The 57671-nt window shown below is 56.9% G+C and carries 43 protein-coding genes and 1 pseudogene; 32 read left to right on the forward strand and 12 right to left on the reverse strand.

Annotated elements, in window-relative coordinates; all coding sequences use genetic code 11:
* Positions 1-128: 128 nt before the first annotated feature.
* Positions 129-2066: an asparagine synthase (glutamine-hydrolyzing) gene (asnB, locus tag Q3981_RS00120; protein WP_303122694.1), complete on the reverse strand. Its 1938-nt coding sequence runs from the start codon at positions 2064-2066 to the stop codon at positions 129-131.
* A gap of 526 nt (positions 2067-2592) precedes the next feature.
* On the opposite strand from asnB, the gene coxB reads away from it, so the two are divergent.
* Positions 2593-3708 carry a cytochrome c oxidase subunit II gene (gene coxB / locus Q3981_RS00125; RefSeq protein WP_012731356.1) on the forward strand — a complete coding sequence of 372 codons (1116 nt, stop codon included), beginning with the start codon at positions 2593-2595 and terminating at the stop codon, positions 3706-3708.
* Positions 3709-3726: 18 nt separating this feature from the next.
* On the forward strand, positions 3727-4158 hold the full coding sequence (locus Q3981_RS00130; RefSeq protein ID WP_012731357.1) for a cytochrome c oxidase subunit 4: 432 nt from the start codon (positions 3727-3729) through the stop codon (positions 4156-4158).
* Positions 4159-4299: 141 nt separating this feature from the next.
* Here Q3981_RS00130 and trpD read toward each other — a convergent pair whose 3' ends face one another.
* Positions 4300-5394, reverse strand: coding sequence for an anthranilate phosphoribosyltransferase (gene trpD, locus Q3981_RS00135; protein WP_303122695.1), 1095 nt, complete (start codon positions 5392-5394; stop codon positions 4300-4302).
* Positions 5395-5708: 314 nt separating this feature from the next.
* Here trpD and Q3981_RS00140 point away from each other — a divergent pair, with 314 nt between their 5' ends.
* The 4 genes from Q3981_RS00140 to Q3981_RS00155 all read left to right on the forward strand — a co-directional run bounded on the left by Q3981_RS00140 (position 5709) and on the right by Q3981_RS00155 (position 10160).
* Positions 5709-6320, forward strand: a complete 612-nt coding sequence (locus Q3981_RS00140; RefSeq protein WP_041628783.1) for a heme-copper oxidase subunit III — start codon at positions 5709-5711, stop codon at positions 6318-6320.
* 65 nt (positions 6321-6385) lie between these two features.
* Positions 6386-7294: a c-type cytochrome gene (locus Q3981_RS00145; protein ID WP_303122835.1), complete on the forward strand. Its 909-nt coding sequence runs from the start codon at positions 6386-6388 to the stop codon at positions 7292-7294.
* On the forward strand, positions 7291-8526 hold the full coding sequence (locus tag Q3981_RS00150) for a ubiquinol-cytochrome c reductase iron-sulfur subunit (RefSeq protein WP_204088317.1): 1236 nt from the start codon (positions 7291-7293) through the stop codon (positions 8524-8526). The genes Q3981_RS00145 and Q3981_RS00150 overlap by 4 nt, the downstream gene beginning before the upstream one ends.
* Positions 8523-10160, forward strand: coding sequence for a cytochrome bc complex cytochrome b subunit (locus tag Q3981_RS00155; RefSeq protein WP_012731362.1), 1638 nt, complete (start codon positions 8523-8525; stop codon positions 10158-10160). The genes Q3981_RS00150 and Q3981_RS00155 overlap by 4 nt, the downstream gene beginning before the upstream one ends.
* Positions 10161-10301: 141 nt before the next feature.
* Here Q3981_RS00155 and Q3981_RS00160 read toward each other — a convergent pair whose 3' ends face one another.
* Entirely contained in the window at positions 10302-12164 is a 1863-nt protein-coding gene (locus Q3981_RS00160) for a DEDD exonuclease domain-containing protein (protein ID WP_303122700.1), read from the reverse strand.
* A 505-nt stretch (positions 12165-12669) separates the two neighbouring features.
* Between Q3981_RS00160 and Q3981_RS00165 the strand changes: the two genes are divergently transcribed.
* The 5 genes from Q3981_RS00165 (at position 12670) to Q3981_RS00185 (ending at position 17608) form a co-directional block, all read left to right on the forward strand.
* Positions 12670-13320, forward strand: a complete 651-nt coding sequence (locus Q3981_RS00165) for a C40 family peptidase (protein WP_303122701.1) — start codon at positions 12670-12672, stop codon at positions 13318-13320.
* A gap of 280 nt (positions 13321-13600) precedes the next feature.
* Positions 13601-14635: an NlpC/P60 family protein gene (locus Q3981_RS00170; RefSeq protein ID WP_303122702.1), complete on the forward strand. Its 1035-nt coding sequence runs from the start codon at positions 13601-13603 to the stop codon at positions 14633-14635.
* 29 nt (positions 14636-14664) lie between these two features.
* Positions 14665-15813 (forward strand): glycosyltransferase family 4 protein, encoded by a 1149-nt coding sequence (locus Q3981_RS00175; protein WP_303122703.1) that lies wholly within the window; start codon positions 14665-14667, stop codon positions 15811-15813.
* A 96-nt stretch (positions 15814-15909) separates the two neighbouring features.
* Positions 15910-16890 carry an ROK family protein gene (locus Q3981_RS00180; protein WP_221927428.1) on the forward strand — a complete coding sequence of 327 codons (981 nt, stop codon included), beginning with the start codon at positions 15910-15912 and terminating at the stop codon, positions 16888-16890.
* The gene (locus Q3981_RS00185) at positions 16883-17608 is read left to right on the forward strand and encodes a 1-acyl-sn-glycerol-3-phosphate acyltransferase (protein WP_303122706.1); all 726 of its coding nucleotides are present in this window, start codon (positions 16883-16885) and stop codon (positions 17606-17608) included. Before Q3981_RS00180 ends, Q3981_RS00185 begins: the two co-directional genes overlap by 8 nt.
* Before the next feature lie 172 nt (positions 17609-17780).
* Here Q3981_RS00185 and Q3981_RS00190 read toward each other — a convergent pair whose 3' ends face one another.
* Genes Q3981_RS00190 through Q3981_RS00200 form a run of 3 tightly spaced genes read right to left on the reverse strand, consistent with a single transcriptional unit; the run spans position 17781 to position 22054 of the window.
* Positions 17781-19082, reverse strand: a complete 1302-nt coding sequence (locus tag Q3981_RS00190) for an acyltransferase family protein (protein WP_303122707.1) — start codon at positions 19080-19082, stop codon at positions 17781-17783.
* Positions 19064-20668, reverse strand: coding sequence for a glycosyltransferase 87 family protein (locus Q3981_RS00195; RefSeq protein WP_303122708.1), 1605 nt, complete (start codon positions 20666-20668; stop codon positions 19064-19066). The genes Q3981_RS00190 and Q3981_RS00195 overlap by 19 nt, the downstream gene beginning before the upstream one ends.
* Before the next feature lie 6 nt (positions 20669-20674).
* Positions 20675-22054 (reverse strand): glycosyltransferase 87 family protein, encoded by a 1380-nt coding sequence (locus Q3981_RS00200; protein ID WP_303122710.1) that lies wholly within the window; start codon positions 22052-22054, stop codon positions 20675-20677.
* Positions 22055-22215: 161 nt separating this feature from the next.
* Between Q3981_RS00200 and Q3981_RS00205 the strand changes: the two genes are divergently transcribed.
* Positions 22216-22719 (forward strand): polyadenylate-specific 3'-exoribonuclease AS, encoded by a 504-nt coding sequence (locus Q3981_RS00205; protein ID WP_303122712.1) that lies wholly within the window; start codon positions 22216-22218, stop codon positions 22717-22719.
* 90 nt (positions 22720-22809) lie between these two features.
* Entirely contained in the window at positions 22810-24237 is a 1428-nt protein-coding gene (locus tag Q3981_RS00210; protein ID WP_012731373.1) for a class II 3-deoxy-7-phosphoheptulonate synthase, read from the forward strand.
* A gap of 61 nt (positions 24238-24298) precedes the next feature.
* Here the strand turns inward: Q3981_RS00210 and Q3981_RS00215 are convergent, their stop codons facing one another.
* Both Q3981_RS00215 and Q3981_RS00220 read right to left on the reverse strand, forming a co-directional pair.
* Entirely contained in the window at positions 24299-27409 is a 3111-nt protein-coding gene (locus Q3981_RS00215) for a glycosyltransferase family 87 protein (protein ID WP_303122713.1), read from the reverse strand.
* 121 nt (positions 27410-27530) lie between these two features.
* Positions 27531-29693 (reverse strand): Stk1 family PASTA domain-containing Ser/Thr kinase, encoded by a 2163-nt coding sequence (locus Q3981_RS00220; protein ID WP_303122715.1) that lies wholly within the window; start codon positions 29691-29693, stop codon positions 27531-27533.
* Between the two features lie 88 nt (positions 29694-29781).
* On the opposite strand from Q3981_RS00220, the gene Q3981_RS00225 reads away from it, so the two are divergent.
* Entirely contained in the window at positions 29782-30183 is a 402-nt protein-coding gene (locus Q3981_RS00225; protein WP_303122717.1) for an Rv2175c family DNA-binding protein, read from the forward strand.
* On the opposite strand, the gene Q3981_RS00230 is transcribed toward Q3981_RS00225, so the two are convergent.
* Genes Q3981_RS00230 through Q3981_RS00240 form a run of 3 tightly spaced genes read right to left on the reverse strand, consistent with a single transcriptional unit; the run spans position 30139 to position 34465 of the window.
* Positions 30139-31662 carry an alpha-(1->6)-mannopyranosyltransferase A gene (locus tag Q3981_RS00230; RefSeq protein ID WP_303122719.1) on the reverse strand — a complete coding sequence of 508 codons (1524 nt, stop codon included), beginning with the start codon at positions 31660-31662 and terminating at the stop codon, positions 30139-30141. The genes Q3981_RS00225 and Q3981_RS00230 overlap by 45 nt on opposite strands.
* The gene (crtI, locus tag Q3981_RS00235; RefSeq protein WP_303122721.1) at positions 31659-33383 is read right to left on the reverse strand and encodes a phytoene desaturase family protein; all 1725 of its coding nucleotides are present in this window, start codon (positions 33381-33383) and stop codon (positions 31659-31661) included. The genes Q3981_RS00230 and crtI overlap by 4 nt, the downstream gene beginning before the upstream one ends.
* Positions 33380-34465, reverse strand: a complete 1086-nt coding sequence (locus tag Q3981_RS00240; RefSeq protein ID WP_303122723.1) for a polyprenyl synthetase family protein — start codon at positions 34463-34465, stop codon at positions 33380-33382. Before Q3981_RS00240 ends, crtI begins: the two co-directional genes overlap by 4 nt.
* Before the next feature lie 235 nt (positions 34466-34700).
* Here Q3981_RS00240 and Q3981_RS00245 point away from each other — a divergent pair, with 235 nt between their 5' ends.
* Positions 34701-35720, forward strand: a complete 1020-nt coding sequence (locus Q3981_RS00245; protein WP_303122725.1) for a methylenetetrahydrofolate reductase — start codon at positions 34701-34703, stop codon at positions 35718-35720.
* 16 nt (positions 35721-35736) lie between these two features.
* On the opposite strand, the gene Q3981_RS00250 is transcribed toward Q3981_RS00245, so the two are convergent.
* The gene (locus Q3981_RS00250; RefSeq protein ID WP_303122726.1) at positions 35737-36348 is read right to left on the reverse strand and encodes an N-acetyltransferase; all 612 of its coding nucleotides are present in this window, start codon (positions 36346-36348) and stop codon (positions 35737-35739) included.
* A gap of 250 nt (positions 36349-36598) precedes the next feature.
* Here Q3981_RS00250 and Q3981_RS00255 point away from each other — a divergent pair, with 250 nt between their 5' ends.
* The 17 genes and pseudogenes from Q3981_RS00255 to Q3981_RS00335 all read left to right on the forward strand — a co-directional run bounded on the left by Q3981_RS00255 (position 36599) and on the right by Q3981_RS00335 (position 57657).
* Entirely contained in the window at positions 36599-36991 is a 393-nt protein-coding gene (locus tag Q3981_RS00255; RefSeq protein WP_303122727.1) for an SAV_6107 family HEPN domain-containing protein, read from the forward strand.
* Between the two features lie 206 nt (positions 36992-37197).
* Positions 37198-37590 (forward strand): DUF3040 domain-containing protein, encoded by a 393-nt coding sequence (locus tag Q3981_RS00260; RefSeq protein ID WP_303122728.1) that lies wholly within the window; start codon positions 37198-37200, stop codon positions 37588-37590.
* A gap of 696 nt (positions 37591-38286) precedes the next feature.
* Positions 38287-38718: a division/cell wall cluster transcriptional repressor MraZ gene (gene mraZ / locus Q3981_RS00265; protein ID WP_303122729.1), complete on the forward strand. Its 432-nt coding sequence runs from the start codon at positions 38287-38289 to the stop codon at positions 38716-38718.
* Positions 38719-38919: 201 nt separating this feature from the next.
* Complete coding sequence (gene rsmH, locus Q3981_RS00270; protein ID WP_303122731.1) at positions 38920-40092, forward strand: 16S rRNA (cytosine(1402)-N(4))-methyltransferase RsmH; 1173 nt, start codon at positions 38920-38922, stop codon at positions 40090-40092.
* Positions 40089-40988 carry a hypothetical protein gene (locus Q3981_RS00275; RefSeq protein WP_303122733.1) on the forward strand — a complete coding sequence of 300 codons (900 nt, stop codon included), beginning with the start codon at positions 40089-40091 and terminating at the stop codon, positions 40986-40988. Before rsmH ends, Q3981_RS00275 begins: the two co-directional genes overlap by 4 nt.
* Positions 40989-41199: 211 nt before the next feature.
* Complete coding sequence (locus tag Q3981_RS00280; RefSeq protein ID WP_303122735.1) at positions 41200-43122, forward strand: penicillin-binding protein 2; 1923 nt, start codon at positions 41200-41202, stop codon at positions 43120-43122.
* Positions 43123-43198: 76 nt separating this feature from the next.
* The gene (locus tag Q3981_RS00285; RefSeq protein WP_303122737.1) at positions 43199-44779 is read left to right on the forward strand and encodes a UDP-N-acetylmuramoyl-L-alanyl-D-glutamate--2,6-diaminopimelate ligase; all 1581 of its coding nucleotides are present in this window, start codon (positions 43199-43201) and stop codon (positions 44777-44779) included.
* A 52-nt stretch (positions 44780-44831) separates the two neighbouring features.
* Positions 44832-46349, forward strand: coding sequence for a UDP-N-acetylmuramoyl-tripeptide--D-alanyl-D-alanine ligase (gene murF, locus Q3981_RS00290; RefSeq protein WP_303122739.1), 1518 nt, complete (start codon positions 44832-44834; stop codon positions 46347-46349).
* On the forward strand, positions 46349-47446 hold the full coding sequence (gene mraY, locus Q3981_RS00295; protein ID WP_012731389.1) for a phospho-N-acetylmuramoyl-pentapeptide-transferase: 1098 nt from the start codon (positions 46349-46351) through the stop codon (positions 47444-47446). Before murF ends, mraY begins: the two co-directional genes overlap by 1 nt.
* A gap of 37 nt (positions 47447-47483) precedes the next feature.
* A complete protein-coding gene (gene murD / locus Q3981_RS00300) occupies positions 47484-48950 on the forward strand; it encodes a UDP-N-acetylmuramoyl-L-alanine--D-glutamate ligase (RefSeq protein ID WP_303122742.1) in 1467 nt (488 codons plus the stop codon).
* 5 nt (positions 48951-48955) lie between these two features.
* Complete coding sequence (locus Q3981_RS00305) at positions 48956-50611, forward strand: putative peptidoglycan glycosyltransferase FtsW (RefSeq protein ID WP_303122744.1); 1656 nt, start codon at positions 48956-48958, stop codon at positions 50609-50611.
* A gap of 73 nt (positions 50612-50684) precedes the next feature.
* On the forward strand, positions 50685-51788 hold the full coding sequence (gene murG / locus Q3981_RS00310; RefSeq protein ID WP_303122746.1) for an undecaprenyldiphospho-muramoylpentapeptide beta-N-acetylglucosaminyltransferase: 1104 nt from the start codon (positions 50685-50687) through the stop codon (positions 51786-51788).
* Between the two features lie 178 nt (positions 51789-51966).
* Positions 51967-53454: a UDP-N-acetylmuramate--L-alanine ligase gene (murC, locus tag Q3981_RS00315; RefSeq protein ID WP_303122837.1), complete on the forward strand. Its 1488-nt coding sequence runs from the start codon at positions 51967-51969 to the stop codon at positions 53452-53454.
* 41 nt (positions 53455-53495) lie between these two features.
* The gene (locus Q3981_RS00320) at positions 53496-54338 is read left to right on the forward strand and encodes a cell division protein FtsQ/DivIB (protein ID WP_303122747.1); all 843 of its coding nucleotides are present in this window, start codon (positions 53496-53498) and stop codon (positions 54336-54338) included.
* Between the two features lie 236 nt (positions 54339-54574).
* Positions 54575-55594: pseudogene (gene ftsZ / locus Q3981_RS00325) on the forward strand (cell division protein FtsZ); the annotation flags it as partial.
* Positions 55595-56106: 512 nt separating this feature from the next.
* Entirely contained in the window at positions 56107-56808 is a 702-nt protein-coding gene (pgeF, locus tag Q3981_RS00330; protein ID WP_303122839.1) for a peptidoglycan editing factor PgeF, read from the forward strand.
* A 99-nt stretch (positions 56809-56907) separates the two neighbouring features.
* Positions 56908-57657, forward strand: a complete 750-nt coding sequence (locus tag Q3981_RS00335; RefSeq protein WP_303122749.1) for a YggS family pyridoxal phosphate-dependent enzyme — start codon at positions 56908-56910, stop codon at positions 57655-57657.
* Positions 57658-57671: the final 14 nt, after the last annotated feature.

Below are 57671 nucleotides of genomic sequence, written 5' to 3' on the forward strand. Positions count from 1 at the left end.
ACCCCAACGCCAAGGGGTCCTGCGCGTGCGGAGACTCGTTCAACTGATACGAGCCCGCTGTTAATACTTAACGCCGACCACACGAAAAGTTGTGGCCGGCGTTTTCGCATATGTAAACGGGCACCGCTTTACATCTCGACCGGGTATGTCGGCTCTGGGATATCCGGGGTGATCGATTTATCCACGAAAATTCCGTACCAGATTAAGAATGCCAACACAGTCCATAGGCGGCGGGAATGGTCAGGGCCAGATCCGCTGGTCATGGAAGAGCGGTGTTCTTCCAGCATAGAGCGGGTGGCTCCGAGGTCGACAATCTCACCGGCCTGCGATGAGGTGATGATGTCCTCCGCCCAGCCGTAGAGCTCGTCGCCGGCCAACCAGTGTCGGATCGGGACAGGGAACCCAAGCTTCCGGCGGTTAAGGACGTGCGGGGGAACGATGCGTTCCATCGCCTGGCGCAATGCCCACTTCGATGTGCCATGAGTCAGCTTCATGCTCGTCGGCAATGATTGCGCGACATTGAACACCTCTTTGTCGAGGAACGGCACACGGAGCTCGAGGGAATTCGCCATGGTCATCTTGTCAGCCTTGACCAGGATGTCGCCACGCAACCACGTGAACAAGTCCAGGTGCTGCATCCTGGCTACCGGATCCCAGCCCTGCGACTTTTCGTAAATCGGAGTCGTGACATCCGTGTGGTTCCACTCTTTCTTGGCCCACGGAATGACGCGCCGGAGCTGGTCGAAGGAGAAGGAGCGGGCATTACCGTAATAACGCTCCTCAAGAGGAGTGGTACCTCGCTCCAACAATGACTTGCCTCGCACCCCGTCGGGGAGGCGTTGTGCGAGGGTCCGCAGACCCTTCTTGGCAAACGACGGGATTATCTCGAACGGGGCAAGAGAAAGCGGCTCATGGTAGATGTTGTATCCGCCGAAGAGCTCGTCGGCACCCTCGCCAGAGAGGACAACTTTGACGTGCTTCCTGGCTTCCGCTGCGACGAAATACAGGGGGACGAGGGCCGGGTCTGCCACCGGATCGTCCAAATACCAGATGATGCGGGGGACCGCCTCGGCAAATTCCTCGGGGGAGACCACCTTAACGATGTGCTCGACGCCGATCGCTTCCGCGGATTCCGCGGCAACGTCGACTTCCGAATACCCCTCGCGCTCGAAACCTGTGGTGAAGGTCAGCAAGTTCGGGTTGTGGCGTTTCGCGAGTGCCGCAATAGCCGTCGAGTCGATTCCGCCGGACAGGAACGATCCGACGGTGACGTCGGCACGCATGTGCTTAGCAACGGAATCCTCGAGGGCATGCTCGATCTTTGAAATCTCGGAATCGATATTTTCCTTGTTCACCGAGGTTTCGGGGAAGCGAGGAGTAAACCAGCGATGTACCTCGGGCTTTTCACCGGGCTTCACTGTCGCGCAGCAACCGGACTCCAGGCGGCGAATTCCGGTGTGCAGGGACTCAGGTTCGGGCACATACTGCAAGTCCATGTAATGCTCGATTGCGCGCTTATCTAGCGACAGATCGATGTCAGCTTTGTCCGCCATGGAGAGCAGGCATTTTTTCTCCGAGGCAAAAAGGGTGCCCTTGTCGGTGGTGGCCCAGTAGAGGGGTTTAATGCCGAACTGGTCACGAGCGAGGTACATCGTCTTGTCGACCGAGTCCCACACAGCAAACGCAAACATTCCACGAAGATGGTGAACGACGTCCCGGCCCCAGTGGTGATAGCCGACGACGATCGTTTCGCTGTCCCCGTCGGTGGCGAAGGTATATCCCTTGTCCTTCAGTTCGGAGCGCAGCTCTTTGTAGTTGTAGATTTCGCCGTTGAAGGTCAGCGCGTACCGGTTGGGCTGGTTTTCCGGGCCCCACTGTAAAGGCTGATGGGAATGTGCGAGGTCAATGATGGACAGCCGATTGAATCCGTAGACCACGTCGGCGTCATTCCAGGTGCCATCCTCATCCGGGCCACGGTGACGCATGCAGGTCAGTGATGAACCAGTGGCTTGAACAAAATCCTCCGCATTTCCGCTAGCGGCGATGAGTCCGAGCAAACCGCACATTCAATAAGGCCTTTCTGTTCTATACCTTTTATATATCCGCACAACACTGAGCAGCCTGAATTGAACAGCCTGATATGTGACTTCTTCTAGGTAGACAGTGTTAGCGACGGAATTCTCCTCGACTCTAGTCGTGTGTAGTGGGAAAGTGCGAGCTGCTTCGGCGGCGGGCCGGTATTTGTTCATCCAGTGGACAGAGGGCTTACCCAATGTAGGGGAATTGTGATGCGAATAACATTTTCTTAACGACGTAACGCACGCGACAGGAAAGCTGTGAGGATGCTGACAATTCTGACAGGAAAATACCAGCGTAAATCGTTAACGACGATCGCTATGGAACAAAGCTACGTTTGAATGCTTGCCGACGTCGGCCAGTCGCGGGGGTAAAACTGGCAGCTTTTTCCAGTCTGGTGGGAACTCTTGACGCCCATCCATGATGGTTTATCCCTCTTTATGGATTACCCTAGCTAAAAGAGGAATGAATCCCAGCGTTTTTTCAACCTGGTGTGGATCAGGAAGGCAAACACACGTGGAACAGCGAAAAATGCGCAATTGGTCGCGCAAGCTAGGACTAGCTGGCGTTTTGGCAGCCGGTGGCTACTTGCTGTCCGGATGTAGCGTAGCGCCGCCCGATAACGGCTTCTTTAAGCTTCTGCGATTCGGCGTACCCGACGGCATCACCCCTGAAGCCAAGGAAATTGGGAACTTCTGGGTGTGGATCTGGGTAGCAGCTTGGATCGTGGGCATCATCATGTGGGGCTTGATGTTCTACTCGTCCTTCGCATTCCGTGCGAAACGGAAAGAGAAGAAGGGTGAAAAAGAGTTCCCACGTCAGACGCAGTACAACATCCCGCTTGAACTTGTTTTGACCACAGTCCCGATCATCATCGTGATGGTCATCTTCTTCTTCACTGTGCAGACCGAAGATAAGGTCACAGCGATGGACAAAGACCCGAAGGTTAAGGTCGATGTCACCGCTTTCCAGTGGAACTGGAAATTTGGTTATAACGAGGTCGATGGCTCCTTGATGGGTGGAAACACCTACGAGGGTAGAGACGATTCCGCTCAGGCAGCCGCCGATGGCACGAAGAAGATCGAAAGCAGCAGCCGTGGTGAAGAGGGCGCATCGAACCCCATTCACGGCAATTCAAAGAGCGATCTGTCCTACCTGAACTTTGACAAGATCGAGACCGTGGGAACTACTGACGAGGTTCCTGTCTTGGTTCTGCCATCTCAGACAGCCATTCAGTTCGACCTCGCGTCAGCTGACGTCATTCACTCTTTCTGGGTTCCTGAGTTCTTGTTCAAGCGTGACGCTTTCCCGCACCCCGAAGCGAACAAGTCCAACCGCAAGTTCCAAATCGAGAAGATCGATAAGGAAGGCGCGTTTGTCGGACGTTGTGCCGAGATGTGCGGTACGTACCACGCCATGATGAACTTCGAGATCCGTGTTGTCAGCCCGGATAAGTTCCGTGACTACATGAACTTCCGTAAAGACAATCCGAGCGCATCGAATGCTGATGCGTTGAAGGCGATCGGCGAGCAACCGTACGCAACCTCAACCCACCCGTTCCTGCCTGGGCGTGAGGATACGCGCGAAGCGAACGACAACTACGTCGATAACAACCAAGCCGAGCAGTCATAGAACTAGGAGTACACCGTTATGAAATCCTCATCGCGACTGTTTTACGCGATCACAGTCTTCCTTGTGATCATGACTGTGATCTACGTCTTGGCCACCAAGTTCATCAACGATAACGGCTACATCAGCGGTATCGAATGGGCAGGATCGGCCGGACTATTGCTCGGCGCCTTGATGACGCTGATGCTTGGTGTGTACCTCCACATCACAGAACGTCACTCGGATGTTCTGCCGATGGACTGGGAGGAAGCAGAGCAGGTTGATGGTTCCGGAGAATTCGGTTTCTTCAGCCCGAACTCCATCTGGCCCTTCGCCATGACCTGCGGCATCGCAGTGCTTGGCTATGGTGTCGTCTTCCTGGCCTACTGGATGATCGGCATCGGCGCCGTGATCACCGTCTGGGCAACAGTCAAACTGAACCTGCAGTACGGAACACCAGTGGAAAAGCACTAGTCCGTACTCGGAGGGGTTAGCGCCTCGTAGCTAATTTCCATCCACAAAAAGCACCCGTGCATCCTTCCTGGCACGGGTGCTCTTTGCTGTCTCAGATGGCGTGGCTAGCCCCGAGCTAGCCGACGTTGCGCATAGAGTGCTCTACAAAGGGCGTTTCTCTGAAACGAGGCGCTGGATACGATCCGTGGTCTTTTCATCATGTAATGCCGCCTTGGCACGGTCGAGCGCCTCACCCATCGCATCGTGAAATGATTCTTTGTCGCATCCTTGCGCTGAAACAAGTGCCCCAGCAGCGCTGAAAAGAACCGCGTTTTCCACAGCGCTCATATCGCAGGGGAGCGGGGTTGTCGGCGTATCGGCAATAGGGTCAAGCGAGAACAATTGACGAGCGACGCGAGCGTTGGTGTCCGCGTCGCCACCCCGGATCGCGCTAAGCGGGTAGTAGGAGAATCCGTAATCGCGAGGATCAAACTCGTAGCGTTCGGCGCCACCATCGTGTGTGACGTACACGTCGGTGGGACCAGAGACGGAAAACTCATCTAATCCGTCTTGCCCGTGAACGACGAGCACAGTGTCACCGCGTCGCGCAAACGCGTCTGCCATGACGGAGGTCATCTCAGGGAACGCACACCCGATCAGCCCCGCGGTCGGCCGGGCCGGGTTCGTCATGGGGCCTAGAAGGTTAAACAGCGTAGGCACCTTGATATCCGAGCGCACCGGCGCCGCGTACTTCATTGCGGGGTGGTAGGTGCGCGCAAAAATGAAAGCAAAGTGGTGTTTGCTTAGCATGTGCGTCACGTCGTCGGGGGAGAGGTCAATCGGGACGCCGAGAGCTTCCAGCATGTCTGCTCCGCCCGAGCGCGACGACGCCGCGCGGTTTCCGTGCTTGATAACGTCGATACCCATCGAGGCAATCAGAAGCGACGCCATCGTCGATACGTTGACCGTGTGGGCTCCGTCCCCGCCGGTACCGACAATGTCGACAGCAGGCTCACGATCATCATTGGTGGATGACGGTAATTCAACCGGCTGGGCAAAGTCCAGCATTGTCGACGCGGCCGCCTCGAGCTCTGTCGGGGTGATTCCCTTCACCCGAATTCCGTAGATAAAGCTAGCGATCTTTGCGAGTGATGCGTCTCCACTCATGATGGAGTGCATCGCAGCTGAAACTTCATCGGGGGTTAGATCGCGCCCGTCGGCTATGTGGTTGAGAAGGTCAACCCAGTTCGTCGTCATGTGTGCTCCATGCTCATGTACTGATATGTTTAATACGTTTTCTATGACGATACCGGAGCGCGGTTTCTCCGAGGGCGTCGTCTCCAAAGGGGTTATCTCCGACGGTTGTCTCCGCCGGTTTTGGTCGAACTGCACCATGAGACAGGTGTCCGCAAAAGGGGCCGTCGGTAATAAGCGGGTTAAAGTTCCCGTTACCCCCAATAAGGGTTCCCCCCTAATTTCATCATGGTTCTGAGCTGGGATTTTAAGAGTTCCCGATACTTGCCGAAGCATAAAAGTGACCTTGGAGGGGGCTGTCAGTCATAATTACATGCGTGACGAGCGCAGTAGGAAACTCAGGTATGGCAGCACCACAGCGTGTTGCGACACTGAACCGACCCAACATGGTCAGTGTCGGAACTGTTGTGTTCCTGTCTCAGGAATTGATGTTCTTCGCTGGCCTGTTCGCGATGTACTTTGTGTCGCGCGCAAATTCCGGCGGAGATTGGCCCCCGGCGGATGTCGAATTGAACGTGCCCCTGGCTTTGTTCTTTACGATCATCCTGGTTGCGTCGTCGTTTACGGCGCAGTGGGGCGTGTTCGCGGCAGAGCGAGGTGATGTCTTCGCCCTTCGCCGCTGGTACGCCCTTTCTGCCGTTATGGGACTCGTGTTCTTGGCTGGTCAGGTCAACGAATACACGCACCTCGTCCTTGACGGAACAACGATCCAACACAGTGTGTACGGTTCGTGTTTCTACATCACGACCGGTTTCCACGCTGTCCACGTTTTCGCCGGGATCCTGGCCTTCGGGATCGTGCTCTTGCGTACCTACAAAGCCAAGTTCACTCCCGCCCAGGCGACAGCGTCCATCGTCGTGTCTTACTACTGGCACTTCGTTGACGTTGTGTGGATTGGGCTGTTCATCACTATCTACTTCATTCAGTAGGCCGGGCCTGGCCTTATTGGCCACCACACCGCCCTCACTTTCCATGACGACATAAAGGGAAAATGATGGTTAACTCCAACAATTCCGGCACGTTGTCGGGTTCCGCGGTGGAGACCGGAACCGACACCGTGCGCCACGCCAAGAAGGTCCGTGGCCGCCGAAAGTTACGTCGTACTTTTGCTAGTACGGCAGCTTTGGCCCTCGGCCTTACTGGCGCAGGTTTTCTCGCTGATGCCCTAACCCCTGACGCTCAGACTGCCACCGCTGATAAAGACCAGGCAGCCCTCGTCTCGCAGGGTAAAGATATTTACGACGTTGCATGTATCACCTGCCACGGCGCCAATCTCCAGGGCGTCAAAGACCGTGGCCCAGCACTCACCGGTGTTGGCGCAGGCGCTGTGTACTTCCAGGTGCACTCCGGCCGCATGCCTATGACCCGCAACGAAGCCCAGGTTGAGCGTAAGAAAGCCCGTTACTCAGAAGAAGAGACGCTGGCTTTGGCAGCTTACGTGCAGTCCCGCGGTGGTGGACCGGACATCGTTCACGACCAGGACGGGAACATCGCTATGGAGTCCCTCCGTGGCGAACACTACGACGGAAACATCAAGGCTGAGGACGTCGCTCGCGGTTCTGATTTGTTCCGTTTGAACTGTGCATCGTGCCACAACTTCACCGGTAAGGGCGGCGCGCTCTCCGGTGGTAAATACGCACCTGATCTTGATCCTGCCAATGAGCAAGAGATCTACCAGGCGATGTTGACCGGCCCTCAGAACATGCCGAAGTTCTCCGATCGCCAACTGACCTCAGACCAGAAGAAGGACATTATCGCCTTCATTAAGTCTCAGCAGGACACCCCGACACAGGGCGGATACGGCCTGGGTGGTATTGGTCCAGTCACTGAAGGTTTGTTGATGTGGATCGGCGGCGTCACCGTTATGGTCTGCGCGGCACTATGGATTGGAACGCGGTCATGAGTGACAAGATAACGAAGAAATACACGTCCGAAGAGCTAGCCGCCATGAGCAATGACGAGCTCGCTCGCCTCGGCACCGAGCTTGACGACGTTACCGTTGCTTACCGTAAACAGCGTTTCCCCATGGACAACGACCCTGAGGAGAAACGCGCCGCGCGCAGCGTCGGCTTGTGGTTCCTCTTAGGCGCAGTCTTCGCCATTGCGTTTATCGCTGTTTACCTGTTCTGGCCCTGGAAGTACAAGGGGCTAGGGGAGGACGGCCTGTGGCTCTACTCCCTCTACACTCCGCTATTCGGGGCGTGCATGGGCTTGGCGATCCTCTGCCTCGGCATCGGAGCTGTCAAGTTCACCAAGAAATTCATCCCCGAGGAAATTTCCGTTCAGCGTCGTCACGACGGCCCGTCGGATGAAGTTGATCAGAAGACCCTCGTGGCTCTGCTCAACGATTCCTGGGAAACATCCACCCTTGGTCGCCGCAAGGTGCTTAAAGGCATCATGGGAACCGGCGCTGTTGCCGCAGGGCTCGCATTAATCTTCCCGATTGGCGGGATGATTAAGAACCCCTGGAAGCCCAAGGCTAAAGGTATGGACGTCCAGGGTGACGGCACCCTGTGGACGACGGGATGGACCCTCACGGAGAAGGGTAAGAAAGTTTACCTAGGCCGCGACACCGGCGTCACAGCTGAAAAGCACGAAGGTGGCTATGAGGCCACTGGCGAGACGTACGAGACTCGTGGCGTTACCCGCTTGGTGCGGCTTCGCCCTGAGGACCTGAACGCTGGGGCCATGGAAACGGTCTTCCCGCTTCTCGAGGATGTCGTCAACGACCACGACAAATACGACAAGAACGCCGATGTGTACGAGGCGCACATGGAGTCCATCCATGGTTCGCGTAACTCGGTCATGTTGATCCGTCTGCGCCACAGTGACGCCAAGCGCGCCATCCAGCGTAAGGGACAGGAAGACTTCCACTTCGGCGATTACTACGCCTACTCGAAGATCTGCACGCACATTGGCTGCCCGACATCGTTGTACGAGCAGCAAACCAACCGAATTCTTTGCCCGTGCCACCAGTCACAGTTCGACGCGTTGCACTACGGCAAGCCAGTCTTCGGCCCAGCTGCACGTCCTCTTCCGCAACTGCCCATTGCTGTGGATGACGAGGGATTCCTTTACGCAAAGGGTAACTTCGTTGAATCCGTCGGCCCGGCCTTCTGGGAGCGTCGTTCATGACCACTAAGACTTATCCATCGCACATGGCGCAAGCCGCGCGGAACATGGATGACCGCTACACCATGTCCTCCGGGGTTCGGCGCCAGATCAACAAGGTATTTCCGACCCACTGGTCGTTTATGCTTGGCGAAATTGCTCTGTACTCTTTCGTCATCCTCCTCCTTTCCGGAACCTACCTGACCCTGTTCTTCGACCCGTCGATGAGCAAGGTCATTTACGACGGTGCCTACGCACCGCTCAACGGCGTGGAAATGTCCCGCGCCTACGAGACAGCCCTTAACCTCTCCTTCGAGGTCCGCGGTGGTCTGTTCATCCGACAGATCCACCACTGGGCAGCCTTGATGTTCGCCGTGTCTATTACGGTGCACATGTTCCGTATCTTCTTCACCGGAGCATTCCGTAAGCCACGCGAAGCCAACTGGGTTATTGGTTGTGTGCTTCTGCTCCTGTCCGTGGCTGAGGGCTTCATGGGCTACTCGCTGCCGGATGACCTGCTGTCAGGTGTTGGCCTCCGCATTATGTCGGCCATCATTCTTGGTTTGCCGATCATCGGTACCTGGCTGCACTGGATGATGTTCAACGGCGACTACCCGGGCGACATCATCATTGACCGTCTGTACATTGCCCACGTGCTCATCATTCCGGGTATCTTGCTGGCATTGATTGCTGCGCACCTTGCTTTGGTCTGGTACCAGAAGCACACGCAGTTCCCCGGACCTGGTCGTACCGAGAACAACGTCGTGGGCGTGCGAATTCTCCCCGTCTTCGCCGTCAAGAGTATCGGCTTCGGCCTCATCACCTTCGGTGTTCTGGCCTTGCTCGGTGGTATCTTCCAGATCAACGCGATCTGGAACTTGGGTCCATACAACCCGGCCCAGGTGTCAGCAGGTTCTCAGCCTGACATTTACATGCTGTGGACAGATGGTGCTGCACGTGTTATGCCCGCCTGGGAGTTGTACATCGGTCGGTACACAATCCCAGCTATCTTCTGGGTAGCGATCATGCTGCTCGTGCTGGTTGTGCTGCTGGTTACGTACCCGTTCATCGAGCAAAAGCTCACTGGCGACGACCTTCACCACAACCTGTTGCAACGCCCCCGCGATGTTCCGGTTCGCACCTCGCTCGGCATGATGGCCATCAGCTTCTACTTCCTGTTGACCATCTCAGGTATGAACGACCTGATCGCTTACCACTTCCAGATCTCACTGAATGCTATGACGTGGGTTGGACGTATCGGTCTCGTTATCGTTCCGCCGATCGTGTACTACTGCACGTACCGTATTTGCCTCGGCTTGCAGCGTTCTGACCGTGAGGTCCTAGAGCATGGTGTTGCTACCGGCACGATCGAAGTTCTGCCTTCAGGTGGGTTCATTGAAGTTCACCAGCCGCTAGGCCCGGTTGATGAGCACGGCCACGCCGTACCGCTTGAATACGAAGGTGCCCCGGTTCCGAAGCAGATGAACCAGCTTGGTTACTCCGGCCACCCGGGCCGCGGCACGTTCTTCACGCCGGATTCGCAAGACATTGCGGACCGTGCGGAAGAGATCGAGCATGAGAACGAGCGCGAACAGAAAGAGATGCTCGAGGAACTGCAGGCGCGTAACCGCGAGCAGTATAAAGACGACGATAAGTAATAACCCGGGCATTCCACGGAGTGGGTACGCCGAGCAGTGAGTCTCGGCCCCGCACCGCGGTGTGCAAAGGTAATTTCACGCGCACGTCACTAGCCCCGCTTTCCTTAACAGGGAAGCGGGGTTTCGCGTATATCTATTCCGTTAGCTCTCGGTAGCCTTCCGCGCCTTATCTATCCAATCGGCAAATCGCCCAGCGCCCTGGACCGGCATGAACCATCCTTCGCAACCAGGACCTGGCCGCACTCCGGGCTTCTCCATCCACCGCCGGATCACGCGTAATTGCTCAATGCTCGCCCCTCCGAGCGGGGAAGAATCCGGTTCAACATGCGTCGCATGGGCGAGGAGCAGATCCACTGCATTCCCATGAGCGCCTCCTCTGGCAACGTGCCCCGCGCTCGCCAGCCGCCCGTAACGTACGACCGCAAGGTTCCACCCGCCTTCGCCATCAGGCGCTGTCAACCTCATCTCGGGAGTTGCGGCAAGGGCTCGGTAAGCCTGGGCGGTGGCCGTCGTCGAAAGTAAGGCTGCAACGGCATCCCGCGTGAGAGCTGCGCGTTGAAAACGACCGTCCGATGCCAAGTCGGTGACCACATTAATTAATTGTTGGTAGTAGTCAGGTCTATCCCTTTGACTTCGGCTGTTCTCCTCCAGGTTCTGAAGGGGGTATGAATGACCGCCGGTTGGGATGTCATCGGATAGGCCAGCCGGGCCGGAAGTGCTCCCTGTCTCGGGATCTAAGTCGGGATCTAAGGCTCCATCAGGATTTAAAAAGGCGGCGATCCGTTCCTCTGCGGTCGATAACGACGGTGGCCAATGGATGGCCTGGTCGACAGGGAGTCCGGATGCTGTCGGAGCTCCAATACCGAGCAACCGTGCCGCAGTCGTGGCTTTTTGGCGCGTTCGAAAGGGGCCGAGGGCGTTAGGAGAGCGGGGATCGCGCGAGATAGTGGCGCGGGAAACATCGTGTGCGCGCGGGCGCGCCCCGGAAATCCACCAATACTGCCGCGGTTCCTTAGAGCGTCGGTTAAACGGAGGGCGAAACTTAGCGATCAGCGTTGCTTCCCGAACCTCAGCCTCAAATCCGTGCGCACATTCGATCGTGTCGATATTCCGAGTTTGGGGGAGAAGGTGCGGAATCAGGCGTCGTTTGTCATTGCCGTTTATATATTGTCTGAGCCGACGGCGGAGGTTCACTGCCGTACCTATATATAACGGTTCACCAGAGTGTGAACGGAAAATATAGACGCCTGGGCTGGAGGGGACGTTCTCAATGAGGTGGCGGTAGCGGTTGGGAGACGGCGAAATCGACGTGGCGTCGGGGGTCGATGTTTGGGAGACTGACGCACTAGCGGCCCCTCGAGCTGGCCGCGTGGGAATATCCCCGACATGAATGATGTCGTGGGACCCGAGCTCCTCAAGAAGGCCGTGGAACACAGTCACTGTGGCGAGTGCGTCATCGAGCGCGCGGTGCGTGGGTGTCGTCGTGGCGTGAAAATGTCGCGCGAGAGACGAAAGCTTAAAAGACCCGACGGCAGAGCGGTCCAGAATTGTCCGCGCAAGGACCAATGTGCACAGGTGAGTTGGCTGTGGCCACGTGATGTGTGCGCGCATCGATGCAGCTTGGAGGAAACCAATATCGAAGCGAGCGTTATGGGCGACAAGAACCGTCCCGCGTGCAAACTCGAGGAAATCCTTTACTGCCTGGGCTTCTTCTGGTGCTCCATCAACATCATCGTCACTGATCCCGGTGATATTCGTGATGACCGGGGGGATGAGCCGACCCGGATCGACGAAGGTAGAAAAGCGGGAGATTTCCTCGCCGCCATGAATTTTCACTGCTCCGATTTCGATAATGCGGTCCTCGTGCGCGGATAAACCCGTGGTTTCGAGGTCCACGATGACGAATGTTGTGTTGACGATCAGGGAGTCAGCAATGTCCTGGTTGAATGTTGGAGAAACGGGGAGATGCGCCTGCGCGTCAGATGAGGGGTGTTCTGAAGTCACGGAGTCCCCATGATCTGGGACGAGTGATGTGCGGGCGCGGTTCACAGTGAGAGGGTACAACGCTCATGGGACACAGAGGTATGTGACAAAGACAGGGAGAGTCATAGTTCGAGTAGCGACGAAATATATGTGCGATGTGCCCCATCGAAGGCTGAAACGCGTGAGTTTTGTGGGGGAGATGAGGTTTTATGACAAAACTGTGATAGATATCACATTTCAAGTTATTAGGGGCGAGATTTCAGGACGCGTAATAATCCTTGGTTGCTCTTATTTGACGACATTTTCCCAGTGCAACAGGTACTTCTAGGTAAAGCCGACCATGGCGCTGTAGAAGGTGGCCCAAAAATAACGTTTCGGTTACAGAATGGCGGTTGGGGTGAATGAACCCCCTGCCTGGGTTTCGAGTTGGACATAGACCGTATCCATTTCGTAACCTTTTCGAGACATTACAGAGCGGCGGGTGCCGCCTGAGATCTGACCGTCGACACGCATCGGAGAAACACGAATGGCTAACCGTAGCCGCTTGAGCGCTTCCACCGGCCGCAAAATTGCTGCAGTTTCTGCTGTGGGTTTGAGCGCGACTACCGCAATCGCAGGCGCTGCCAACGCATCTGCTGCTGAGGTTCAGATTCCTAACACTCAGTACACGGTCACTGTTCCGGACCAGATTCAGCAGGCACAGGACGCGCTGAACAAGCAGATCCACGACTACATGTCGCAGGCTAACATCCCGAATGCCGACGCTACCGCCGCAAACATTGGGGGCGCACCGGCTGAAGCTCCGGCCATCGATCCGATCGAGACCTTGCGTAGCGTTGGCCAGAAGATTGCCGACGCCGCTCAGTCCAAGCAGGGATCCCCTTACGCATGGGGTGGGACTGGCCCCGCCGCGTTCGACTGCTCGGGTCTCGTGAAGTGGGCCTACGAGCAAGTTGGCATCGCCATCCCTCGGACCTCGAACTCTCAGCTGGCGGGCGGCGCCCCTGTTGCGCTCGACGCGCTACAGCCCGGTGACATCGTCGGCTTCTATGGCGGAAACCATGTCGGCGTCTACGTCGGTGGTGGCAACGTTGTCCACGCTCCTCAGGAAGGTCAGACCGTGTCTGTCGTTCCGCTGAGCTCCATGCAGGCCTACTCGGCTGCCCGCTACGCGTAGCACGAGCTTCTAGAGCACAGCCGGTTGCTCAAGCACGGCTGAGGATGAAAGCGCCCAGGTAAGATGGGCGCTTTTTGTTATGTGAAGAATCGGCAACACCTGCTTGGCTCGGTCTTGGGGGGGCGTCGTTAGGGCCGGTTAAGCCTGTTGGGTACTAACCGCATTGGTCACACGGTTAACTTTATTAACATTTTGACTGGTCAAGGTGATTTTTTGACGCGGAACTGGTAAAAGTATCACCGTGCGTCTCACTATGGTTTTGCCGTCGCGGTGTACTCGAATGGTGGTAGCTGCGGCCTCCCTCCCAGCCTTTCTTGCTATTTCGGTAGTCGGCCAGACTCCTGCCCATGCCGACCCTGCCCCCTCGGCAGCGACACCGGCGAATAAAGACGATCTTTTCGCGCAGATGTCTGAGGTTTCGCGCGAAGCCGAGCAGACATCGGAAAAAATCAAAGAGCTTGAAGAAAAGATCAAAGGCGCTGATCAAACACTGAAGGAAGCTCAGCACGACGTCGATAGCAAGTCGGACGCGGCCCGGACGGCGTCGGATAAAGCTAACGCCATTCGGTCCAAGGTGGATCAGATCGCGTTGTCTCGTTACCGGCAAGTCAGCATTGACCCCACCACAGCCTATATTGGTGCGGCGAACCCGCAGGACGCTATCGACCGGGCATCGTATATCAGTGCTCTCGCCACGGGGCGGCAAAATACGCTCGATCAGTACCGACGTGAGTCAAGTGCGGCGAACAAAGAGCGAGATGTTGCCGCAAAAGCCAAAGATGCTGCTCAGAACGCTTCCGATGAGTTGAATAAGCAGGAAAAAGAGTTGCTCGCCAAGCAAGACGAGCTCAAAGCTCAGACTGCTCGGATCAAGGCTGCGATCGATAACCTCTCCGCTGAAGAGCGTCGGCGGTGGGAAGATAAGAACAACCCGATTCGCATGGGTAAGGACCAAATCAAGGCCGCCCAGCAATCGGCTAACGCTGCTGTCAACGCGGCCCTATCGAAACTCGGCGCTCCGTACTCATGGGGCGCGGCCGGGCCGAATGAGTTCGATTGTTCAGGCCTGGTGTACTGGTCATACCGCCAAATGGGGAAGACCATTCCTCGCACGTCCGGCGCTCAGATGGCTGGTGGAACGCCCGTGTCCATGAATGATCTTCAACCCGGTGACGTCATCGGATACTACCCAGGGGCCACCCACGTCGGTCTCTATATCGGTAATGGCAAGGTCGTCCACGCTGCCGATTACGGCATCCCTGTGCAGGTTGTCGGAGTGAACTCGATGCCTGTGTACGGGGCTCGTCGCTACTAGGGTGGCGATGTTTCATAGAATGTGAGCCCATGGGTCACTCTCGTCGGGTCTTGCTCGTCACCAATGATTTCCCACCGACAGTGGGTGGGATTCAGACGTACCTTCACGAGTTTGTTCAGACACTCGACCCCGACCAACTGATCGTTTTTGCCTCCACTCAGGATGAGAGCGCAACTCAGGCCTTCGACCGCGACGCTCCGTTCGCCATCATTCGTTGGCCGCGTCGGGTTATGCTGCCCACCCCAATGACAGCTCGACGGATGCAAGAGATCATCCGCGCCTGGTCAATCGACACCGTGTGGTTCGGTGCGAGTGCCCCACTCGCCCTTATGGCCTCAGCTGCCCGTCGAGCGGGCGCCCGAAGGGTCGTGGCCTCGACGCATGGCCACGAAATCGGCTGGTCGATGATTCCGGGAGCACGGCAAGTTCTCCGGTTGATCGGTTCCCGCGTCGACATGCTGACCTACGTGTCCAAATATGCCCAGATGCGAACACGTCGCGCGTTCGGTCCCCACCCAGCGTGGTCATCGCTCCAACCCGGGGTGGATATCACCCGTTTCTCGCCAAATAAGGAGGCGGGTGACTGTATTCGTCGGCAATACGGATTGGGTGACGCGCCCCTCGTTGTATGCATTTCGCGGATTGTGCCGCGAAAAGGGCAAGACATGCTTGTGGAAGCTCTCCCCGGCATCCGGAAGCGTATTCCGGCAGCGAAACTACTCATTGTTGGCCCGGGGAAGGGTAGAAAGTCGCTCATCGCGCGCGCATCGGCGTTAGGCGTCAGCGATTCTCTCATTACGACGGGCCCCGTTCCCTTCGATGCCTTACCGGATTTTTATCGGTGCGCTGATGTCTTCGCGATGCCGGTCCGCACACTCGGCGGTGGGTTGGACGTCGAGGGGTTGGGCATCGTCTTCCTTGAAGCCCAAGCATGCGGCGTGCCTGTGGTCGCAGGAGACGGTGGTGGAGCACCAGAGACCGTTCGTCCCTCAGAAACGGGGATCGTCGTCAATGGCCGACGCGTCGATGAGATTGTGGATGCCGTTGCAGGGCTGCTCGCGGAACCCAAGCGTGCTGCAGCGATGGGTCAGAAGGGCCGCGAATACATCCAAAAGGAGTGGTCGTGGTCCGTGAGGGGGCCGCAATTGGCCCAGGTTTTATTCGACGGGCTAGATTGAATAAGTTAGCCATTCGCCAGTTACGTCGTCGGAAGTAGGCCATTATCTACTGGCTGAGACGATTCTTTCTTCGGCGGTCCTCAACGAAAGGTATTGATGTCCGATCACGCTTCTGTCCGGCCGCTTACTGTCGGCTTTGATATTGGTGGTACGAACCTGCGTGGTGCGGTTGTTACCGACGAGGGGACAATCATCGATTCGGAGCAAATCCCGACCCCGGCTTCATCGCATGCGCTGGAAGACGGTGTGGTGCAGATTGTCCGACACTTACAGCGCCGGCACCACATTGCTGCGGTAGGGATGGCAGTAGCCGGGTTCTTGACGCCGGACTGTCGAACAGTGCGGTACGCACCCCACCTTCCCTGGCGCGATGCGAAGGTGGTCGACCGTCTGGAGGAGCGGCTTCGTCTCCCCGTCCGCTTGGAGCACGACGCTAATTCTGCCGCGTGGGGCGAATATCGCTACGGCAGCGCCTATGACGAGAACAATTGGGTGCTATTTGCCATCGGAACCGGTATTGGTGGCACATTGATGGTGAATGGCGAAATCTATCGGGGAGCGTACGGCACCGCGCCCGAGTTTGGTCATATCTGCGTAGTGCCTGATGGCCGTCAATGCTCATGCGGTAAGCGGGGTTGCCTGGAGCGCTACTGTTCCGGGACAGCAATGGCGACGACCGCTCGCGAAATGATCGGTTCCCATACTGACTTAGACTCTGATTTACTTCGCGACTACCGGACACGTCCCGACGAAATCACCGGCCGGCATGTCTCTCTCGCTGCCCGGGAAGGGGATCCCCTAGCGAAGCTCGTGGTCGATGACTTTGGTCTGTGGTTGGGCCGAGGTCTGGCCATGGTCCAGGACTTTTTCGACCCGTCCTTGATCGTCATCGGGGGTGGCGTTTCTACGGACTCCGATCTTTTTATGCCCCGTGCTCTTAGGGCTTATGCCGATAACGTGGTGGGGGCAGGGCATCGGCCACTCGCGGAGATCAAAACGGCAACATTAGGGGCGGAAGCCGGTATGATTGGGGTCGCTGATTTGGCGCGAGATAGCTTCAAGGAAAGTCATGCATAATCGCTGGTATTGGACATTTAAATACATTCTCTTCGGTCCTTTTCTTCGGGTATGGAACAGGCCGTTTACGAAGAACATCGACCGGATCCCCTCGGAGGGTCCAGCGATCTTGGCTAGCAATCACCTCTCGGTGATGGATTCGTTTTATCTTCCGCTGCTATGCCCGCGCCAGATCACGTTTCTTGCTAAGAGCGAGTATTTCACGACGCCGGGGCTCGTCGGCCGGATCCAGGCCTGGTTTTTCTCCTCGGTGGGGCAGTACCCGATCGACCGCTCTTCCGGTCAGGCGGCTCAGGACGCGTTGAACGCGGGGCTGAAGGTGGTTGGCCGTGGCGATCTGATGGGCATGTACCCGGAGGGAACCCGGTCGCCTGATGGTCGGCTATACCGCGGAAAGACAGGGATCGCCCGGTTGGCATTCGAGTCGGGCCAGAAGGTTTATCCCGTGGCAATGATCAACACGCGGAAAGCTAACCCGATTGGGTCCCTATTCCCGCGCCCAGTTCGCGTCGGAGTCTCTGTGGGAGAGCCGCTCGATCCGTTGGATTACATGCATATTGAGGACGAATACGAGCGCCTCAGGACATTTACCGACGACATTATGGAGTCCCTCCATGAGCTCGGTGGCCAGGAGTATGTCCACGACTTTTATGCAGCGGATGTGAAAGCTGCCTTGAATGAGGGGAAAGGCTACTTGCGGGGTAGCGAGCCCAAGTAAGCCCCCCATGCTCGCGGATTAACCAGTTTGACGACGTTGGCCGTGCCGCGATGCGGTTGGCCCGCTGGCCTTGTCCAAACCGGGCCACGCCAACATTGGGCCGCATCGACGGCGGCTACCTCAACGGAGCCCCCTAGCCATCACGTCGTCGTCGATGGTCGATAGTGGCGTATTACGATGCCGATGCTGCCTTGCGTTCCCTGAGGGGGAACTGAAAAAAGGGTATTGACGGGCGAATCGTCCAGCCGACGACGGGCAAGCGCTTACATTGCTCGACGACCCACCCCGACGCCAGGCAGAGGATGAACAGTCCGATGATGCATACCATCCGGACGTTGTCACTGGCGTTGGTCACGTCCTCGCGGATGCCATAGACATAGAGGGCGCGATCCCACGTCAGGTTCATCGCGGTCATGTGGAAGAGATAGATGACCAACGTCCGCTGCCCGATGTATTGCAAGGGGCGTGCCAAAAGGGGGATCTGCGCTACAAGCGCACAGACCAAGATCGATAATGGAAGTGCCCCCAGCGCTCGGATGGACGAAAAAAGAACATCGAGCTGGCCAGCGTCGTTATGAGCAATTCCCATCTCGACGAGGTGATCGTAGCTTTCACCAAAATGCGAATAAGCCACCTTCGTGCACCAGAACAGAGCGAAGCTTCCTCCCCACCACCAGGGAGACCGCCATTTCCGCGCGAGCGCCAGCAATGCCGGCCGCATAAACACACCGACGAAATAGACCGGCATGTAATTAAAAATGTGCGACTGCGTCGGCGTGACAGGGTTATACATCTGCCACAACCAGGGAAGAACACTGACCGCCAGCGCCCAATGATCGGGCAACCACTTCGTTACCCAGACAGCCAAAGTGAAAAGAACTAAGCAGTGGAGGAACCAGAGCCCACATTCACCGTGAATAACTGACGTGACAATTTCGTGAGTATCTATCCCAAAATTGTTGGCCCACATTTTGGACCAGAGCTCCAGCGGCGCCCACACGAGGTAAGGGATCAGCAAAAACCGGAGACGCGAGTGCCAGAGTTCGCCGAGCGTCTGGCGTCGGACCTTATACGAAAACAGACCGGACACCATGAAGAACATTGGCAGGCGTACCGGGCCCAACCAGTCATTGACCGCGTTAGCAGCGGTGTACACGCCGTCGGGAGTGTAAATCGTGGCATGGAGGAAACACACACCCAAGATCGAGATGCCTTTGCCGATGTCCGGCCAGAGGAGCCTCTGTTTCTTGCGCGGTACGGGTGTTTCTGTCGTGCCAGTTCTCGACGCGGTCACTGCGCTATCCGAACTTTGTGGTGCAACCTCGGACTCAGGTCGTGACGACGCACCAGCAGAGGAAGATTCTGTACCGTCGTGAGGTGCTGACGTCGAGTCTGCCGTGTTGCTTGCCGCACCACGGGTAGCGGGTGTGCTGCGACGCGAATGAGACAGACGTGTCACCGATGAAGCTGACATGTACGTGTGTTTCTCCTCCGTCGTTGGGCCGGTGACCAGGCTACAGAAGCCAAGGTGACAAATGCGAATCCAGCCCACACCACATAGCTATTTTCCAGACACCCGATGAACACCGAAAAGAACGTGCCCATGACGTTATCGGTGAACCCACCATGGGAGAGCGTCTGGGCGAAAACCTCTGGTCTGGGGGCGTTGACCCATCGTGACACGAGAGGCGCCCACCATACAGTTCCCGTCAGGAAAATTCCTGAACCGGTCCCAGCTAGTATTGCATACCATTTGGCTCGACGAGACCTGGAACGCTGACTGATGTGAGGAGAATTCACCGCGTCAGAAGCCGTTTCGAGGGAACGATTACCGCTAACGGCGATAGTGAACAGGGTGACTATGGCTGGTAATGCCCACACCCAGTGATGCGTCCAACTGACTGGTGAGGCGAGGAGTCCGAAGAGCCCCACCGCCGAGGGCAGAATAGCTCGACCAGTATTGATCTGACCCGAGCTTTGGACGTCATTGTGGCGACGACGGTTCCTCGTGATGAGGAGAATTGCCAGGGTAAGCACAATCAGTGCCCAGAGGAGGGCCATTGGCCGCGACGCACCAGCAGCTGCATGGGAGTCAGCCGCTGACGTGGCGAGTCGCCCCAACGTCCCTTTAACCGATTGATTGGAAATGATCGTCGGGTCGCCGATCCGATCCGTCGCCCACAACACATGACGGAAGTAAACCCAGGTGTCATGCGGGACGACCAACGCACCTATACAGGTTGCCATCATCGCAGAGACTGCACACCGTGCTGTTGACCAGGCATCCCGGCGGAGAAGCGGAACCAGAATGAAAACGGCAGGAGTTAGCTTGATGGCAGCAGCGCAACCTGTCAGCACACCTGCCACTGCGCGACGTCGGGACCCTGGTGGAGATTCGGAAAGAATCCACCAATCAACCACAACCATGAGTAGCAACACTGAATTGATCTGCCCGAAAGACAGCGTCGCACGGGCCGGTTCCGAGATGACGACCGCGGCGGCCGCGAGATACCGCCACTGGATTCGCCACCCTCGCGTGAGGATTGAGGTGGTGAGAAGAAGTGCGCCAAGGGAGAGCACAGAATGAAACACCATCCCGACGACGGTGGGTAGAACAAGTAGCCCCACCATCACGCATGCGGCAAAAGGGGGATAGGTGAAGGGGAGAGAACGCTCGCTAGTTGAGAAAGTACCGTCATATAGCGCGTGATGATGAATGATCGCACGGGCACCTGCTCGGTAAACCTCGAGGTCAACGAGGTTTCGCGGGGTCAACATAATCCCTGAAGAGTCGCCCAGGTGGAGACGATATCCACCACCATCGGAATAAGTGGAGCTATCAAGATCACGTGTGAAACGTAGCGTCCACAACGTGAAGAACAGCGATACACACGACAATCCGCCGACGAGAACCCAACCCCATACAGTTGAGCCAGGCTTTTGGCCCGAACCCTGCGTCACTCGTCGGCCATCGACGATGTGTGCGGAGTTTTCTCTGTGGCCATCGGTTGTGTCGGCCGGGCGCGGTGGACGTCGGAACCCTGTGAATGAGAAAGCCACAGGCTACTAGCTTTTCTCAGTGGTAAAAGCTCGTGGGAATAAGGCCATCGCAATCAGGAAAAGGAAACCCCACAGAACATAGTCGCTTCCGACAATCTTTTGAATCAAAGACCACTGAAGCTCCTGGTTTTCCGAGTTGGGGAAGAACCAATGGAATGGCGTGACCGTGGAGATCATCAAGCCCACTACCGCAACACCCCACAGCACATTGTTCTGCCATCGAGGAATAATGTGCCGCGAATTCCAAGCCGCATTCATGGTCACAATGACGAATGGTAAGAACCAAACCCAGTGGTGCGACCACGAGACAGGGGAGAGCAAGAGCGCAACAAGGCTGGTGGCAGCCACTAATGCGATGATGAAACTCTGACCGTCATAGCGGGGGCCGGTGACGGAAAGCCGATTGTCCGCGCCGGGATCAGCAGGATCGGATTGAAGCTTCGACGCCGTACGTATCAGGCGCAGCATGGCAGTGAGAATGAGCCCAAATGTCAACACACTAAGGACAATCCACCACCGAGACTGGAGAGCGTCGTCATTGGTAAAGCGGGCGATCATTCCTCGCAGAGACTGGTTACCGGCATAGGCCAACCCCCCGATCCGATCAGGATTGTGAATTTCGACGGTCCAATAATCTTTTGAATCGTGGGGGAGAATTGCCCAGCCGATCGCGGTCCACGCCACCCCAGAGACGGCGCAGGTGATGGCTGATTTCCAATCTCTTTTGACGAGGAAGAAGAGGCCAAAAACAGCGGGAGTTAATTTGATGGCGGCTGCTAATCCGATAAATATGCCTCGAGGCCAGCGAGTGCGCTTCACGGCGGTATCCAGCAGCACGAGGGCCATAAGGAAAACGTTGATCTGACCAAAACTTAATGTGTGCGTGAATGGTTCGCCGAGGAGAACTAACGGAAGGATCATGTAGGACAGCCACCCGGCTCGGCTAAAAGAGTTGGTCGTGGTCGGTTGAGCCGATTTACCGTCGGCACCGGATGTGCCCGCAGGTTGCGTGAAGTGGTTAATCAGAACCGCACCGCACCACCAGGTCATCGCTGCCGTCGCGAAAATCATTAATAGGGTGTCGGTGGTGAGCGAAAACCATGTCAGCGTGCTGAAGAGGATGGCCGCCAGGGGAGGGTAGGTGAAGGGGAGATTAATGCCTTGTACAGGGTAATCGCGGTCATAAAGACCAAAACCGCGGACAAAAGCCTGTCCTCCCGACCGATATACATCGAGGTCGATGTGATAGCGAAACTCTCCGGTATCAAACATGTCGAAGAGGTGGTAGTACAGAACGACGCCGAGAACCGCGGTGACCACGAGCCGGCCCACCCATGTCTCAGATAAAAAACGTACGATTCGTTCACAACTACTGCGGACACGCATGGCCTCACAGTCTACCTGGCATCCCTTTCGTCGCGGAACCTTACTGATCGGCACCCCCGGTTGGTCTTCGCCAATATTGATGTTCGTTGCCGACGATGGCCACCGTCGTTCAGACAAAGAACAACCTGAACACGTTATCCATGACGTACTAACCTTGTCATATGGATTATTTTTATGACACCGAATTTATTGAAGATGGTCAGACCATAGATCTCGTCTCTATTGGCATTGTTGCCAGCGACGGCCGCGAATATTACGCAGCATCTACCGACGCCGATCTCTCCCGCGCCAATCCGTGGGTGAAGAAGCACGTGTTGCCGCATCTCCCGAACCCGTCGTCGCCACTATGGAAAAACAGATTGACCATCCGGCGCGATTTAGAAGAGTTCTTTGGCGACGACGACCACGTTCGCTTGTGGGCGTGGGTGGGGGCGTATGACCACATCTGTTTGGTTCAGCTGTGGGGCATTATGCAGGATCTGCCGAGGAATATCCCCAGGTTTACCCGAGAGATGAAGCACGCGTGGGTCTTCGTCGGCAGGCCGGCTCTACCTCCGGTGCCGGAAAACGCACATGATGCCTTAGCCGATGCGCGGCACAACGTCGCCAAGTTCAAAGTGTGCGCACGAGTGTTTAAAGAAAAAACGGGAATGGAATTGAAGTAGGGGCAGGCATCAAGGGAGAGTCGTCACCATTCTGGGGTAACTCACTGGCTTTTCAGTACATAACGCAAAGCTACGCTAGACTTTGCCCCTGTGAGCTGGACAATAGATTTACCGGTTAATGACCTCCCTGATTTACCGCCTCTACCTGGCGGTTTAGAAGAACGATTCCAAGATGTAATCTCCCGCCCCGCCTTCCAGCAACCCACCTGGAATGAGCGCGACGCCTCCAATGTGCGGAAGATTTTGGAGTCCGTACCCCCGATCGTCGTGGTTGCGGAAATCCGCAAACTTCAAGAGCAGATGCGACATGTTGCTCTCGGCGAAGCCTTCCTATTACAAGGTGGAGACTGCGCGGAGACATTCGAATCCAACACCGAACCGCACATTCGCGCCAATATAAAAACCCTGCTGCAGATGGCTGTTGTGTTGACCTACGGTGCGTCAATGCCAGTCGTCAAAATGGCGAGGATCGCAGGGCAATACGCCAAACCCCGCAGCTCCGATTACGACAGCCAGGGGCTGCTGAATTACCGAGGCGACTTAGTCAACGGCGTCGAAGCCACCGAAGAGGCGCGTCGTCACGACCCCGCTCGGATGGTCCGCGCCTACGCGAATGCCGCCGCCGCAATGAACCTTGTTCGGTCATTGACAGCATCCGGGACGGCAGATTTGCACAAACTCCACGAATGGAACCGTGAATTCGTGCAGACCTCCCCGGCGGGCGCGCGCTATGAAGCCCTGGCATCAGAAATTGATCACGGCCTGCGCTTCATGGAGGCATGTAAGGTCTCGGACTCGAATTTGCACACGGCCGATATCTACTGTTCCCACGAAGCCCTCGTCGTCGATTATGAGCGTGCCATGTTGCGCCTGGGCCAGGATCCAGCTGGAGAAACAGCCCTTTACGACCTCTCAGCACATGAAGTATGGATTGGTGAGCGCACACGGGGTATCGACGATTTCCACGTCAACCTCGCTGCCTTGATCTCCAACCCAGTGGGACTCAAGATTGGGCCCTCGACGACTCCTGAAGAGGCGGTCGCTTATGTGGAGAAGCTCGATCCCGATGTTGCGGACGACGCGCCGGGCCATGTGAAGGGATACAAGGGCCGTCCAGGGCGTCTTACCTTGGTGTCCCGGATGGGTTACGACCAGATCCGGACGGTGCTGCCGCCGATCGTTGAGGCCGTGGAGGCCACTGGCCATAAAGTGATTTGGCAGTGTGACCCCATGCACGGCAATACGTTCACGAGTTCAAACGGGTACAAGACCCGCGATTTCGACCGTGTTATCGACGAAGTTCAAGGGTTCTTCGAGGTCCACCGGGCGATCGGTTCGCATCCCGGTGGTATCCACATTGAGCTCACCGGTGAGGATGTCACCGAGTGTGTGGGTGGCGCGCAAGACCTCACTGATGTGGACTTGCCTGGCCGCTATGCTTCGGCATGTGATCCACGGTTGAACACGCAGCAATCGTTGGAGCTAGCGTTCCTGGTTGCAGAGATGTTGCGTAATTAAGGCTTGTTCGGTGGGGTGGTGCATACGGCCGCCCCACCGTTTTTGGTCTACGTACTTACGACTAAATGGCGTAGGCCCACTGAGTCAGCATGTATTCGGACAGCCATACTCCGACCCAGACGATGACGATGGTGTAGGCCGTGGTCAGGATTGGCCATCGTCGAACCGTCGTCACGATCATGCAAATAGCCAGTAGCACGCCCGCCATGAGCAGTAGGCGGGGTCGCGAGTGGAAGTACCCCGACGACAGAATCACGTTGAGGCCCACCCCTGTGCCGCAGAGCCACATCATGAAGGGGAAACGCCTGATAATACCCACAATGATGAGGGTGAGGGTGCCCAGGATGGCTAGCGAACCCCACAGTGGGACAACACCCTCGAGGGCGAAAATCTGTCTCGGCAGATCGTGAAGGGTGGTCTTCCCGAAATCGAATTGTGTCCCCCAGCCGTCTTTTTGAACGGCAAAGTATCCGCCGGCGTCCCGCGCAAGATGGTCTGCCCACAGCATATAAATGGCTCCGCCGAGGGGAGCGACGGCAACACAAATCCATGCGCGCACATTGCGACGATGATGCAGCAAAACCCCGATTGCGAATGCAATGGCAAGGTCATACCCGGTCATTCTGACAAGGCAGGCCATGAACACACCTGTCGCAGCGAGAGGGAAGTCCTTGTTCAAGTAGCCGAGGATGAACAGGAACGTGCAGAGCGCGAAGAGTGCCTCCGAGTACGCCATCATGTACGTCACTGACATCGGGAACCCAGCGAAGACCGCCACAGCGAGCACGACCGCAAGTAGTGAGCTGGTGAATTTGCGGATGATAGCGGCGAGTAGACATGTGGCAATGGCGCCGATGATGGCGTTCATCAGCAAGCCAGCTGCGGCCCAATCCAATCCGGTTATGGCATGGGTGGCTCGTAGCAACCACGGTGTTCCGGGAAGAAAAGCAACTGTGCGGAATTCGGGCGGATTCCCGTCAATCGCTTCGCCACCGCGGTAACCGAATTCAGCAATTCGCGTGAACCATTGCGCATCCCATGATTGAATCTGGTCCGAGAAAGACGAATTAAAGAGCTTTGCATTGTATGCCAGGGCGATACCCACAATGGTCTGTACTAACGCATAGACCCCCACCGCAATCAGGCACACACCGGTGAGCTCCGAATTGAGAATACGCTGGCCAACACCCTGCCACGCACGCGGTCGCGATGACTCCTGCGATTCTCCTTCGTCGTCGGCCGCGGCCTCTTCGTCCGTGGCCTCTTCGTCGGCAGCGACTCCGTCGTCGACCAGCGGCGTATCAGATTCTTCTTCGTCCACGTGCTGCGTCGTATCTGTAGCGGCGGCCGTATCTGCACTTATATCGGCACCGGTTGCGACAGCCGTCGACGTATCTGCGCTCACATTCTCATGAGCACTCTGTGCCGAGTCGTCGGACTCAACGAGTGCTGCCTCGTCGTCCGATTCAACCTGGTTGGGTTTACGGGAAGTGATAACTAGCCGACGCAGTCGATGTTTCCCGTGATAGCGCCTGGACATAGGCGTGCGTTCGATGGTGATGTTCCGCCACTGTCCGCGCGCGTACCGTCGGTGAACCATGTCCGAGATATCGCGGAGACGCACAAGACGGACCGAAGGCTCTTTAGCGAAACCAACCACCAGCAAGAGGAACGCCACGATGATGAGCAGATTACGGACAACCAGAATCATGACCGAGGGGTTATCGTCGTTGCTGATTATCGAGTTATAGGCGACTGGATAAATCCATTGCGACAAACCACCGATGACCAGCATGAGGCCACCAGCTATCCGCAGACTCCACGCTGATTGTTTGCTTGCCGACGCCGGACTGCCATGAACTGAATCAAGGCACACGGCGAGGGGAGCGGCCCACCACACAACGTATTGAGTGGACATCACCTTATTTGAGATCAGCACAGCCCCGATGATGATCAGCGCCAACCATGCCGATCGACGCGCTGACCAGCCATTGTCAGTGGTTTTCTCGATGACAAGCATGCGTTGTTGGGGCGGTGTCAATGCGCCGTCTGCGGCGCGCGGGAACATGCGTCGGAAACCATTCGCTCCGATTAACGCGGAGACGCACAGGTAGACACAGACCAGGACCATGATGACGGTCAGGATCGTCGAGAATGTCTCCCATCGAGAGACCGAAGGACCGAACACTTCAAACGATTGCGATGCCGCGTATGAAATGCTCAGCGCGTCTTCGCCGTGGTGGGCAGCCCACATCACACCAGTTGCGGGGATGGATTCAATCTGAAGACCGCGATCACCTTGGTAATTGAACACCGACGTGATGCGGTGGAAACCATGCCCCCACACGGACAATGCTGCAATGACGACGCAGGTGGCTGCGAATGACGCGATACGCTGCCACGTCTGTCGGCTCTTCCACCAGCCGACGAGTGCCGTACCGATGATGGCCGGCCACAGTTTGATCATGGTCGCGCACCCCAAGAGGATGCCTGAGACCTTCGGGTGCCGAACAAGTGTGACCAGTGTAGCGGCGACGAGCACAGCGGGGACGATATCCCAGCGAGTCCACAGTAGGGGCCCGAAGAACAACCCGAAGAGAACCCAGAATCCTGCGCCCCACCAGCGCTGACGGGCAGTAAGCCATGCAAAAAACCCGACGTCAACGACTAATAACATCCAGATGGACACGGTGATCTTGTCGGCGGAGGAGAAGATCATGGTCAGCCACTTCAAGACGGCGACCATCCACATGACCGGTACGGGGTACTCCTGCATGGCCCCGGAACCTGGGTCGTCGAGGCCTTTGAAGTAATAATCCACCGGGGTGTCGATCATCCAGTAGTCACCAATGTGATGGTCGAGCCACCACATCACGGCCCGTGTTATCACAAATGCAGCAGTCAGGGCTCCAGCGATGATGAGAGCTTTCCGGTCCCATTTCCGACGCGAAGTCTCGCCAGACTCCGTTGCTGCTGTAACTCTCGTACTGCCGTTGGCTGCCACTGTCTCCGATGAAGCACCGTCGTCAGTATCTACGTCACTTAACGGCGAAGTCGGCGCGGCGGCCTCAGCAGGGTCTGTCTGCGTCGACTGTGATGGGTGGTCTTTTTCGGAAGACGCGGAAAACCCAGAACGAGCCGACGTCGAAGCGGAGTCTAAATGGTGGGACACACGAAAGCCCTTTTCATGACAAGAAGCTATAACGCGCAGGCACGCGTTGTGCTGCGCTGAAAATGATCACAAGGACGTGGATATAGTACTCGAGAACAGGGACAAGCTCGAGCTCATCTGACTAGAGAGTCTTCACAGTTTTGATAGTGATCACCGAGTCACGCTCAGCAGAAAAACCGGGCAGGGGATTTTGGACCAGAACACGGTCGTTGCTCTTCGCATCGCCAGCGTCGATCTTCAACCCAGCTTTCTCTGCCTTCGCACGAGCTTCCTTGACCGTCGAACCGATCAACTGTGGAACCGCAACATCCGGGGCAACAAAGAGGTTGACCGTCGAGCCCTCGTTGACTTCCGTTCCTTCACCAGGATCGGTGCGAGTTACCTTGCCCCGCTGGCGGAGGTCGGTTGCCGAGTCGTCCGTCGACACGTCACCGACATGAAGGCCGGCCTTCTCTAGTTCATGCCGCGCATCATCTTCGGATTTTCCTGCAACATCGGGGATGGAAACAGGCTTAGGGCCTTTACTGACAGTGAGCGTGACTGAGGAACGCACACCGACCGTGCTCCCCGGAGCAGGGGAGACGGAAAGAAGTTGCCCCTCCGGGACGTCGGAAGAATAATCCGACTTCGTTGTCTTCGTGGACAAGGTCCGCTCAGAGAGGCTTCGCGTGTAGGCCTCCACTGACCGGTCTGCTGGAATCTCTGGAACCGTCGGACGACCCGCAGAGACGGTCAATGTCACCGTCGTTCCCTTTGTTACTCGCTTGCCGGCCTGAGGTGACGACGCCGCAACCGTCTTCGAGGGAACAGTGTTGGAATATTCCGTCTTTTCAGTGACCTCAAAACCCGCCTCGGTGATGTCGTGATGGGCGGTTGAAACATCAGAGCCAGTCACCGACGGAATCTCCCCGTACCGGCCGGAACCCAACCACCACGCTCCGAGACTGACCGCGCCGACGAGGATGAGCGCGACAATGGTCCATAAAGCGCAACCGAGGCGTGAGTGATTTCCCACCTGGGGTTTGTCATTCGCGACGGACGTGCGGTGACTAGCAGTCGACCCCGGAGCCGTCGCACTTCCTCCCGACGATGACGCCACATGCGCAGGTTCCGGTTCCGCCGGTTGCCGTTCTGGGAAATCAATCCGCGTGGAGGCCATATCACCCGTTGACCGGTGGGGATCGTAATCCGGAAACAACACCGCCGTCGAGCCATCGGTGCCCGCATAACTATCGTGGTCAACCGTATTTTTCGGCGGAGCGGCATTTCCTACATTTCCGACGACGGCCGTTTTCCCCTCGTCGTTAGGGGCGCTCTGAGGGATATCCTGCCGTGCGACGCTATCCCCACCATCGGGTGTCTGCCCCGATTCAGCCTCCCGGGCCGCGTCCCGAGATCGATGCGACGCAGAATCGATCGGAACCGGAACACGGAACGAGGACAAAGGTAGCCGGAGTTCGTCAGCAACCTGCATAACCGCCGTGCGAAACTCCGATCCATCAGCAAAACGATCATCAGGGTCTAGAGCGGTGGCCCGGGATATCAGCTGGTCAAACTCCGCCGGAACACCATCAATGGCCTCAGAGGCAGGAGGCACAGGGTGATCAAGCCGCATATAGGCCGTGGCCAGCGACGTATCGCCATGGAAAGGCGTCGTCCCCGTCAGAAGTTCGTACAGGACAATACCCGCCGAATAGACATCGCTTCGCCCATCGACGCTTCCGCCCCGCACTTGTTCCGGGGACAAGTAGGCCACAGTCCCCATCATCACGGACGTCGTCGTCAAGGAGGATTCAGCCGTCGCTCGAACCAGCCCAAAATCGGCAAGCTTCACCTGGTGATCGTCGCTAATCAGGATATTTTCGGGCTTCACATCCCGGTGAATTAGCCCAGCAGAATGTGCTAACCCGAGGGCAGTCAAGACCGGTTCCATGACGGCTGTCGCCGCATGAGGGGGCATCGGGCCACGCTCACGCAAGAGTTCACGCAACGTCCCACCGTCGACCAACTCCATGGCGAGGAACACACTCGTGCCATCATCACCCTGGTCAAACACATTAACGAGCGATGGATGGGACAACCGTGCCGCAGCCCGCGCTTCTCGCTCGAACCGGGTGCGGAACTGATCATTGTGAGCAAAACGATCATCAAGAATTTTGAGCGCCACTGGTCGATCGAGACGTTCATCAACGCCCCGATAAATCGCGGCCATCCCGCCACGAGCGATAAGTGATTGCACGCGATAACGGCGGTCAACCAGATCTCCATGGCTCAATGTAGGCACGTGGTCGTTGTCCTCTCTTAGCCCGTTGTGTCGGCCCGATGCTTTCCACTCACCAAATTACTAGGGATTGTCAGCTACGGTATAAACCGTGAAGAGTAACTCAAGAACTCCCGATGTCCTATCCGCCAGCGAAATCGTCCTCCCGATCGCAGAGGTTGCGGACTATCTCCACCAGCCCGTCAGCCGGGTTCGGGATCTTATTAATAAAGGCCAGCTTATCGCGATTGACCGCGATCACCAGCGGCAAATCCCAGCACGCTTCTTGAACGGGCTTAACGACGAGGGCCACCCCGAGCCCGGTGAGCGCGTGACCATCAATAAGCACGTCCCCGGTCTCATCGCCCTCATGTCCGACGGCGGATACTCCAATGACGAGATACTGAACTACCTGTTTACCGACGACGACACCCTGCCCGGACGCCCTATCGACGCACTCCATGGTCACCTAGCTCGCGAGGTCATGCGCCGTGCCCAAGCGATGGGATTTTGATTCGTCCCCTCGGAAAACGGCGAAATAAAGAACGAAGGCGACCGTTATCACGATCCACATCCACGACCATCGGTACAGCCAATTGTTGCCAGAGCCGGTGAAGGATCCCGCCACAATCAGCGACGCAATAACAGTGAAGTGTGTAACCCGTGGTGATGGCCGGAACGTACCGACAAGAACGACGCCAGCAGCGTAATACCACGGCAGCGTAACGGCATTAAAGATGCACGTAATTAAGTATGCCCATGCTGCGCCCTCAATGGCCCGGCGCGGAGTCTGTCGGAATCGCCACCAGACCACGACCAGGAGTACAACCATGATGATCATCGAGATACTCCGGTAGATCGACAGCACCGAGTTGAATGTCGCGCCGGGGAAGAATGAGGCTGCGAAAGCGGCCGTGAACTGGGCTAGGAAGCTGGGGAGCGCTAGGAGGTTGATGACCTTCGTATTTCCGCTGAGCTGAGACACCCAGCCCCACGAGCTTCCCGACGCATAGGTGATGGCGGTCAATACCGTGCAGACGATCAGCACAGTCGTGATTCCGTAGAACACGAATGCGGGGATGGCTTTTTTCAGCGACGCCAACGTCCGCCGGGGGTCGTGGAGTGACCATGTGGAGGGGGCAATTCCTCGTTGCCGCATCGCAATCCAGATGAGGAAGGGGAGGGTTACGAGGGCCGTCGCCTTCAGGGAAAAACCGATGCCGATGAACAGCGCGCCCCACAGTGGGTGGCGTCGTAAAGCCAGAACCAGCCCGAGGCAGGAAAAGGCAACCATGACCGATTCATTGTGCATGCCTCCCACGAGATGGAGGAAGACAACTGGATTGGCCACACCGAGCCAAAGGGCCACCGCGGGATTCCCACCGATATGCCGAGCAATCGATATCACCGCCCATGCAATGGCGGCATATCCTGCGACAGAGATGAATTTGTAGAGAAAAACGCCGATGGTGATATTCGATCCGACCAGGGTTGTGATTCCGTCGCCGATCCATAAATGAAGTGGCCCATAGGGGGTAGTGGTGTTTCTCCAATCCGGGCTGACTTCCAGCAGCATCGGGCCGGGATTGACGGCGGCTCCATCTTTATAGGGATCAAACCCATCCCGAACCATTGCCCCCTGAACCAGGTACGAATAGACATCGCGCGAGTACATCGGGGAAGCGAAGATAAGAGGAACTATCCAGCCCACCAGCGTCTTTACTGATTCACGGATGGGGGTGTTGTCGTGATAGACAATCCGGCCCCACAGGCACCAGCAGTACAGCAGTAGCCCCAACGCTACCCAGGACAAGATGAAGCCAATGTTCTTGACATGCCCATACATGATCCAGTCCAGATTGAGCATCCGGACGATTCCCCCGCGGGTGCGCTGGGCCCCGGAACTCCACGATGACACCATCAGAAGTATCGACGCGACCGTCCCCAACCACAGTGGTCGACGCAGTGGGTTCGTGCGTGAAGGGGTGCTCATGGATGATCACCTCGCGTTATCCGAGCAGCTGCAAGCGCTCCTGAAAGGATAACAGTGGGCACTCCAACGCCAGGTGTCGTACTTGAACCAGCGTGAATCAGGTTAGAGAACGAACGCACGGGGAAATTGCGGAACCGGAATGGTCCCGTCTGCCGGAAAAGATGGGCGGGGGCAAAGGGAGTTCCCGCGCCTAACCCGAGTGCAGACCAGGTATCGGGTGTATCCACTTTCCCGACGGCGAATGACTCGCGGATGCCCTCGAACCCGCGGTTCTCCAGGACGGATAGGAGATCCTCTTGGTAGGAAGCGGCCAATGACGACCAGTTGATGTGGGCTGATTCGGTATTGGGACACGGTGCCAAAATACTGACCGGTTCAATGGGAACATGAGGCGACGTCGTCGACGTCGATACTAATTCCGGCGCTGAACAGGCAGGACGAGTAACCAAGAGCGACGGATCGGACATCAAGCGGCCACGACCGTGAGGAGCCGTGATCTCTGAAAATGTACGATCCCACTCCTTCCCGAACGAGATGGTGTGGTGCCCACCAGGCCAGTGGCGTGCGACCTCACGAGGGATGGCGCCGTGCATCACGAATGCGGAGGGAGACCACCTCATCGTCCGACGGCCCTGTCGGCCCGAGATAGCATTGAGCTCCGGGATGTCGCATGTCGTAATAACGACGTCGGCAGGCAACGTTCCTTGAGTTGTCTCGACCGCATGAATTCTGTCGGGATGAGTTGTGGAGGGTCCGGCTTCGTGAGAGGGGTGGCTCAATGAGGTGACCCGTGTGTTGAGCATGAGCTGACCGCCGGACTGCTTGAGTGCCGCTGCGAGGATGTCGCACAGGGCGCCGACCCCGGAACCGTGTGGTCCGCGCGTGGGATAGAAGACTCCCATCCCGGTATCCATATGGGAAATCGTTGCGTACACAGCGCGGGCCTTCTTGGGCGGAACCCCCGCGTACAGAGCCTGGAACGAAAAAACCTTCCGAAGCTCATCATCAGAGATATAGCGCTCTGCTGCCCGGCCCAAGGAGCCGAAGCCACCACGACGTGCCACCCGCGCCAAGCTCAGCGCCGATTCGCGGGTGCGAACAAGGTCCCACACAGAATCGAAATCGGCGTTCATCAGGTTCGAAAAGCACGCGTCGAACATTGACTGCGCCCACAGGCGATAACCCCGCACACCCGTAACGCGGGATTCGACGAACTCATCGCGGTTCGCGTTGCCGCTGCGGTGGGATGCGTCGTCAAACTTCTCCCGGGCGAACCGACGGATCTCATCGTCTAGTCGTCTATCGTCCCAGGTAATAGCCTCCTCACCCGCTCCCTCAGCGAAGATGTCCAGATGCCGGTCCGATGAAAACAATGCATGATACGCCGGAGACAAACGCTGATATGAGAAATCAGGCGCGAGGTCACTCGTCGATAGCCCCACTGATGCCAGAATCTCATCGACGAGCCACGGCATCGTCACCACCGTCGCGCCCGTGTCGGTACGGACATCTCCCAGGGAAGTAGAGACCGTCTCGGTCGCGGCGCGTCCGCCCACGTGGTCCGCTCTCTCCACCACCGTCACTGAACGCCCGGAACCGGCCAACAACACCGCCGCAGCCAGGCCAGACAGGCCAGCCCCCACCACAACAACACGGTCTGTTCGGCCTGATACCGCGCGCCGGGGCGTCGATAAGTAATGAGAAAGAAAAGATGTGCTCATCGACGGCGCTCCGTCGAGGAAATAGCCATCGACCTCAATGCGCGGTGTGCGTCGTCAGATAAGCGCGCGTCGGCGAGCGCGTGGACCGCGGACGTCACTAAGCTATCGATCTGCTTTTCAACGCGGTCATAGGCGCCGGACTTTTTAATAATCGCGCGTAGATGATCAACGTCCTGCTCACTCAGGGGTTGGCCCAAACTAGATTGCACTGTCTTGCGATCCGACTCCGAGACATTGTCCAGCGTGAGAGCCAGTAAGGTGGTGCGCTTTCCTTCGCGCAGGTCATCTCCGGAAGGCTTCCCAGTGACCTCAGGGTCGCCGAAAACACCCAGCTGGTCATCGCGTAACTGGAACGCCACACCGATGTCACGTCCAAAAGTGCGCAGCGCTGTCACCGTATCCTCCGGTGCTCCCGCCAGAGCGGCCCCAATATGGAGCGGGCGCTCCACGGTGTATGCCGCCGTCTTATATCGGTTGACCCTCTCTGCTGTGCGCAACGAACCGTCCCCCTGAGCCTCAGCAGTGACATCCATGATTTGGCCACAAACCACTTCCGTGCGCATGTCTTGCCAGGGCTGCCACGCACGATCGCGCTGGGCTGGAGGTAATGCAGCCTCCATGAACATGTCATCTGCCCAGCTCAAGGCCAAATCGCCGATGAGAATCGCGACCGCATTCCCGTAGTTTTCTCCTCGGCCATGCCATGCTTGGGCTGAATGGGACTGCTTGAAGTGCTCATGAACGGTGGGCATTCCGCGCCGTGTTGCCGATGAATCAATAATGTCGTCATGAATCAGAGCGCAGGACTGCAAGAGCTCCAACGAGGACACCGCATGCATGACGGCGTCGGCATCCGGATGGTCTGCTGCGTCCGAGAACGTCAACTGCAAGGAACCCATCCACCCCAACCATGCAAATGTTGGGCGGATCCGTTTACCACCGTTGATCGTGAAATCGGTGAGGGCTGTCATTGCTTCGTCTGCCACGGGGGAAATGGCTTTCATGGCTGACTGGCGCTCCATGAAGAACTCATTAAGGTGCGCGACGACACAGCGGGGTACGTCGTCAACAGAACGCGGCATAGATGGTGTAGCACCTATTTGATCAGTCACGATAGCGAACTCACTCACGATTCACGTTTGGGGTATGGGCAGTTGAGGAGCATAAAGGTAAAACTACACGGCACCAGGGACACGTCGAGCTAACCCGGTTGATCACCATGACCAACACCGTGGACTCAACACCGACGTATTTTTCGCGCCATTAGCTGACAGTTTTACTGGTTGTCGCACCTTTCTTTTTCTAAGATACCTATTTATGTCCTCGCCCAACTCGGCGCATACGCCCACGAATCGTCCACCTCGGCCTATTTATCAACAAGTCCCGGTTTCCCAGGCTATTTCCTTGCCGACGCCGGGCCCTGTGCCGTTTTCCGTGGAATTTATGCCCCCGCGTGATGACGCTGCGGAACGTCGTCTCAATGATGCCGCGGCGACATTCCACGATCTTGGTGCGAGCTTTGTGTCGGTGACCTATGGAGCAGGCGGTTCGAGCCGTAGTCGTACTATTCGGATCGGCCAGGAGCTGGCACATACTCCCTTGACGACGCTGGTTCACTTGACGTTGGTACAGCACACGGTGGATGAGCTGAAAGAGATTATCGCAAGCTACCAGGAATGTGGGCTAACGAATATTTTGGCGCTGCGCGGAGACCCGCCAGGAGATCCCACGGGTGAATGGGTCTCTACGCCGGGTGGTTTGGAGCATGCCATCGACCTGATCAAGCTCATTCAAGAGTGCGATACACAGCGACAATTTGAGATTGGCATCGCGTCGTTTCCCGATAAGCACTATCGTGCCACCGATCTGGATTCGGATACCGCCTACACGATCGCGAAACTCCGGGCCGGCGCGAGCTATTCCATTACTCAAATGTTCTTCGATGTGGAGTATTACCTGCGTCTTCGTGATCGACTTGCTGCGGCAGACCCGGTCCATGGAGCCAAACCCGTGATTCCCGGGCTCATGCCCATCACCTCGTTGAAGTCTCTTCGCAGGCAGCGTGAATTGGCGGGGTGCCGTGTTCCGGCAGATCTCGAGGAACGTCTGGAAAAAGCTACTGCCACTGGTGATCCCTCTAATCCGCGCGTCCGCCAGGAAATTCGGAAGATCGGGATTGCTCATACGACGGCCATGGCGGAGCGTCTGATCAGTGAAGGTGCGCCTGACCTGCACTTTATGACGTTGAACTTTGCGCGCGCGACGCAGGAAGTGCTGCACAATTTAGGAATGGCTCCGGCGTGGGGGACTGATCACGGTCACGATGCGGTTCGATGACCTCTACAGTGCGTCATTAAATCAGTGACGAGCTGCCCCCAAGGGGCAGCCGGCTGCCAAGGATTGCAAACGGACGCGGATCGCCGGGGAAGTGCATATTCCGAACGACGTCGGTGAATCCTAGTCGTCGGTAGAGGTGGAATGCGCGGTTGTTCTCACTGGTGACTTCGGGGGTGGAAAGAAGCAGCCGCTGGCTCGTGAGACTGTCCGCGAAGATAGTCAGCAAGCGTCGGCCAATATTGTTACCTTGCCACGACGGGTCCACGTGAATTTCGGTGAGTTCCGTGTAATTGTCCAGGAGCTGGATGCGTAGTGATGGTGGAACTCCGGCGACCATGAGAGCTGCTTTGACCTGTGTATTCCACCATTGCCCGTTGCCGCCTCGATAGCCGTAGATGAAACCGCGGATGGGCTGTGTGGGATCTTTAGGGTTTGGTTCGTCCCCTGCAGGATGCTCGATAGCTGCGACGGAGTGGAAGCCCAGATATCGTGAGTGTGTGTTCCATGCCGATTGTCGCGCGCCCGAGATAGTGGAGCTGTAGCCCATCGCACGGATATAAATAGAGACCATTTCGGGGACTCGTCGACGAAATTGCGCTGCGGTCAACGTCGTGAAAGTGATGGGCATTCTTTAATGAAACCACGCGCGAAGCGGGGCGGGGGAGTTAACCGGGAGAAGTGGGGAATCACCTGCTGTTAATTTCGAATGTACGTTCGAATTTTCTACTTTTGTTCGACTCTTATGTCCGCACCCCTTCGTAGTGTGTCAAGTGTCAACAAGGAAATAGGCGCTCGGGAAAGACATCGCTGGGTAGTGGCGCTGTTCGGTAATCGGAGTGCTTGCTCGAAAGTGTAGAGACGACGGCTCCAAGGAGTGGATGATGATGAACGCGGCAACGGTAAGTTTTCTCAGGAAAGCGGATGCATTACTGGCTAACAAGACTGACGACGTCAGCCAGGATGAATTGGAACGACGCTTGCTGGACTCTTATTACGCAGCGCTCCGACTCGCCGGAGCTGTTATCGAAGATGCTATCGCGAGCCGTAAAAGGAAGCCCAAGGGCGATGCGTGGACTCTGCTTGAACGTTATGGCGGACAGCTGGCCCCGTGGGCAGATGTCTTTCGGAAGTATTCACCCATAAAGGAACGAGTCCGGTTGGGATTATCCCCCTCCCTGACGGTTGCTTATGTCGAGCATTTTGAGCAGCTCGTGTTGGATTTCCGTGCTGCTGTGAATGATCGGTATGCATGGATACCGACTGCAGCTTAGAACCTGGAGGCCTTAACAAAGTTGACTCAAAAGGGGTGTGGGAGCGCCTTCCGGGGGTTGAGGATGACGGCATTTATTGTTTCGTGCACCGGGGTGGAGAAATGGGGGTACATGGTGGTTACAATGAGGTTATAAACGGAACTGTTTTGGGACCTGTTGCGTTATGCCAGGTAGAAAACGGTACTTTCATGGAAAATGGAGGAGTTGTGGCCCTCTCAGAGCAAGAGCAGCGTGTCCTCGACGAAATCGAGAATGCTCTGTATCAGGAAGACCCAGACTTTGGTAAAAACGTCGGGTCAATCCAGCGTGGTGGCGCCTTCGTCAAAGTCGTTGCTCTGCTGATCCTTGGCCTCGTGTTACTTGTAGGCGGAATAGCTCTATCACAAGCGAGCCTGTGGTTTGTCGTGATGTCGGTTGCCGGGTTCTTGGTGATGTTCGCCGCCGGCGTGATCGGATTACGTGGTGACCGTTCGTCGAAACTCACAGTGGGGGATCGTTCCGACAAAGCGGCGAAGAAGCAGCGGAAAGCTCGTAAGTCGTCTTTGAGTAGCCGGCCGGGTGGTATGGAAGAGAATTTCCGTCGACGTTTCGAGCGCTAAACCCCACCGTGATTCTCATATGTAAATTGAGTTTTGCGTATGGGGGTCGAAGGTTCGGTGAAAGGCTTCCCATACAACGTAAAACTATCTAACAAGACACTGCAGCCCTGGTGATGAGTTGACAAGCTCACTACCAGGGCTTTTTCTTATGTCTCAGGCCAATTCTCAAAAATCCCCCACTTTGCCCCACTCCGGCTCGCTGATTCTCAGCTTTTCGCGGAAAATGCCGTTATTTCTTTGGCTGATGGGGAATGAATGGACTTATGTGCTGGAAGTGGCACGACTCAGGTGTGTTTTTCGGCTGCACATTATGCGCAGTCGGCGCGGGTATGCTCTCGTCGGGGTTGAATGGCGACACCAGGCGAAGAGGTTTGATCGACGTTCCTAGCGTCGGCTGTTATACCAATTTATCAGGTGTTTCTGCACGTCAACGGGGTAAAATGGCGTCGTATCACAAGTGTGGCCTGTGATTGTGTCGTGTTGCCATAATGAAAAAAAGCTAAAGATTTGCTGAAAGCGTCGTGCCAATGGTGCGTTGTGGGGCAGAGTGGGTTAAAGTGGGTGCCAATGGCGGACAAGGTAAGTTCGTCGCACTATTTCTGTAGATGACTGTCGTTGTTGGCGGCCGGCGCTGATAACGACACGGCAATCGACTGGATGTGGATCGTCGATGTTGAGGGAAGGAGTCCGAAGGTCATGTTCTTCGGTACTTTCACCCCCAAGATGGACGACAAAGGACGCTTGACTCTTCCGGCCAAGTTTCGCGATGAGTTAGCAGACGGCTTGATGGTGACGAAAGGCCAAGACCATTCATTAGCCATCTACCCGCGCAACGTGTTCCTCGAACGCGCTCGTAAAGCTGCTGCTGCATCTCGAACGAACCCGGAGGCTCGCGCATTTGTGCGTAACTTAGCGGCCAGCGCGGATGAACAATCTGTTGATGGTCAAGGGCGAATCACCATTTCGCCTGATCATCGTCGCTACGCAGGGTTAAGCAAAGAATGCGTCGTGATTGGTTCTGTTGACTTCGTCGAAATCTGGAATGCGGAGTCGTGGAATCAGTACCAAGCCGAACATGAAGAAAGCTACGCCAACGGTGACGACGCTGCCTTCATGGATTTCCTCTAAGGACTCCTTGAGTTCATCACCCACATGGTCGACCGTCGCAATGATCTACAGCGAGTGTAAGGAATGTGTGCAGGCCTCTGCCCGTTTGGATCCTGATGTACTTCCCCAACACCAGGCACTGAGCGGGTAGGGCCCTGTTTACATTCCTCTCCATCACCACGACCGCCCAATATTCTGACCGCGACGATGAAAGAGGGGACAATGGCCGACCGCCACACTGGTACGCATGGTCACGTTCCCGTCATGCTGGAACGCATGGTTGAGCTGATAGCTCCCACGGTCACAGAATCATCAGAGAACTCGGCACCATCCGTCATTCTCGACGGCACCCTCGGAGCTGGCGGACACACCGAATCCTTCCTGGAGCGTTTCCCGTCGGCAATGGTCATCGGAGTCGACCGCGATAACAAGGAACTGTCTCGAACCACTGAGCGGCTGTCTCGATTTCAGGACCGGTTCTACCCAGTACATGCCCGTTTCGACAACTTTGATGAGGCATTAGACGATGCAGATCATCCAGTTGTCGACGCCTTCCACGCGCACGGTCTCAGTGCCGGTTTCTTTGATCTCGGTGTGTCGTCGATGCAGCTAGATCAGGTGGACCGGGGTTTTACCTACCGCGACGACGGTCCGCTGGACATGCGGATGGATACATCGGCGGGCGAAACGGCTGCCGATGTCCTTAATACGTATAGCCACGGTGAGCTCGCTCGCATTTTAAAAACATATGGCGATGAACGCTTTGCCGGGCCTCTTGCTCGCGCCATTGTTCGTGAGCGTGAGAAAGAACCCTGGACCACGTCGCAGCGGTTAGTGGACATTATCTACGCGACAATTCCGGCGTCGGCCCGCCGTCATGGGGGCCATCCAGCGAAGAGGACCTTTCAAGCTTTGCGCGTTGAGGTCAATGCTGAGCTGGATGCTTTGCGTCGGGTCATTCCGAAAGTCTGCTCCTACCTCCACCTTGGTGGCCGGGCAGTGTTCATGAGCTACCAAAGCCTTGAAGACAAAATTGTGAAGAGGGAACTGGCGGAGCTGACCGAATCGAAGACCCCTCCGGGACTTCCTATCGATTTGCCCAACAGCGCCCCCGATTTTCACTTGGTGACGCGGGGTTCGGAAAAGGCCGATGAGCAGGAGAATAATAAGAATCCGCGCGCACATTCGGTCCGCGTCCGTGCCGTAGAGAGAACGGGCTACTCGCACTCGAGTCCGCCGCCGGGCAGCACTCCGGCAAGGGCTTCGGGATCATCCACCACATATTCAGCTCGATCAGAATCCCGGCACGAGGCCCACCGAACGGGAAGAGAACACCTGGTCTCTTCCGCACAACAGAGCATTTCACACCGCGAAGACGTCGAAGGAGAACAATGACTACCTTGACAGGAGCTGGAACAACAGCTCGACGGGCAAGCCACGACCATGACGTCAACACCGCGGGGCGTGCCTCTACGGCGACGTTGACGCGGACCAACTCACGTGACCGACGAGCAGAAACGCCGGTTCGGTCGCGTCGGGAAGGCAACAACCTCCGCTCCTCGAGTACATCCGTAGCGCGAAAAAAGAGCACGAGCGCCGCGAAGAGAATGGGCTCTCGTCAGGTCATTTCCGTCCGAGGCCGGCGCGTCGTCTCCGAAGAACGACGAGTCAAGAGGACCACGATCCAGTTCATCGTCGTATGTATCTTGTTCATCGGCGTCGGCGTGGGCGTCACGATGTACCTTTCCGGAGTGACGACGCAGCAGTCGTTCGCCATTCAGAAAGCGAAAGACCAGAAGACAACTCTGGATAACGAGTTGGAAGGGCTGCATCGCGACGTCAAGAACGCAAGCTCGGACTCGGAAGTCGCCAAGAAGGCATCGGAGGACGGCATGGTTGTTCCTGATCAGCCGGGAATTATGACCGTTAATCCCGACGGTTCCGTGGTTGAGAATAGGGCCGCCGATCCTTCAAAGACTCACGAGATTCACGACATTAATAGCGGTGCGGATCCCAAGGCGAAGGCCTCGTCGGATCCCGAGAAAACGAAGAATACGTCACGGTCTGCTACGTCTTCTTCCTCGTCCGGCCGTGACAACAACCGACCAGCGCAATTGGCTCCGTACCAGGACAATACGGCTGGGGCAGTAGCGGCGCAGGGCGATAACCAGGCTGCTAGTCAGGGTGAAGGACTTGACCGCGAAGCCCCATTACCTGCAGACCAGGCGAACGACGCTAACCCTGCGCCGGAAGCTGCACCGGCGGGCGATGCTGCCGTGCCCACTCCCTAGGACTGTCCGGGCATAATCCGATCTGTGGATCGTCGCAGGTCAGGCTGGGTGGTGTGAGGTGAACCGGATGTGTCAGGTTGCTTGTGTACTATTTTGCGAGGGTTCCGGATGCGAGTGCGGAACATCGCCCACCTTGAGGTGGCGGCAGTAATCTGTAGAAGATATGTGGTGATCAGGTAAATGAGGCATGAGAAGGGGGACCGGAGAATCCATGAGTAACAGTTCATCTCGTCGGCCCCGGAATCCCAGAACAGGGAGCTCTCCTGATGCACCGCTACGTAACAGCATGGCGGGGACATCGTTGATAACAGGCGCCAAGGCAGCCATGCGGCGCCTCAATCTTCTCCGGGCGATCATCATCGCGTTATTGATCGTCCTTATTTTGCGTCTTGTATGGGTCCAGCTGATCATTGGACCGAACTTGTCGTCGCAGGCCCAGGAACAGCGTCGGGTAAAAATCGCCGAACCGGCCCGACGAGGGACTATCACCGACACCAATGGTGAGGATCTTGCCTACACCATGGAATCGTCACTGCTGTCCGTGCATCCGAACAAATTGCGCGGCTTCATGGAGAAGCGGCATGAGATTAACCCCGATAGTTATCCAGATCCTGACCAGCGGATGAAGGATATTGCTGACGATCTCCCTCGGATGATTGGTGACGACGACAAAGCGGATGATGTGAAGTCGGAGGATATTGAAAAGAAGTTAACTTCCGATGATGATTATTCCGTTCTGGTGCGAAACGTCGATCCGGATAAAGCGGAACAAATCGTTAAGAAGTATCCAGAGATCACTGCGGAGCGGCAAGACGTCCGCCAGTACCCGAATGGCGCTATCGGCGAAAATGTTCTCGGCAAGATAAGCCAGGATGGATCAGGGCAGTTCGGCCTGGAGCTCTCACAAGACTCTGACCTCCAGGGGACGAACGGAAGCTACACCGTCGACATAGCCGCACAAGGGATGGCAATCCCTGGTTCTCGTCGGGACGAACACCCAGCGATTGATGGCGATAGCTACCAGCTGACCTTAGACAACGACATGCAGACTTTCGTGCAGCAGAGTCTGGAACAGGCGAAGGCCAATTCCGGTGCAGAGGACGCTAGTGCGGTGGTGCTCGACGCCAAGTCAGGCCACATATTGTCCATGGCGACGACAGGAACGATTGACCCGAACGGCGACATCGAAAAGCAGCTCAAAGAAGGCAAGCAGTTTGGGGATCGGACGATAAGCAACCCGTTTGAACCGGGATCGGTCGGCAAGGTTATTACCGCCGCTGCATCGATTGAGGACAAGAAAACCACGCCAGACGAAGTTCTGCAGGTGCCGGGATCAATTAATGACTCCGGCGTTACTGTCAAGGATGCGTGGGACCACGGCGTCACTCCGTACACCACGACAGGTATTTTCAGTAAGTCGTCCAACGTCGGAACCTTGATGCTCGCTCAGCGAGTCGGACCGGATTCATTTAATAATTACCTGAATAAATTCGGGATCGGACAGGCAACGGGAGTCGAACTGCCCAACGAGACCAGCGGATTTCTGCCTCCGCGCTCCCAGTGGGCGGCTGGTACATTTGCGAACCTTCCCATCGGCCAGGGCTTTTCAACATCCCTCCTTCAAATGGCGAGCATCTATCAAACCATCGCTAACGACGGAGTGCGTATCGAACCCCGAATCGTGAAGAGCATTAAAGACCCCGATGGAAAAGAAGTGTCCACCGACGCTCCCAGTGAAACGCGGGTGGTGAGTGCCCAGACGGCACGAACGGTTCGCAACATGTTCCGCGGGGTTGTCCAGAAGGACAGCGGAAACCAGCAAGGTACAGGCCCCGGCGCGGCTATTGACGGATATCAAATTGCAGGTAAGACCGGCACAGCCCAACAGGTTGACCCGGACACCGGAGCATATTCCAATTCGAAGTACTGGATCACATTCGCCGGGATTGCCCCGGCCGACGACCCACGCTTCGTCGTTGCCATCATGCTGAATAACCCGGCTCGCGGCGTTCATGGTGAAGGTGGTCAGTCGGCAGCGCCGCTGTTCCACGACATCGCGTCGTGGGCGCTTAACCGCTACAACATCCCGCCGTCGAAAGAACCAGGTGACACCCTCTTGTTGCAGGCAGGGTAGCTCAAGATTTCTACTGTCGGAAACATCGTTTATCGCGTTATCCTTCGCCGTCTAGATCGTGATCAAGGAGATTGTCATGGCAACGCTGCAAGAACTTGCGGAAATATCGGGTGGCCGCCTCATTCGGGCTGATGACCCGGACCTCGTCGTCACGGATATTGGGCTTAATGCTCAGGCTTTGCCAGAAGGTGGGCTCTTTGCCGGGGTGCCTGGACTTCATGTCCATGGCGCACAATTTGCGGACTCCTCATCGGCAGCAGCGGTCTTGACTGATCACGATGGGGTAGAAAAGGTCACGCGTGAGGACCTGCCGATTATCGTCGTTGATGATGTTCGCGCCGTGCTCGGAGAGGTGTCGTCGGCTGTTTATGATCATCCTTCTCGCGACTTGACGGTGATCGGTATCACCGGGACAGCAGGGAAAACCACCACGAGTTATATGGTCGAAGCTGCTCTCCTTCATCACGGCATTTCAACCGGGCTGATCGGTACCACGGGTACCAGGATTAATGGGGAGAAGGTTCCTTCGACTCTCACCACCCCAGAAGCTCCTAACCTTCAAGCACTTTTCGCCATGATGAAAAAGCGAGGCGTGACGCACGTGGTCATGGAGGTTTCCAGTCACGCGATTGCGTTGGGCCGCGTCTTGGGAACTCATTTCTCCGTAGCGGGATTTACTAATTTGTCCCAGGATCACCTGGATTTCCACCCCACGATGGAGGATTACTTCCAGACGAAAGCGCGGCTTTTCAAGGAAGATTCGCCCCTGCATGCGGAGACCTCCGTCGTATGCATTGATGATGCATGGGGGCAGAGATTAGCGAAGATGCTGCCACATCCGTTCACGGTGTCGACGGAAGCTGCGTCGGAACATGACGCATCGCTTCAGCCGGATGTGTGGGCTGGACCATCCTCCGTCATGGATAACGGTGTGCAGACGGCCGAGCTGTACGGCTTCGGCGCGAACGAGATGACGCTGCATATACCGATGCCCGGCCGTTTCAACGTCGCTAATGCGATGCTGGCGATGGGGCTCCTCGTGAAGACCGAGATGAAAGCCGAGGACGCCATTGAGGGGCTCTCGACGGTGACTGTGCCCGGCCGATTAGAACGTATTGATTGTGGCCAGGATTTTATGGCCGTCGTGGATTACGCCCATAAACCGGGGGCGATCGCTGCCGTCTTGGATACCCTTCGTGCACATGTGCGCGGCCGGATTGCCATTGTCGTCGGTGCCGGCGGTGATCGGGATCATTCGAAACGCCCCATCATGGGACGTGAAGCAGCGCTACGTAGCGATCTAGTTATTGTCACCGATGATAATCCGCGTAGTGAAGATCCAGCCTCGATACGCCAACAAGTGGTGGCAGGGGCGCAGGAAGTTGCTGACCATGTAGATGTTGACCGTGCGGACGAATCTCGCAATAAAGTAAAAACAAAGGGTTCGGAGCATCGGCCTACTATTCGTGAGATCGGTGATCGCAGAGAAGCGATCCGTGCAGCAATCCAGTGGGCCCAGCCGGGTGACGCAGTTATCGTCGCAGGTAAAGGTCATGAAACTGGCCAGCTGATTGGTGATACAACTCATCCATTTGACGATCGGGTCGAAACGCGCCGAAGCATCGAAGATAAACTCAATAGCTCGGTGGAGAAATAAAAGTAGTTATGTGCCATCACATGTACGGGCGTAGTGAAAGAGGTAGCCAACCATGATTCCCATGACGGCGGGGCGTCTCGCGGATATTACCGGCGGATATCTTGTCAATATTGACCCCGACGCGGTAGTACCGGGGCCCGTCGAATTCGATTCGCGGAAGATTGCTCCTGGTTCAGTATTTCTGGCATTGCCGGGTGCCCGGGTCAATGGCCACGATTTCGCCGCCCAAGCCATTAAAGACGGCGCTACTCTCGCCCTGCTATCACGTGATATGGGTGTACCTGCCGTCATCATTCCTCGCGTAGAGCACGTGGAAACCAATGCCACTGCACTGGAATATGACCGCGATGGGGAAGGCGAAGCGGCATTGGCTGCCCTCAGCAAGCTTGCCCACCACACGGTCACCGAATTAGTCGCTCACCATGGCCTACGTGTGATCGGTGTGACGGGTTCCGCCGGGAAAACATCGACGAAGGACATGATTGCGACGATCCTTCGGACGCAAGGGGAGACGGTGGCACCACCCGGGTCCTTTAATAACGAAATTGGGCACCCCTACACCGCCTTGCGATGCACCGAATCGACGCGATTCTTAGTTGCCGAAATGAGTGCCCGCGGAATCGGCCACATCGCTCACTTGGCGCGGATTGCGCCTCCGACGATTGGTGCAGTTCTTAACGTTGGTACGGCTCATTTAGGCGAATTTGGATCCCGCGAGGCCATTGCCCAAGCCAAAGGTGAACTCGTCGAAGCCTTGCCGTCGGCTGACGACGGTGGCGTTGCGATCCTCAACGCCGATGATCGTTTGGTATCGGGCATGGCACCACGGACCTCGGCCCGTGTGATCACTTTTTCGGTGAAGTCTGGCGAAGCCACTGATAACCCGGCCGATGACCACGACGCTGTCATCGCCACTGATGTCGTTCTCGATAGCTCCGCCCGTGCATCCTTTACCTTGACCATGCCGACGGGGGAGTCCGCCCCCGTGCAGCTGCAGGTGTATGGGCAGCACCAAGTTGCGAATGCTCTCGCAGCCGCGGCGGTGGGATTTGCCGTCGGGATGTCCGTGGAGGAGATCGCCACTGCGCTGTCGCACCACACCGCGGCGAGCGCCAATCGGATGGATGTGCGCAACCGGCGTGACGGAGTAACCATCATCAACGATTCGTACAACGCGAACCCTGACTCAATGCGGGCAGGAATTGCCGCATTGGCGTCCACTGTTCAAGCTCGGGAGAATGCTCAATCCTGGGCAGTCTTAGGTCAAATGGGTGAATTGGGAGCCTCCGCCACCGACGAGCACTACTCGATCGGTGAAGAACTGGGCCGACACCACATCGACCACGTCGTTGTCGTCGGCAATGGTGTTAACCAGCGGGCTTTAGCGCACGGAGCTAAGGAGTCGGGCGTTGATGTCACCCACGTGGACGACGTCGATGCAGCTGTCGATAATGTGTGGTCGTCAGTCCGTCCGGACGATGTTGTCCTTATCAAGGCTTCATACTCAGATGGACTGTGGAGAGTCGCGGAAGGGCTTTTGTCCGGTCAGGATGAAGGGAACGGAGAGTAATGGTTCATATCATCATCGGCGGCGCCGTTTCTTTTATTATTGCAATACTTTTTACCCCGATTTTGATTCGTCGTTTTTCCGACGAAGGCCTGGGGCAGGAAATCCGTGAGGAAGGCCCGCGATCGCATTTGCGCAAGCGCGGAACTCCCACGATGGGTGGTATCGCCATCATCGTCGCCATCGTCGGTGGGTATTTTCTTGCGCACCTCGCCTCTGTGTTTACCCCGTCGAGTTACAAACCCACAGCGTCAGGCCTGTTAGTTCTCGGCCTGACAGTGGGGATGGGGTTCCTTGGTTTCCTTGATGACTACATCAAATTGGCGAAGGCGCGGAACCTTGGTTTGAACAAAAAAGGAAAGCTGCTGGGCCAGGCCGTTCTCGCCATCGGTTTCGGTGTGCTGTGCCTCTTGTTCCTCAATGAACACGGCCTGAAGCCCGCCTCGACGAAGCTATCCTTCGTGCGTGACATCGATACCTTTGATATCGCAATTGGCGGCGGCATCATTGGGACCCTCATATTCCTGCTGTTCATCTACATCTTGGTCACTGCCTGGTCGAATGCTGTGAACCTCACCGACGGCCTAGACGGCCTCGCTGCAGGAACAACTGCGATCGTGATGGCCGCGTATTCCATCATGACCTTCTGGCAATTCCGTAACTCGTGTGCCTCTAATGCGTCGGTCGCGTGCTACCAGGTGCGAGATCCCCTTGATCTCTCCATTTTGGCAGCGTGCGGATTGGGCGCGTGCCTTGGTTTCCTGTGGTGGAATGCGGCCCCGGCGAAAATCTTCATGGGTGACACCGGATCGCTGGCTCTGGGCGGACTCGTTGCCGGCTTGTCTGTGACCTCACGGACCGAATTGTTGATGATCGTTATCGGTGCTTTGTTCGTTGCAGAAACGATCTCTGTTGTTATTCAAGTTGTCAGTTTCCGGTCAACAGGTAAACGGCCATTCCGCATGGCCCCCATCCATCACCACTTCGAAAACGGAGGATGGGCGGAAACGACCGTGGTCGTCCGCTTCTGGCTGCTCACGGCGATGTTCGCCGTCGCTGGGGTGAGTATGTTTTACGCTGACTGGTTAGGGTGGACCTAATCAAACCCGAGACCCCATACGGAAAGAGAACATCATTATGTCTCACGTCCAGACATCATCGTCATATCTTCCTCAACCTCAAGGCCCAGTGTGGATTGCTGGCGCTGGGGTGTCGGGTCGAGGCGCAGCTGACCTAGCCACACAACTCGGGTGGTCGGTGTGCATCATCGATAGCAACTTCACTGCAGCAAGTGAGCTGGCAGACCGCCACGGGGGCTCCGCGATGACCGTCGAGGAGGCTCATTCTCGTCTCGACGAAGCCTCGCTGATTGTGACGTCGCCAGGATGGCGGCCAGACACGCCCCTATTGCACGACGCGCAGGAGCAAGGAATCCCGGTCATTGGTGACGTTGAACTGGCGTGGTGTGCCGACCGTGACGGCCGTTTTGGAGAACCACGCACCTGGTTAGCCGTCACCGGGACGAATGGTAAAACAACCGCCACGTCGATGCTCGCATCGATGATGGCCGAATCGGGAGCAGCTGCTGAGGCAGTAGGGAACATCGGGGTAGCGGTCGGGACTGCGCTAACACAGACTCCGCGGGTCAGTGTCATGGTTGCGGAACTCTCCAGTTTCCAGCTTCACTGGTCGCCGACGCTCACCCCTGATGCCGGTGTCGTCTTAAATCTTGCAGAAGACCATATTGATTGGCATGGCTCGATGGACGCCTACGCTGCGGATAAAGCGCGGGTGTACCGAGGGCCGGTCATCGTCGTCAATGCGGATGATGAGCGTGTGTGCCGCGAAGCTGAGCGGTACATGGAATTTTCTTCAATCTCTTCTAGCGGTGATACTTCGGCTCGTCGTGTTATCGAATTCACGATGGGGGAGCCCGGCGCAGGGCAAGTTGGGGTGATCGACGGCAGGATCGTTGATCGTGCATGCGTCCCCGCTCATTCAGAGGGCGTGGACATTGCGGATGCGACAAGAATTTCTCCCCCCGGTCCAGCTGGTGTTGCGGACGCGCTCGCGGCCACAGCCATCGCCCGGTCACAGGGCGTGGAGCCAGACGCGATCGCTCGAGCGCTGTCTTCCTTTGTCGTCGAAAAGCACCGTGGACAAGTCGTCTATGAAGCTGGAGACATCCGGTGGATCGACAACTCGAAGGCGACCAACCCTCACGCGACGGACGCAGCTTTAAGTGCGGTGGAGTCATGCGTGTGGATTGCAGGTGGGCAGCTCAAAGGTGCCCAGATTGATGATCTCATTCACAAGAATGCCGACCGTATTTCGGCCGCGGTTGTTTTGGGGCAGGATAGAGAGATCATTCGCCAGAGTCTCGCTACTATCCATCCCCGCATTCCTTTGACTGTCATTACGTCGACTGATCCAGTGATCGCGATGAATGAAGCCGTCCAGGCAGCGTCACGGTTGGCGCAACCTGGTGACACGGTGCTTCTCGCGCCCGCTGCCGCTAGCTTGGACATGTACACGGGGATGAGCCAGCGTGGCGACCTCTTCGCTGAAGCTGCTCGTCGTTATGGGCGCGGTAAAGAAGGATAGGGATCGTGACAGTGAAATCTGACCAAGGAACGAGGTCTCGCCGTGCGCGATCATGGTGGGAAGGAGTCGTCGGCAAGATTGATGCTGCGACATCAACGCCGAAGTTTGACTACTACATCCTTGCCGCGATCACAGCGATTCTGGCCGGCGTGGGGCTCTTGATGGTGCTGTCTAGCTCGATGGCATCGTCGCTGGCAGATTCCAACAGTGTGTGGACGGATTTCTTCAAACAAGCCGGGATGGTCGTGGTTGGCCTCGTCGGTCTGTATTTCGCTATCCGAATGTCCCCGGCCACCATTAAGAAAATTTCGCCCTGGGCTATGGGGCTCGCGGTTATTCTGTTGATCTTGGTTCTGATTCCAGGCCTGGGAACTGGTCTCCAGCAGATGGGATCCCAGTCATGGCTCGTCCTGGGGCCCGTCACCATTCAGCCGTCAGAGGTTGCCAAGCTAGCCATTGCGGTCTGGGGTTCTGCAGTTCTGTCCGAGCGGGCGCTCTACGCGCGGTCAATCCGCGAGGTCTTAGGCTTTTTCACCGCGATCGTGGTGCTTGTGATCGTTCTTGTTGCTCTTGAGCGTGACCTCGGCATGGTCGCGTCGGTCATGATCGTTTTCCTCGCTCTGGCTTGGTTTGTGGGTGTGCCCAAGTGGGTCACGACGACGATCATCGCCGGCGGCTTGGGCCTCGCTGTTCTTCTGACCTTGACGGCCGGGTATCGGTCCAACCGCGTCGAAGTGTTCAGAGAAACCCTTTTCGGTAAGTTCCCCAATACACAAGGCACGGCCTACCAGAGCTACCAGGGATTTTTGTCCCTGGGCGACGGTTCTTTCCTGGGGCAGGGACTAGGCCAATCGCGTGCCAAGTGGTTTTACCTGCCCGAGGCGAAGAACGACTTCATCTTCGCCGTTGTCGGTGAAGAAATGGGATTCCTGGGTGCCAGCATCGTCATCCTCCTCTTCGCCCTCTTGGGCTGGGTAGGAATGCGCATCGCGTTAAACCAGGCGGATCCTTTCCTTCGCCTCATGGCTGCGACGGTCACCACAGGCATTGTCATCCAGGCGTTTATCAACATTGGTTACGTGACGGGGCTTCTTCCCGTCACCGGTATTCAGCTGCCGTTGATTTCATCCGGCGGAACGTCGGCCATTATCACATTGGTATCGATGGGGTTGCTTCTTAACTGCGCCCGACATGAGCCTGAGACAGTGTCGTCGATGCAGACCTACGGCCGCCCCGTCGTCGATAAATTACTGGGATTCCCGGAACCGCGTGCGTTTGATCCTTCAACGTTGCGTCGAGGCCCATGGGTTGACGACGACGATCCACGATCGCGGAGTGGCAACGGTTCTCGGAAGGGTGCCGGTGCGCGAGGGAGATCCGGTGGGCGTTCGGGGTCGTCGCGACGAGGTTCGCTCTCAGACAGGCATCACGAGGTTCAAAGGTTCGGAGAGCCGGTGACTCGCCGGAACGGGTCACCCCGCAGTCGACGTAATGAGGTCAATAGGCAGCCAAGCTCGGGATCCGCCAGCCAACGGCGGGAACGGGCCCATGACCGTGCGCCTCGTCGTCGGTCCAGAAACGGTAGTCGGCGTACATATCAATCTGATTACGGTACGACGAATGGTTCCTTTGGACCGTTCGACGACGGGACTCGCCGTTAGTATGAATGAGGCACGTTTTTAAGGCACAAATAAGGCTACGTCGATGATGTAGCGCTATTCCTGAGGTGGGTGTATGAAGAGGTCACAGGATACGGACGGAGAGCTCTCCGTTGTTGTTGCTGGTGGTGGCACTGCCGGTCATATCGAGCCCGCGATGGCAGTTGCCGACGCGGTTCGTCGCAGTGTGCCCTCTGCACGGATCACAGCATTAGGGACGACGAAGGGGCTCGAAGGAACTCTCGTTCCCGAACGTGGTTATGACCTGCGGATGATTGACCCAGTACCAATCCCACGCAAAGTTAATAAAGCACTTTTTTCTGTTCCACACCGTGTCCGTCGGGCGGTCAACCAAGCAAAAGACATTTTGGGCGATGTCAACGCCGATGTTCTTATCGGGTTCGGCGGTTATGTCTCGGCCCCCGCGTATCTCGCGGCCAAATCCCTCCACATCCCATTCTTCGTGCATGAGGCGAACGCGCGAGCCGGTATGGCCAATAAGCTGGGAATTCGCTTAGGGGGACGTGGCTTAGCCGCCGTTGAAGGATCAGGTATTTCCGCGGAGATCGTGGGGATCCCGGTCCGATCAGCGATCAGCTCGCTCGATCGGGCAGGACTTCGTGCCGAGGCGCGTGAGTATTTCGGTTTGGATCCCGATGCGCCAGTGTTGCTGGTCACAGGTGGTTCCCAGGGGGCACGGTCCATCAATAACGCGGTCTCTGGCGCATCACGCGAACTCGGGGAGTCGGGGGTCTCGGTGCTCCATGCCTACGGGAAGAAAAACTCAATAGACGTTGATCACCAGGATGGAACTCCGCCCTATATCGGCGTCCCCTATATCTCGCGGATGGATTTGGCATTGAGCGCCGCAGATATGATTCTCTGCCGGTCCGGCGCAATGACCGTCGCAGAAGTGTCCGCTGTCGGACTCCCGGCCGTGTATGTGCCACTCCCGCATGGCAATGGTGAGCAGGCGTTGAACGCCCAGCCCGTCGTCGACAATTCCGGGGCCATACTCATTAACGACGACGGCCTCACCAGCCAGACCATCGTCGACAAGGTGATTCCCATGATCACGAACCCTGATGTCTTAACGGTGATGGCGGAGCAAACGGCCAAAAGCAGCAACCCCAATGCCGCCGATGACATAGCTCAACGCGTTATTGCAACAGCTCGATGACGTCCATGTAGCTGTTCCCCTAATTACCTGTTCACAGTCAAGGAGCGAAGTAGTGGCACATAACGACGAAACCAGCGGGCAGACGAAGGACGCTGGGCACACCATGCACTTAGAGCGTCATCCCCGACGTGTCAATCCGGCACATGCAATAACCCCCGATGAACTTCGACATGTCCACATGGTGGGCATCGGCGGTGTAGGCATGTCTGGGGTGGCCCGGATCTTGTTAGACCGCGGATATACGGTCACCGGGTCGGACATGAAAGACTCGCTCACCATCCTGGCTTTACGAGCCGCCGGAGCCGTGATTGCCACGGAACATAAGGCGGAGAACCTGGACTTGACGGGCGATACGCCGACATGTGTGGTGACCTCGTTTGCTGCTATTCCCCAGGACAATCCGGAACTGGTGAGCGCTCGTGAACGGGGAATCCCGGTGGTCACGCGGTCCGACGTTTTAGGCGCACTTCTGCTTGACCACGATGCTTTACTCATTGCCGGGACTCACGGAAAAACCTCGACGACGTCGCTGGCAGTGATTGCGCTGCAACAGGCAGGTATGGATCCCAGTTTCGCTGTTGGTGGGCAGCTCTCCACGACCGGGACGAATGCACATCATGGCACGGGCTCAGTGTTCGTCGCTGAAGCAGATGAGTCCGACGCCTCGTTGTTGACCTATTCACCCAATGTTGCGGTGGTGACGAACATTGAGGCGGACCACCTCGATTTTTATGGTTCCGAAGAATCGTATGTTCACGTTTTCGACGAATTTGCGGACCGCGTCGTCGACGGTGGGTATCTGGTGGTCTGTGTGGATGACCCGCACGCTGCGGCACTGGGTGAGCGGATTGTGCAGCAAGGGAACAGAATAAACGTCATTGGTTATGGGACGAGTGATGCGTGTACGCGTCATCCGTCGATCCCGGTGGGTGCGGAAATTACAGAGATCACCCCTAAGCCTGACCGCACGGATGCACTGATCCGGATTTCCCTACCCGCACATGCGTCGGCTGAGAACTCGGGTGGCGAGTCGAATGAGACGGAAACGACCACTCACCGCGTTGAGATGCATATCCCCGGGAAACACATGGTTCTCAATGCTGTCGCTGCAATTGTCTCGTCGGTTCTTGTCGGAGCTGACCGTGAGCGCGCCGTGAGTGGCGTGAACGGCTTCCAGGGCGTGCGCCGTCGGTTCGAATCACATGGGACCATTGCACACGGTTATTACGAGGGAGCGTCGGTTTACGACGATTACGCCCATCACCCGACCGAAGTGCGGGCGGTGTTGACCGCGGCACGGGACAAGATTCAGGCGATGGATTCTGTGGAAGGCCACCAGCGCAGAGTAATTGTCGTCTTCCAACCCCACATGTATTCCCGAACTGAGGAATTCTCTTCGGAATTTGCTGAGGCTTTCTCCCTCGCCGACGAGGCCATCGTGATGGACATTTATGGTGCCCGTGAAAAGCCCATTCCGGGAGTGACGAGTGACCTGATCATCGACCAGATGACCATTCCGGCGCACGCCGCGCACCGAGTCGATGAGGTTCCTCGCATGGTGAGCAGTATCGCTGGGCCTGGCGACATCATTTTGACGATGGGCGCAGGAACCGTGACTATGCTGGCAGATCCAATTGTCGCAGCATTGCATGAACCGGTGCAGTAGGTTACAACGTGACCTGGGTGAGAGGTAAGTAGGAAGAACTAGTGAGAGGCTCACGAAAAGCGTCGCGTAAAAACTCTGGCGCTAAAGGCAGACAGCCGGGGCGCAGTGTACCCATCGACAATTTTGGTTCCCCCGTCGACTCTGACGAAGAGAGGGAGCACTCACGTGTCATCCATTCCGGTGGCCGTAAAGAATCGCAGGGTGAGAGCCGTCGCCGACGTCGCCGCCGGTGGTGGGGAGCAGCTCTCATCATCGTGCTTCTTCTTGTGGTCGGCGCGGTGGTTCTCCGGACCGCTCCCATCCTGACCGTGTCCTCATTTTCCGTCAAAGGTAATGAGCAGACCTCGAAAGAGGACATCATTGCCGCCTCGGGGATCCATGAGGGCCAGAATATGACCCGGATTGATACTCATGCCGCAGCGTCACACGTGGTTGGGCTGCCGTGGGTGACGAAGGCTACGGTGGAGCGCTCCTGGCCACGGACTATCTCAATTTCGGTGAAGGAAACAACCGTCGCGTTCTACGTTGACGATGATGGAGATCATCTTTTCGACGATAACGGGCGAGAGTTCGATGTTTCCCCGCATCCGGACGGGGCATTGAAGCTCGATGGGAACACTTCTCCCGATGAGGAGACTGCACGTGCAGTGGCACACGTCGCCCAGGCTGTTCACGAGCATGCGCCGGGTATCGTCGGCGATATTGACCATATTGATGCCCAGAATGAAAATAATATTTCGTTAGTTTTCAAAGACGAGAAAACGGTGAAATGGGGAACGAGTAATAATGCGTCGTCTAAAGCAGAAGCGACGAAGGCCGTGCTTCAGCGAGAAGGACGTGTATGGGATGTTTCCAACCCGGCTCAGGTCTCAGTCAAGGAATAGTGTGAACCATAACTGCAGGTAAAGCCTAAAGTTGAGGTTTAGACTTGCGACACGCCGAATGGATTAGTCACCACGTGTTTGGTCTGTTCAGAAGCATTATAGAAACGTAAAAAATAAAATTCTTTGCTACGGGCCGCTGCGCCTCTGCAATAAAGGTGGCAACATCCTGTAGTCTTTGCGCAGACCGTACAGTTCGATAGCGACAGATCGTGTAACGAAAGGCGAGCCCTACAACCATGACGACATCGGATAACTACCTCGCCATCATCAAAGTGGTTGGCGTTGGCGGCGGCGGCGTCAACGCTGTCAATCGCATGATTGAAGATGGCCTCAAGGGAGTCGAGTTCATCGCCGTGAACACCGACTCTCAGGCGCTTATGTTCACTGACGCGGACGTCAAGCTTGACATCGGCCGCGAAGCGACCCGTGGCCTGGGGGCTGGCGCCAACCCTGAGGTAGGCCGGAAGTCTGCCGAGGATCATCGTGACCAGATTGAATCCACCCTGCAGGGTGCGGATATGGTCTTCGTCACCGCAGGTGAAGGTGGTGGAACCGGAACGGGTGCCGCCCCGGTGGTCGCGAGCATCGCGAAGAAGCAAGGTGCGTTGACCGTCGGCGTTGTGACCCGTCCGTTTACTTTCGAAGGGCCGCGCCGTACGAAGCAGGCTCTTGAGGGGATCGAAGCTCTGCGCGAAGTGTGTGACACGTTGATTGTCATTCCGAATGACCGCTTGCTTCAGATGGGCGACAAGAACGTCTCCATGATGGAGGCATTCCGCCAGGCTGACGAAGTTCTCCACAATGGTGTCCGAGGCATCACCGACCTGATTACCACCCCGGGTGTCATTAACGTTGATTTTGCTGACGTTCGCTCGGTCATGTCGGATGCTGGTTCGGCCTTGATGGGAATCGGTGCTGCTCGTGGTGAAGGGCGTGCCGCTCAAGCTACCGAACTGGCCATTAGCTCCCCTCTGTTGGAAAACACCATGGAGGGCGCCCACGGTGTCTTGTTGTCCTTCGCAGGCGGCTCGGACATCGGCCTCTTCGAGGTCAACGATGCGGCCAATGTCGTTGCCAACTTGGCCTCTGACGATGCCAACATCATTTTCGGAACGATTATCGACGAAAACCTCGGCGACGAGGTTCGAGTCACCGTGATCGCTACCGGGTTTGACGACAGCACCGAGCAGTCGAGCGGTGCTCATGCTGCTCAGCCGGCGAATTCTCAAACGACACCTGCACCACGGGAATCGAATGCTCGTGACGTGTTCTCCGGCCAGCCGGCGAGTGCGTCATCGTCGGGTTCCGTGGGCGCTCGTGAGCAGATGACGTCCTCCTTCCAGCGCCGTGAGCACAGCTCTGCGGACCGCGGTTTCGGAGCTTCCTCCGGATCGCAACCGATCGGTGGCTCAGGGGAGAGCGGCTCCCGGCAGCCTTATGGACAGTCCGACGGATCCAACGGACGGTCCCAGAGCAGCGGTGGGTCCTACCAGTCTGAGGCGAACCGCGGACTTTTCACCTCTGGTAGCCGGCATAGCTTCTCTGAGGAGCAATCCGATCTGCAGCGTGGTGGGACGCAGCCGCAGCGGGGGAATGACTCCCGTAACGACTATGACGACGACGATGACGATCTGGATCTGCCCTTCTCCTAAAAAGGATCCGGGCCAGCGTGAAGAATCCGGGTCATCGGAAAGAAGTCGTAAAGAAACAGAAGGATGGCGTGACGATTAACAATCCCACTCCAGAACCCCGTCGCGTTCGCAAAGTCATGACTACGCGAGCCGGCGGGGTTTCCCGTGCGCCCTATGAATCATTCAATCTCGGCGATCACGTCGGCGATGACCCAGCTGCCGTCGCCGAGAATCGCGAGCACTTTGCTCGGGTTCTGGGGCTTCCCATGGATCGTGTTCTCTACATGGAACAGATTCATTCCCCGACGGTCACCGTCGTCAATAGTTCGATGACAAGTCCAATCGAAGCAACGGATGCGATGGTCACGACCGAACGTGACTTAGCCTTGGTCGTGCTCACCGCGGACTGTGTGCCGTTGCTCCTTTCTGACGACGTATCCGGCATTGTTGCCGCCGTTCACGCTGGTCGATTGGGTGCGCGCAACGGGATCGTCAAAGCAACGGTGGAAACGATGATCCGCTGTGGGGCCAAGCCGGCACACATGCACGCACTGATGGGCGCGGCCGCGTCGGGAGAGCGGTATGAAGTGCCCGCTGATATGGTCCGTGATGTAGAGCAGCACCTTCCCGGGTCATCGAGCACCACGCAATGGGGAACTCCGAGCCTCGATTTACGACGAGGGCTGGTTCGTCAACTGATGAGCATCGGTGTCACGGCGATTGATGCGGATCCACGGTGCACGATTAGCGAGGACGCAACGTTCTTCTCGTACAGGCGTGATGGCACGACAGGTAGGCAGGCGGCCGCAGTGTGGATGCCGTCGGCGGCGTGGACATAAGATCGAGTCGCTGTCGCTGACAAGCGGGTGCGTGGCTGAACGGCGAAGAGGTCGCTGGCAGGCAAATAATGTGAGTAGCTGGAAAGGAATGGGCTGGTGATGGCTACCTACGAGGAGCGAAAAGCGGAGTTGTCGTCCCGCCTTGACGAGGTATCCCGTCGCATTGCACGCGCAGCTGAGTCAGCAGGGCGGGATCCTAAAGATATCGAGTTGCTGCCGGTCACAAAGTTTCACCCCTACGAGGACCTCCAGGCGTTAGCGGACTGTGGAGTCACCGTGGTGGGTGAAAACCGTGAGCAGGAAGCACGCGATAAAGCCCGCCGGCTCCATGAAGCGGGGGTGGGTCTTCATATCGACATGATCGGCCAGGTGCAGTCGAAGAAAACCAATCACATTGCACGGTGGGCTCACCGGGTTCACACTGTTGATCGCCTCAAAACTGTTCATGGACTTGATAACGGCATGAAGCGCGCTCTAGACGAGGGAGATCGTGTAAGCACACAGCACGAGAACGTCGATCAGCTCCCAGTTTTCCTTCAATGGAGTGCCGACGGTGATCCGTCGCGAGGGGGAGCGAGTGAAGATGATCTCGATTCCCTCGCAGACGCTGTGAATTCGTCGCAGTATCTCACCCTCGAGGGGCTGATGGTGGTGCCACCGCGGGATGATGATTCAGCACAGGTCTTTGCCCGCGCTGCTGAATTATCTGAGGCCATTCGCCAGAAGCACGGTGGTTGCGGGGGTTTGTCGGCCGGGATGTCGGGCGATCTAGAAAGTGCGATTGCGGCCGGATCGACAGTTGTGCGTGTCGGAACAGCTATTCTTGGCTCTAGGCCAGTAACTTTGTGAGCATATCAACGGAG

This window comes from Corynebacterium sp., from assembly GCF_030530965.1.
Taxonomy (GTDB): Bacteria; Actinomycetota; Actinomycetes; order Mycobacteriales; family Mycobacteriaceae; genus Corynebacterium.

Excerpts from the sequence above, each read along its gene's own strand:
- Q3981_RS00240 (WP_303122723.1), bottom strand. The coding sequence starts at position 34,465 with ATGCCGCGTTCTGTTGACGACGTACCCCGCTGTGTCGTCGCGCACCTT.
- Q3981_RS00175 (WP_303122703.1), top strand. The coding sequence starts at position 14,665 with ATGGGTCACTCTCGTCGGGTCTTGCTCGTCACCAATGATTTCCCACCG.
- Q3981_RS00165 (WP_303122701.1), top strand. The coding sequence starts at position 12,670 with ATGGCTAACCGTAGCCGCTTGAGCGCTTCCACCGGCCGCAAAATTGCT.
- Q3981_RS00255 (WP_303122727.1), top strand. The coding sequence starts at position 36,599 with ATGATGATGAACGCGGCAACGGTAAGTTTTCTCAGGAAAGCGGATGCA.
- Q3981_RS00285 (WP_303122737.1), top strand. The coding sequence starts at position 43,199 with ATGGCAACGCTGCAAGAACTTGCGGAAATATCGGGTGGCCGCCTCATT.
- Q3981_RS00180 (WP_221927428.1), top strand. The coding sequence starts at position 15,910 with ATGTCCGATCACGCTTCTGTCCGGCCGCTTACTGTCGGCTTTGATATT.
- Q3981_RS00170 (WP_303122702.1), top strand. The coding sequence starts at position 13,601 with ATGGTGGTAGCTGCGGCCTCCCTCCCAGCCTTTCTTGCTATTTCGGTA.
- asnB (WP_303122694.1), bottom strand. The coding sequence starts at position 2,066 with ATGTGCGGTTTGCTCGGACTCATCGCCGCTAGCGGAAATGCGGAGGAT.
- Q3981_RS00155 (WP_012731362.1), top strand. The coding sequence starts at position 8,523 with ATGACCACTAAGACTTATCCATCGCACATGGCGCAAGCCGCGCGGAAC.
- Q3981_RS00150 (WP_204088317.1), top strand. The coding sequence starts at position 7,291 with ATGAGTGACAAGATAACGAAGAAATACACGTCCGAAGAGCTAGCCGCC.
- trpD (WP_303122695.1), bottom strand. The coding sequence starts at position 5,394 with ATGACGACGAACTGGGTTGACCTTCTCAACCACATAGCCGACGGGCGC.
- Q3981_RS00250 (WP_303122726.1), bottom strand. The coding sequence starts at position 36,348 with ATGCCCATCACTTTCACGACGTTGACCGCAGCGCAATTTCGTCGACGA.
- rsmH (WP_303122731.1), top strand. The coding sequence starts at position 38,920 with ATGGCCGACCGCCACACTGGTACGCATGGTCACGTTCCCGTCATGCTG.
- Q3981_RS00200 (WP_303122710.1), bottom strand. The coding sequence starts at position 22,054 with ATGCGTGTCCGCAGTAGTTGTGAACGAATCGTACGTTTTTTATCTGAG.
- murC (WP_303122837.1), top strand. The coding sequence starts at position 51,967 with ATGGTGGGCATCGGCGGTGTAGGCATGTCTGGGGTGGCCCGGATCTTG.
- Q3981_RS00185 (WP_303122706.1), top strand. The coding sequence starts at position 16,883 with ATGCATAATCGCTGGTATTGGACATTTAAATACATTCTCTTCGGTCCT.
- murG (WP_303122746.1), top strand. The coding sequence starts at position 50,685 with ATGAAGAGGTCACAGGATACGGACGGAGAGCTCTCCGTTGTTGTTGCT.
- crtI (WP_303122721.1), bottom strand. The coding sequence starts at position 33,383 with ATGAGCACATCTTTTCTTTCTCATTACTTATCGACGCCCCGGCGCGCG.
- pgeF (WP_303122839.1), top strand. The coding sequence starts at position 56,107 with ATGACTACGCGAGCCGGCGGGGTTTCCCGTGCGCCCTATGAATCATTC.
- Q3981_RS00275 (WP_303122733.1), top strand. The coding sequence starts at position 40,089 with ATGACTACCTTGACAGGAGCTGGAACAACAGCTCGACGGGCAAGCCAC.
- mraY (WP_012731389.1), top strand. The coding sequence starts at position 46,349 with ATGGTTCATATCATCATCGGCGGCGCCGTTTCTTTTATTATTGCAATA.
- Q3981_RS00130 (WP_012731357.1), top strand. The coding sequence starts at position 3,727 with ATGAAATCCTCATCGCGACTGTTTTACGCGATCACAGTCTTCCTTGTG.
- murD (WP_303122742.1), top strand. The coding sequence starts at position 47,484 with ATGTCTCACGTCCAGACATCATCGTCATATCTTCCTCAACCTCAAGGC.
- Q3981_RS00190 (WP_303122707.1), bottom strand. The coding sequence starts at position 19,082 with ATGTCAGCTTCATCGGTGACACGTCTGTCTCATTCGCGTCGCAGCACA.
- Q3981_RS00335 (WP_303122749.1), top strand. The coding sequence starts at position 56,908 with ATGGCTACCTACGAGGAGCGAAAAGCGGAGTTGTCGTCCCGCCTTGAC.
- Q3981_RS00230 (WP_303122719.1), bottom strand. The coding sequence starts at position 31,662 with ATGAGCACCCCTTCACGCACGAACCCACTGCGTCGACCACTGTGGTTG.
- Q3981_RS00145 (WP_303122835.1), top strand. The coding sequence starts at position 6,386 with ATGGTTAACTCCAACAATTCCGGCACGTTGTCGGGTTCCGCGGTGGAG.
- mraZ (WP_303122729.1), top strand. The coding sequence starts at position 38,287 with ATGTTCTTCGGTACTTTCACCCCCAAGATGGACGACAAAGGACGCTTG.
- murF (WP_303122739.1), top strand. The coding sequence starts at position 44,832 with ATGATTCCCATGACGGCGGGGCGTCTCGCGGATATTACCGGCGGATAT.
- Q3981_RS00245 (WP_303122725.1), top strand. The coding sequence starts at position 34,701 with ATGTCCTCGCCCAACTCGGCGCATACGCCCACGAATCGTCCACCTCGG.
- Q3981_RS00280 (WP_303122735.1), top strand. The coding sequence starts at position 41,200 with ATGAGTAACAGTTCATCTCGTCGGCCCCGGAATCCCAGAACAGGGAGC.
- Q3981_RS00205 (WP_303122712.1), top strand. The coding sequence starts at position 22,216 with ATGGATTATTTTTATGACACCGAATTTATTGAAGATGGTCAGACCATA.